We start from the raw sequence: 43,031 nt of genomic DNA, 5'->3' as shown, positions 1-43,031 counted from the left end.
TAAAAAGAAAAAGCGTCTAGCTAAATCAGGAAAAGACATTTACCCCAGGATGTAACTACCTTTACCCCGATATGTAACGGCCTTTACCCCGGTGTGTAACGGCCTTTACCCCGGTGTGTAAAGAGTCTTTCCCCGGCATGTAACGTCTTTTACATAAGGATGTAACAACGCTGTAAATGTAATGTATTGACAATAAGTTCCTAAACCCATCCATCAGTTTACCACTTCTTATACTGCAAATGACTATTTCTGCCATCCTCCTTCATCGTGGAATATAGAATTAAATAATAATCACACAAAGTATATTTTCAGCAAAAAACTTTTAAATAAATAATAAAAACACCACCTTTGTAGTTCATTCTTTCAGAGTCTATGTGGAATAGTACTTTACTATACAAAGACACTACCATTCAGAATGCGTAAATGTAAGATGAATCAATATGCAGAAAGAAAATGATACTTTATTGGTAGCCAAGTTGAGAGAAGGCAATAAATTTGCCTTTGAAGCATTGTACGAAAAATACAGTGCCAGGCTGTACAACACCATCGTCCTTCTCGTATATGACAAATCATTAGCCAAAGACATCACCCAAAGCAGCTTCATGACGATATGGGAAAAACGCAGTAATCTGGATACCGAGAAAAGTTTTCCGGCATATCTATGCACCATCGCACGCAACATGGTATACAAAGAAACCGAACGAAGATTATTACACAACAAATTTGTAGAAAACAAGCTGAAAACAGAAGCAGAGGCTATCGAGGAAGATACGATGGATATGGACGTCTCCATCATTGAAAAACAGATAGAGCAACTTCTGCAAAGCCTGCCAGAAGTTTCACGGGAAGTCTTTCAGCTGAAAAGAGCAGGAAAACTGTCCAACAAGGAAATCGCCTCACAGCTAGATTTGACGGAACGTGCCGTAGAGGCTCATTTCTACCGTACTATGAAACTACTGAAAGAAGAATTACGCAAATTCATCATGCTTTTCCTCTCCTTCTACTTTCTAAATAATTGTTAAAGCACGAAAATCCGTGAGTGTTTTGGCAGGCATACAGATATATACTACAGAACATGGATAAAAAAGACAGTCATATTGAACTTTTGGATCGTTTCTTTCGAGGACTGACCAGCCCTGAAGAAGATGTACAGTTGAAATCATGGATTAAGCGACCGGATTTTCAACAGAAATTTTCCGCATACTATCAGCAATGCTGGGCACTGGCTCCGGACACGATGGACAAAGCCGTACAAAATGAAATGTTCACCGAACTTTTAAGCCAGATAGACGCAAGTTCCACCACGGAAACGAAGGTCCTGAAAACAAGGAACCGTTTCCTGCGTCAGATTGGGCGCTATGCTGCAGTTGCCTGCATCATATTGGCAGTGGGAAGCGGAGCCTATTATGCAGGAGTCAAACGACCGGCCGATGACGCCAATACAGAAGTCACCATGTCCGTATCCAACGGGCAGAAGGCCGACATCATTTTGGCTGACGGCACAAAGGTCTACATCAATTCTGATTCAAGAATTGTATATGACAACACTTACAACAAGAAAACACGTATGGTCTCCCTGGAAGGAGAGGCCTATTTTGAAGTTGCAAAGGACAAGGAAAAGCCTTTCATCGTGAAAGCAAATGGCATCAATGTACAAGCGTTAGGTACAAGCTTCAATATACGTGCACATAAAGACGATAAATCAGTAGCTGTAATCCTGATAAGTGGAAAGGTTAAAGTAGACGACGGCAGACACGAGGCATATATGAAGCCAAACGAAAGGCTCGTTTGCAACCTGACCAATGGACAGTTCGAAAAAAGCGAGCTTCATCCTAATGCAAGTTATTTGCTATGGAGAAGCAATGAACTAGCGTTCTACGGTGAATCTTTTGAAGAAATTTGTACCATGCTTACACGAATGTATAATTGCAAATTTATATTCAAAAACGAGAAAGTAAAACAATATACTTATCACGGCATCATCAAGAATAGCAGTTTGAATAATGTATTAGAATACATCAGCCAAGCTGGCGGCATTAATTACAAAATAAAATCTGATAATACGATCGTAATATATTAGTAGTGTTTAATAAACTCTTTATGTTAACTTAAAAAGGAAAATATGGAATAGATTTTATAAACTTTTTACTTCATCAAACACAACTGCCAGCTTTCGGCAGCAAAATAAAATTCTAGTTTAAACATTCACGAGAAATTCGTCATAAGTTACTCTAATATCTTATTAGAGCAGGTCTTTGGTACGCCTTTCTCAAAATAAAAAACAATTAATCTAATATTATTAGACATGAGACAAAACAAAATGATTATGCGGTCTTTAGTACTGCTGGGTGCCCTGTTTTTCTGGGGAAACAGCTTCGCCCAAATCAGTTTATCTGTAAACAAGCAGACCATCAAGCAGATTATACCGCAAATTGAAAAAGCTAGCGGTTATAACGTATTCTACACAGACAAACTTCCCAATCTTGAAACAAAAAAGGATTTAAATGTATCAAATGCTTCACTTGAGGCCGTATTGAAAGAATTATTTAAAGGAACGAAAATCTCCTTTGAAATAAAAGCAAACAAGCAGATTTTGCTGTTCCAGCAAACCAACAAATCTGTAGGTGCTAAAAAGAAAGTAACCGGTAGAATCGTAGACGAAAATGATGAGCCGCTTATCGGAGCTTCCGTTATTATCAAAGGCTCTACACAAGGAACAATAACCAACATTGACGGTGAATATACATTGGAAGATGTGCCGGAGAAAGCTACTCTAACCGTTTCTTACGTAGGCTATATACCGGCATCTGTTGCTGTCAACGGTAAAAACGCAATCAATGTAGTGCTGCAAGAAGATTCAAAGACTTTGGAAGAAGTTGTTGTTATCGGTTATGGTACCGTAAAAAAGAAAGACTTGACCGGTGCAGTAGGTTCTGTGGGAGGTGCAGAAGTAGCCGCCCGTAAAACAACTTCCCTTTCCACCGCTTTGCAAGGAACCATCCCAGGGTTAATGGTAACCCGTAACAATAATGCGCCTGGTGCAAATGCAGACAAGATATATGTACGTGGTATCACAACCATCGGGAATTCAGATCCTCTGGTTATCGTTGATGGAGTGCCTGGTGACATCAATTCAGTAAATGCCAACGACGTTGAGAGCATTTCTGTATTGAAAGATGCTGCTTCCGCTGCTATCTATGGTTCTCGTGCCGCTGCCGGCGTTATTCTTGTCACCACCAAAAGAGCCAGTGACAAGGAACTGTCATTGACCTATAACGGTGAATTCGGTTGGGAAATACCTACCGCAGAGCCTGAGGTTGTAGGCGTGCAACGTTTTCTGGAAATGGCTAATGAATTACGATATACAGATAATCCGGACGGTGGCAAATACCAAGCCTATTCAGAAGATCAAGTTAATAACTGGGTGAAAAACAATGCAACCAATCCCAACCAGTATCCTATAACCGACTGGCAAGATCTGATTCTTGAGAAATCCGCAACCCGTCAAAGTCACAGTATCCACCTTTCAGGCGGTAGCAAGGTTGTTAAGACCAAAGCATCCTTGGCGTATGATGAAGTAGGCGGTCTGTACGGTGACCGTTATTTCCAACGCTATACATTACGTGTAAACAATGACTTCAACATTACCCAAAAGTTAAGTGCTACATTGGACTTCAATGTTAAGCGCACTAAACACCACATGCCGCAATTCACTCCATTCGGAATGATGCGCTACATGCCTGCTATTTATGCAGGAGTATGGGATGACGGCCGTATAGCTGAAGGCAAATCGGGAGCCAACCCTTATGGATTGATGAAATTGGGTGGTACAACAGAAAAATGGTACACAGCATTGGGCGGTAAAGCATCTATTGATTTCAAGCCTTTTGACGGATTTAAAATTTCAGCAATCGTTGCTCCTCGCTTTAATTACGACAAGTTCAAAACATTCAAGAAAGCAGCCAGCTATACATTGGCAGATGATCCCAATACAATAGGGGGATACTTAGACAACAGCGGACTATACAACACAACCAAACTCTCAGAAACCCGCAATGACAGCTACAATGTCACTACACAATTAATAGCAAACTATGCAAAGAAGTTTGCCGGAAAACATGACATCAACCTTATGGCAGGTTACGAAAACTATTACGAATATATTGAAGAATTAGGTGCTGACAGAGACGGCTACGTTCTCACGAACTTTCCATACCTCAATAATGGACCTAAAGATTTAATTGGCAACTCTGGAAAAGGAAAAGAGTACGCTTATCGTTCCTACTTCGGACGTGTCATGTACAGCTATGCCGACAGATATTTATTCCAGGCTAATATACGTCATGACGGCTCATCACGTTTTGCAAAGAAACACAGATGGGGTACATTCCCTTCCTTCTCTGCCGGTTGGGTACTCAGCGAAGAAAATTTCATGAAGAATCTTAATTGGGACTGGCTGTCATTCTTGAAGATTAGAGCTACATGGGGAGCATTGGGTAATGAACGTATTGGCGATTTTCCATATATGTCAACCATTGCATTTGGGAACACTATTTTCTATCAAAACAACGGTATTTATTTTGACCAAACTGCATCTCAACAGAAATATGCCATTGAAAATGTAACATGGGAGAAAACTGAATCTACAGACATTGGGTTAGACATTTCTTTCTTGAACAACCGCTTACGTGTGAACGGTGACTATTACTGGAAAAATACTAAAGACATGCTATTAGCAATGGCTATCCCTGATTTTCTAGGATTCTCTGACCCAGACGTCAATGCCGGCAAAATGTCAACCAAAGGTTATGAATTGAATGTCAGCTGGAATGACCACATCGGTGACTTCAGCTACGGAATAGCCATTAACTTCTCTGACTTCACCTCCAAAATGGGGGATTTACAAGGAACCCAATTCCTCGGTGACAAAGTTAAAATGGAAGGCAGTGAATTCAATGAGTGGTATGGCTATGTTAGCGATGGTCTTTTCCTGACAGAAGAAGACTTAAAGAATTCTCCCAAAATCAATGATAAGAACACTCAATTGGGCGATATTAAATACAAAGACATATCTGGTCCTGACGGTGTACCCGACGGAAAGATTTCTCCTGAATATGACCGAGTATTACTAGGCAGCTCATTACCCCATTTCCTATATGGTGGTAATATCAATTTGGGCTACAAAAATTTTGACCTTTCATTGGCATTCCAAGGTGTCGGAAAACAAAATGCACGCTTGGCAAGAGAAATGGTAGAACCATTCCGTAACAATTACGGGAATTTCCCCGCCATCATTGATGGAAACTATTGGAGTCCTTATAATACGGACGAACAAAACGCAGTTGCCAAATATCCTCGTCTAACCCATGTAAACAAAAGTTCCAACTATGCCATGTCAGATTATTGGCTGTTCAACGGAGGTTATTTCCGTCTCAAAAATATAACTTTAGGCTATACATTCCCTAAAGAATGGATGAACGCAATAGGTATCAAAGGTGCACGCATTTATGCCAGTGCTTCCGATCTATTCTGTTTGAGCAAATATCCGAAAGGATGGGACCCTGAAATGGGAGTAAGTGAATATCCTATCACAACATCTATATTGTTAGGCGTATCTGTTAACTTTTAAAAGAAAGAAAAAAAATGAAACATAAATTTATAATATTAGCTTTAGGACTTGGATTTTTAGCAAGTTCCTGCAATGACTTGGACTTAGTTCCATTGTCTGAGGCCTCCACTGAAAACTGGTATTCTTCAGAAGAAGAACTATTGATGGCTGCCAATGAATTCTATAAAATCGGATATTGGAATAAAATGAACCAGGGACTTCTGGAACAAGCCACCGACAACTTCACCTATAGAAATGTGAATCGTTGCAACCTCCTAGACGGTACAGTAAATGGTGATGGTGGAACAGAGAACTGGTATCCAGTAGAGCAATGGCAATCAAACTATAAATGTATAACGATGGCCAATACATTTCTTGAAAAATCTGAGCGCGCCGAAAAGGCTGGTGTCTCTGAAAAAATATTGAATCAATACAGAGGAGAAGCTTACTTTACAAGAGCTTGTAAATATGCAGTACTCGTTTCTTTCTTTGGTGATGTTGTCTGGCTAGATAAGAATATTTACATTGAAGAAGCCTTCCAAAAAGGACGTACTCCAAAAAAAGAGATTATACCTTTAATTTACCAAGACTTCGACAAAGCAATTTCTATGTTACCAGTATCTTATACCGGTAACTCGACACAACGTTTCACAAAAGGTGCTGCATTAGCCATGAAAGCACGTTTTGCCCTTTACATGGGTGATTGGGAACTTGCGGCCGAATCAGCTAAAGCGTGTATGAATTTGCAAGCTTATCAATTACATCCCGACTTCAGCGACTTATTTCTGATGAATACCAAAAATTCCATAGAAAGCATTCTTGTATTCCCACGTTCCGTGCAATACAACATTCTATACGATGCTACTGCCACAAAAAATGAGCTGCCTAGAAATGCTGGAGGATACGGTTCGTATGCACCCTCTTGGGACTTGTTGGCTTCGTTCCTCTGTACAGATGGGTTGCCCATTGACGAGTCACCTCTTTTTGATCCCCACAATCCTTTCAAGAACCGTGACCCCCGTTGTACTGCCACCATTGTAGAATTTGGAACCCGCCATTGTAGCTTTGACTTTGATCCTCATCCCGATGCATTAAAAGTAATGAACTACAAAACCGGTAAAATGGTAACCAACCAAGATACCCGTGCCAATGCGCAATACACCTCATTCAATGCATTGCTATGGAAAAAGGGTATTGACGATTCTTGGGTAGATAACAAACAAAAAGTGGAAAGTGACTATATTGAAATACGTTACGCAGAAGTATTGTTGACTTATGCAGAAGCCATGATTGAACTGAACAAGATTGACGAATCTGTATTAGAAGCCATCAATAGTGTACGTGCCAGAGCATACGGAGTGAAATCTTCTGAAACAGACAAATATCCGGCAGTAACAGCACGTGACCAAAAGTCCTTACGCCAGACAGTCAGACTGGAACGTCGCGTAGAGTTTGCTAAAGAAGGACTCCGCTACATGGACCTCATTCGTTGGAAATTGGCAACCAAAGCTCTGAACACCAAGAACTACGGCATTCTATATCCTGCTGACATATTAAGAGACAAAGTTACATCAAAAGGACTGTGGTTCTGGCCTACTACACCACAGATAGATGAAGATGGAATCGCAGACTTCTCTGCTATGGAAAAAGAAGGCTTAATCCAAGTACTTTCCCAGCGCAAATGGGACGAACGGCAGTATTTATGGCCAATCCCCACATCTGAAATCATTATTAATGAAAACATGAAACAGAATCCAGGGTATTAACGGTTAGACATTATAGGTAAAAAGATTGTGAATAAAAGGATAAACAAACTGTAATGAAAGGACTGCCCCTGCAAATTAGAAATCCAGGGCAGCCCTTTTATACCGTTTCCACAACAAAATAAAGAACCGCATATTTATGAGAAGAATTATATTGATTTTAAGTCTACTGTTCTGTAGCCAGCTTATCACAGCCTCCAATCTATTGATAGAAGCAGAAAGCTTTGACCAAAAAGGAGGATGGGTAGTAGACCAGCAATTCATGGACCTTATGGGGTCACCCTATCTAATGGCTCATGGAATGGGGATCCCGGTTGAGGATGCTTCCACTACCATATCTTTTCCCGAGAGCGGTACATATTATGTATATGTACGTACCTATAACTGGACTTCTCCCTGGCATGATGGCAAAGGACCAGGAAAGTTCACTCTAAAAATCGGTAATAAAAAGCTGCCTATAGTTTTAGGGGATGAAGGCAACCAATGGATGTGGCAACCCGCCGGAAAAATTTCAGTAAAGGCTGGGAATAGTAATCTAACATTAAAAGACTTGACCGGTTTCAATGGCCGTTGCGATGCTATTTATTTTACAACAGAAAAAGAGCAACTACCTCCTAACGAAACTGTACAACTGACAGATTTCCGTAAAAAGATGCTGGATATTCCAGCCGAACCGGAGCAATACTCCTATGATGTGATTGTAACTGGTGGCGGTATAGCCGGTATGTGTGCAGCCGCAACCGCTTCCAGATTGGGATGCAAAGTGGCATTAATCAACGACCGCCCAGTACTTGGCGGCAATAATAGCTCTGAAGTCAGGGTTCACTTAGGGGGCAATATCGGAGTAGGCCCCAATTCCGGACTGGGACGTATGATAAGAGAATTCGGACATTCTAAAGAAGGAAATGCCAAACCTGCCGCAAACTATGAAGATGAAAAGAAGGAGCTTTTTATCGCCAATGAAAAGAATATCACCCTTTATGCCAACTACCGTGCCATATCTGTAAAGACCGATGGCAACAGAATAGAATCTGTCATCATCAAGCATATAGAGAATGGAAAAGAAGTGGAACTGAAAGCACCATTGTTCTCCGACTGTACCGGAGACGGCACCATCGGGTATCTGGCCGGTGCAGACTACAACATGGGACGCGAATCCCGTGCCGAATACGGAGAAGAGCTGGCACCAATTCAACCGGACAAAATGACAATGGGTTCATCCGTACAATGGTACTCTGCAGACAAAGGTAAACCTACCCGTTTCCCTATTTTCTCGTACGGTCTGCAATTCAATGAAAAAAATTGCGAAAAAGTGACGATGGGTGAATGGAAATGGGAAACCGGCATGAACTTCAATCAAATCGACGACTTCGAACGTATACGTGATTATGGCTTAATGGTCATCTATTCTAATTGGAGTTTTCTGAAAAATGAATTAAAGGACAACAAGAAATATAAGAACCGCGCATTGGACTGGGTAGCCTATATTGCCGGAAAACGCGAGTCACGCCGATTGTTGGGCGATTATATTCTAAAGCAAGATGATATAGATAAAAATGTCTATCACGAAGATGCCTCCTTCGTCACAACCTGGAGCATCGACCTGCATTTCCCGGATTCGCTCAATGCATCACACTTTCCTGATGCGCCTTTCAAAGCAGCAACCAAACACATCCATATATATCCTTATGCAGTGCCCTATCGCTGCCTATATTCCAGAAATATCGAGAATCTTTTTATGGCGGGCCGCAATATCAGTGTTACCCATGTGGCACTGGGCACTGTCCGCGTAATGCGTACCACCGGAATGATGGGCGAAGTTGTCGGGATGGCGGCTTCCTTATGTAAAAAGTACAACACCACTCCGAGAGGAGTATATCAGAAACACCTACCGGAATTGAAAGCACTGATGAAAGAGGGAGTAGGAAAAAAAGAAGGGATTCCCGATAATCAGAAGTTCAATGAACAAAAATTATTAAAAGAGCCTCGTATATTTATCATTGAAAAAAACAAGAAGTAAGAAACACGTTGATACTACAATTTAAGTATTAATAAAACACGCATATCATGAAAAATATTCTAACATTATTATTTGTCCTTTTCGGAGGATATTCGTTACACGCACAAGATACTTGTTACGGCCGTCTGAAAAATGACACTTTAACCATCGGAAACAGCTTGGTCGAACGTACCTTTTTGTGGAACGGGGGAAATATCATAACTTACCGTCTGACCGACAAGAGTAATGGAAAATCATGGAAGAACCACAGCCTTACTCCAGATTTCAGAGTAACGAAAAATTTGCCGCAACCATCAAACGGTTCACTCAAAGTAGTTCCCGTAAAAGAGACTAAAATATTTCCCGCTTATCTGAAAGTAGAAGTTTCTTTCAGCCTGGAGAAGCTAGATATAAAACGGGTATATCGTATTTATGATGATTGTCCAGCCATAGCCTGCGACACCTATTTAAGAGGAACAGTAAACAGTATTTTCGGAGGCAGAGAAGTTAGTGCAGCCGACCGGAAGAATATTGAATTCGCCGAAGACATGAAATCTAAAGAAGTAACCGCTGTACTAGACCAGTTCCATTTCCAAGGACAACATTGGCACGCTCGCAGCGTGGAATTTTCCGATGTGACCGACTGGCACAACAACCTGGTTTTCGAGAAAGAGATTATTTCCTATCGCAAACTGGGATATCGCGGCAATCTGCTGTTTGCCTTTAATGGCGAGGACAACTGTGGCATCTTCTTTTTAAAAGAGGCTCCCTGCTCTTCGGTACAATTAGCCTATCAAGGAAAGGATTTTCTGACTGATTTCGGGAAGTTTACAGTAACCGGCCTGGGCATTACCGAGAAAGACGTGACTCCCGACCGTTGGACCAAAACATACGGATGCGTATTGGGAATATACGGAGAAGATGAACTGAGCCGACTACAAGCGCTTCGTTCATATCAGAAGAATATACGTACTTACCGGGCCGACCGCGACGAGATGATTATGATGAACACCTGGGGAGACCGTAGCCAGGACTCAAAAGTAAACGAATCCTTCTGTTTGAAAGAACTGGAACGCGCCGCCCGTCTGGGAATCACCCATTTCCAGATTGATGATGGCTGGCAAATAGGTAAAAGCCCTAATTCAGCTGTAGCCCGCGGTTCATTCAAGAACATTTGGAACAATAAAGACTACTGGAAACCCGATCCGCAAAAGTATCCACGTGGTTTGCATCCCATCGTAAAACGTGGCAAGGAATTAGGTATTGAAATCGGTCTTTGGTTCAATCCCAGCATACAAAATGATTTTGCCGATTGGCAGAAAGATGCGCAAGCACTCATCAGCCTCTATCGCGAATACGGCATCAAAGTATTCAAGATAGACGGGCTCACCATTCCCAGTAAAGAAGCCGAAACAAACCTGCACCGCTTATTCAACAAAGTGCTGGAAGAGACGGACGAGGAAGTGATTTTCAACCTTGATGCGACAGCCAGCCGCCGCGGAGGCTACCACATGTTCAATGAATATGGAAATATCTTTCTGGAAAACCGTTATACCGACTGGCAGAACTACTATCCTTACTGGACTTTGCGTAACCTCTGGATGCTTTCCAAATATGTTCCGGCAGAAAAGCTGCAAATAGAGTTCCTGAACAAATGGAGAAATACGGATAAATATAAAGGAGAAGTCTTCGCTCCGGAAAACTATTCATTTGAATATCTGTTTGCTACGACTTTAGCAGGACAGCCGCTTGCCTGGATGGAAGGTACCAATCTACCCGAGGAAGCATTTACATTACGGGAACATACAGAAGCCTACAAGAAATTTCAGCATGACATGCATTCCGGCACTATCCTACCCATAGGAGATGAACCGTCGGGACGCTCTTGGACCGGCTTCCAGTCTCTAAAGAAAGATAGAGGATACTTGATTGTGTACCGTGAAAATCATCCAGAAGGGACTGCAGAAGTCGAAACCTGGCTGCCAGAAGGTGTCACTGTAAGATGTACCCCACTGATGGGACACGGCAAAGCTATGACAGCAGTAACCGGAAAGAAAGGAAGGCTGGAAATCTCTCTGCCATCAATCAATGACTATGTTGTCTACAAGTATGAAATTAAAAACAAACGCTAAAATAAAGACTGACATGAAAATCACAAGGAGTATACTCTTAATCGCCTTCTTGATGCTGTTTTACCGAGCCTTCGGACAACCTGCCGAACGGCTGATTCGGATACAGATCACTCCCAATCATACAGACTGGCTATATAAGCCAGGCGAAAAAATAAAATTCAGCATTACGGTACTGAAAAACAACGTACCAATTCCTGACACAGAAATTCGGTACCAGATTTCAGAAGATATGATGAAGCCTCACAAAGAAGGCATATTGCAAGCTGAAAAAGGGACAGCCACGGTGGAAGCCAAAACAATGGAAAAACCTGGCTTTCTCCGTTGCCAAGCCTTTGTTAAATATGGAGGACGTGAATACCAAGGGATAGTAACCGTTGGAATCAATCCAGAAAAATTAAAACCTATCACATCATTGCCCGAAGACTTTCTAAATTTCTGGGAAACAGCAAAACTCCAGGCTCAAAAGACACCAATGGATGTACAAATGACCCTTGTACCCGAACGTTGTACAGAGAAAGTGAATGTATTCCATGTGAATATACAGAATTATGAATCCCATACACGCTTATACGGCATGCTGGCTATGCCTAAAGCAAAAGGTCGATATCCCGCAGTTTTAAAGCTACCAGGTGCAGGAATACGTTCTTATGCCGGAGATGTGGAACATGCTGCCAATGGCTGGATTGTTTTCGAAATAGGAATACACGGTATTCCGGTCAACATGTCAGGACCGGTATATACCAATCTCTATATGGGAGCATTAAAAGGGTACCACACGTTCAATCTGGATAATCGGGATAAATACTATTATAAACGTGTATATCTAGGCTGTGTACGTGCCATTGACTTTATTTATTCCCTACCACAATTCGATGGGAGCAATTTGATAACATTCGGCAGTAGCCAAGGAGGAGGATTGTCCATCGTGACAGCTGGACTTGATTCACGTGTCAAAGGACTGGTAGCCTTTTACCCTGCTCTTTGTGACATGGTCGGCTATATACATAACCGTGCCGGAGGATGGCCACACATGTTTAACAAGCAAGAAAATCAGACTGCAGAAAAGGCAAATACAGCACGTTATTATGACGCAGTTAATTTTGCACGCCAAATAAAAGTTCCCGGATTCTACTCATTCGGATATAATGATATGGTCTGTCCACCCACTACTACCTATTCTGCCTACAATGTAATTCAAGCACCCAAACAAATATTAGTATCCGAAGAAACGGCTCATTATGCCTACCCAGAACAATGGGCAGCCGCATGGAAATGGGTCGCTGATTTCTTTCAACAAAACAAATAAAAACTATAAGAATCATGAGAATACTTTTTTTTATTACAACACTGCTTTTCATCATCCCGAACATGTTCGGACAAAAGGAATATCGTCTGAACTCACCGGACGGCAAGTTGGAGGTTACCTTATATATAGGTGACCGGATCACTTACGAGCTGACGGAAGAAGGGCATACATTGGTAGCCCCCTCTCCCTTATCAGTACATCTGGATAATGGGACAGTCTGGGGCAACGGCTCCCATCTTAAGAGAGTCAGCCATCGCCAGGCAAATGAGGTGATTCCCTCTCCTTTCTACAAACGCAGTGAAGTAAAGGATGTCTATAATGAAATGACGTTAAGTTTCCGGGAACATTTCAACCTCATTTTCAGAATGTACAATGAAGGAATGGCATACCGGTTCGCAGCGACCGGAAACAGACCGTTCAAAGTTACAAACGAAGAAGCCGCCTTCAACTTCAACAAGGACTACAAATCGATTGTTCCTTATGTAAAAGATGGCGATAAACAACCGATAGAAGCCCAGTTCTCCAACTCTTTTGAAAACACCTATACACATATAGAGCTATCCGGACTGAACCCCCAAAGACTGATGTTTACCCCCGTAGTAATAGAGCAGGAAAACGGCCGTAAACTTTGTATTGCCGAATCCGACGTGGAGAGCTATCCGGGCATGTTCCTCATCAACAGGAACGGGGGAACAGCACTCACTTCCGCTTTTGCCGCCGTCCCCAAAACAAAAAAACAAGGCGGGCATAACCAACTGCAAATATTAGTCACAGAGCGTGAAAACTACATTGCTTCCTGCCAGCCAAAAGCCAAACTGCCCTGGCGCATCATTGTTGTGGCAAGAAATGACAAGGAGCTGGCAGATAACGATATGGTTTATAAGCTGGCTGCTCCATCACGCATGAAAGACATCTCATGGATACGTCCGGGCAAAGTGGCCTGGGAATGGTGGAACCATTGGGGAATCAAAGGCGTGGATTTCGAAGCTGGAATAAACAATGAAACATACATGCACTATATCGACTTCGCCTCCCGGCATGGCATCGAGTATGTGATTCTGGATGAAGGCTGGGCTGTCAACCTCAAGGCTGACCTTTTCCAAATTGTACCGGAAATTGATTTAAAAAAGCTCACGTCCTATGCCAGGCAAAAGAATGTAGGACTCATCCTTTGGGCAGGTTACCATGCCTTTGCCCGCGACATGGAACATGTATGCAAGCACTATTCCGAAATGGGCATCAAAGGATTCAAGATTGACTTTATGGATAGGGATGACCAGGAAATGGTAGACTTCCACTACCGGGCTGCCGAAATTGCCGCTAAATATAAGTTGATGGTAGACTTTCACGGCACGTACAAACCTACCGGGCTGAACCGCACTTATCCCAATGTCATCAACTATGAAGCCGTTCACGGGCTGGAACAGATGAAGTGGAGTGACATCCATACCGACCAGGTAACCTACGATGTCACCATGCCATTCATCCGTATGCTGGCCGGACCGGTGGACTATACACAAGGCGCCATGCACAATGCCAACAAACGGTGTTACCACTCCTCAATGGATACCCCAATGAGCCAGGGAACCCGTTGCCGCCAATTAGCTGAATATGTAGTATTTGAATCACCATTGAACATGTTGTGCGACAGTCCCACCAATTACGACCGTGAAGAAGAATGCACGGAATTCATCGCTGCCATCCCTACCGTCTGGGAACAAACAATAGCCATGAACGGAGAAATTGGAAAATACATCACAATGGCGCGCAGGAAAGGAGATGTCTGGTATGTCGGCTCCCTGACCAATTGGGATGCACGTACTCTGACACTGGACCTTTCTTTCCTCGGTGCAGGCAGATGGAAAGCGGAAATGTTTCATGACGGAGTGAATGCCAACCGCCTGGCTTCCGACTACCAAAAGACCGTCACAGACATTCCTGCATCCCGTAAACTGACCGTCAAAATGGCACAAGGAGGCGGATGCGCATTGAAAATATACAAAGAATAATCCATAGGCTTTTTAAACGTTAACTGATACATACGATTTATGAGAATTAAAAGATTAATGATTACTTGTTTGCTCACAGTGTCTGTACTGGGAGGCAAGTCACAAGCACAAGACTTATTGTCCAATGTTTACGGACGCGACTACCGGCTACTGAATGGGAAGTGGGGAGCCATTGTAGACCTTTATGACCAAGGGGAAAGGATGCAGGTGTACAAAAACAGAAAACCTCAGGACAACAAGCAATTTTACGAATACTCTTTCGACGGAGGTTTGGTCCTGAATGTACCTGCCGATTTCAATTCACAAATGCCCGAATTGAAATTTTATGAAGGGACTGTATGGTACGGACGCTCTTTCGATACCCCAAAGACTGACGGCAAACGTTTGTTTCTCTATTTCGGTGCGGTAAGTTACCGTAGCAAAATATATCTGAACGGGGAGAAAATAGCCAGTCATGAAGGCGGATTCACTCCCTTCCAGGTGGAAATCACAGATAAGGTAAAGCAAAAGGACAACTTCCTGGTGGTGAAAGTCAACAATACCCGCACCACGGATGCCATCCCTGCCATGTCCTTTGACTGGTGGAATTACGGCGGCATCACACGCGATGTAATGTTGGTAAGCGTTCCACAAAGTTACATCAAAGACCATTTCATCCAGTTGGACAAGGTACAATCCAACCTGATTCGTGCCAAAGTAACCTTATCCGAAGCAAAGCCTGGCATCAACGTGCAAGTCGCCATCCCCGAATTGGGCATCAGACAGAACATGACTACCGATGCCAACGGAATTGCCCGGGCCACTATCAAAACCAAAAAACTGCAACGTTGGTCACCGGATGCTCCAAAGCTGTATGATGTGACCATCACTTCGGAAAGTGACCGGCTCAACGAGCAAATTGGTTTCCGTAACCTTTATGTAAAAGGCGAAGATATCTATCTGAACGACCGGCCCATCTTCCTGCGCAGTGTCAGCTTCCACGAGGAAATTCCGCAACGCCGCGGGCGTGCCTTCTCAGAAGCGGACGCAACAATGCTGTTGTCCGAAGCCAAAGAGCTGGGTGCCAACATGATTCGTCTGGCACATTATCCACAAAATGAATATACTGTCCGCCTGGCAGAAAGAATGGGATTCCTTTTATGGGAAGAGATACCTATCTGGCAAGGGATTGACTTCAAGAATACCGCTACCCGTGAGAAAGCAGGCAGAATGATTAAAGAGATGGTGATGCGCGACAAAAACCGTTGTTCCGTTGCCTTTTGGGGGATTGCCAATGAAACAGCCACTTCCACCCCGCGCAATGAATTTCTGAAACACATGAAACAATGTTGCCTGGACATCGACTCAACCCGTCTGATTACGGCCGCCTTCGATTTGGTACGCTTCAACCGCGAAAGCCGGAACTTTGAGATGAATGACTCCATTATCAACATCCTGGACATGGTAGCCATCAACAAATATATGGGATGGTATCATGACTGGCCACTGGCTCCGGACCAGGCTGTCTGGAATGTAGCTCCCGGCAAACCTCTTTTCATTTCCGAGTTCGGAGGCGAAGCGCTCTATGGCAAACATGGCGACGCGGAAGTCAAGAGTTCTTGGAGTGAGGATTATCAGGCACAACTCTACAAGGACAATCTGGAAATGTTCAAGCATATCCCCAACCTGCGCGGAACATCGCCGTGGATTCTTTTTGATTTCCGTTCTCCCTTCCGTTTCCATCCACACCAGGGAGGGGAATGGAACCGTAAAGGACTGGTTTCCGACCAGGGACAACGCAAAAAAGCATGGTACATCATGCGTGATTACTATAACCAAAAGAAAACAGAACAATGAAGCACAAAATAAAACACTACATGGCTGCCCTCCTCCTGACCTCTATGGTCTGGAGCGGGCATGCCCAAGAAAAGAATGAAATGGACTTGTCCGGTGAATGGGCATTCCAGACAGATGTCATGGACTTCCGGAGAGGTTCACTGGACGTACGTTACTGCCATCGCCTGCAGGAAAGCATCGTTCTGCCGGGAATTACAGATGACTATAAAATAGGCTACAAATCTCCTTACCGCCACCTGGATAGGCTGACCCGTGTCTACGAATATATGGGCCCCGCATGGTACCAGCGAGAAATAGAAATTCCTGCGGCATGGAAAGGCAAACGCATTTTCCTCTATTTTGAACGTACACACTGGCTCAGTTCGGTATATGTAGGCAAAGAAGAAGTGAGTAAAATAGACTACATCAGTATTCCCCACAACCACGAACTGACCCAATGGCTACATCCAGGCAAAAAAGAACTGATAACTTTCTGTATAGACAACCGCTACCAGTACGATACCCATAAATGGGACCATGCCCACTCCGAATTTACCCAAATAAACTGGAACGGAGTATTGGGCGAAATTAAGCTGGTAGCTGTAGACCCGGTCTATGTAGATGACATGCAGGTCTATCCGGACATCAAGAACAAAAGCATCAAAGTCAAAATGACTGTCCGCAACTGTACAGAACATACCGCCAGCGGCAAAATATCCTTCCACGTGACAGGAAAGGACTATAGACTACAAAAGGAAGTACCGGTAACAGTGACCGATTCCATTACTTATATCGAGGAAGAAATGTTTTTGGGTAAGGATATCCATTTGTGGAATGAGTTCCATCCCAATCTTTATACGTTGGACTGTAAGTTGACTTCCAGTGTAGAGGGCCAATCCTATGCGCATGAGAAAAGCACAACTTTCGGTATGCGCGAAGTAGAGGCCGGTGAGGACCATATCATCCTTAATGGCGAACCCATACACCTGCGCGGTACCGTTGAAAACGCAGTGTTCCCCAAGACCGGCTATGCTCCCGTGGACGATGCCTCTTGGGAACGTGTACTCCGTATCCTGAAAGAATATGGCATGAACCATATGCGCTTCCACTCCTGGTGTCCTCCTGCCGCTGCGTTCCGTATGGCAGATAAGCTGGGTGTCTATCTGGAGGTGGAAATGCCGATGTGGGGTAAAGATGCCCAACCCGATGAGAAGCGCTGGAATTTCTTCCGTCGCGAGCTGCGGGGTATCTTGAAAGAATATGGGAATCACCCTTCCTTCATTCTCTACTGTAACGGAAACGAAATTACCGGCGATTTCAGTTTCATAGAAGAGCTTACCGCCACGGCCCGCCAGTTGGATAACCGCCGTCTATACAGCGGTTCCACAGCCCGCACACGTGTCAAATCAGACCAGTTCTACATTACCCATCAGACTACCAAAGGACACATGGCCATCTACGAAGGACGCCCTTATACAAACTGGGACAAAAACAAGGAACTGGGAGTAGGCCTGCCCATCATCTCGCATGAATCCGGACAGCGGTGCATCTATCCCAATTTCGAGGAAATAAAGAACTTCACCGGCCCCGTACAAGCGCGTAATTTCGAGATATTCCGTGAACTGCTGGACAAGAACCACATGCTCGACCAGGCACATGACTTCTTCCGTGCTTCTGGAGCCTTGACCGCCATAGAGTACAAGGATGTCATAGAAGCCCAGTTGCGCACTTATCTGAAAGGCGGTTTCCAATTACTGTCTCTGAATGATTTTACCGGACAAGGATATGCACCGGTAGGCATTCTCGATCCTTTCTGGAATACCAAAGGGCTCATCACACCGGAAAAGTGGCGCGAGTTCTGTGCACCGACTGTTGCGTTGCTCCGTTTCGACAAACGCGCACTTTACAATGATGAAGTATTTGAAGGAAAAGCGGAAATATACAATTATGGACCTACCCTATTGAAAAACGCAAAAATCAATTGGAGTATCACCGACAGCAACGGTAAAAACCTTAAGAGCGGAAAACTGAAAACACAAACTGTCGGAAAGAACGGGGTATTTCCACTTGGCAGTTTCAGTTATGCATTGGACAATATCACTGAACCACAGAAGCTGACGGTCCATCTTTCTGTTGCACACGTAAAAAACAGCTGGGATATCTGGGTATATCCCCGTCATAGCAACTTAATGCAGTCCACTAGTGAAGTGCTCTACACCACAGTATTCGATGAAAAAGCAAAACAACACCTTGCCGATGGCAAGAAAGTGGTACTCTGCCCCAAACCTTCCAAAGTAAAAGGTCGTAAATCCGTGTTCCACAATCACTTTTGGAATCCGATAATGTTCAAATGGCCTCCTATGACCATTGGCTGTCTGATTCATGACGACCAGCCTATATTCGAGCATTTCATAACTTCCTACCATACTGACTGGCAGTGGTGGGACATTCTGGAAAATGCCAAGGTTATTGAGATGAAGGATGCTCCGGCAGCACTGCGGCCTTTCATACAAGTAATAGACCATTACGACAATAATGAAAAGCTCGGTATTGGTTTCGAAGCAAAAGTGAAGAAAGGCAGTCTACTGGTACTGGCCGTAGATACCCAGAAAAACATCAACGAACGTCCTGCCACCCAGCAATTGCTGGAAAGCATTGACCGCTACGTAAAGAGTGACAAATTCGCTCCACAAATTACCGTTGACGAGTCCTACATTGAATCATTCTTAAAGAAATAAATAAAGGAAATATGATGAAATTATTCTTGCTTTGGGCTCTTTTGTTGCTGCCGGTCGGACCGGCAGCAGCACAAGAGATAAAAATGTCACAAACAGCTCCATTGGAACAAGTTTATGGAGAAACTGTAGAAGATGATGCCTTACTGCCCATGAATGAACTGGATATGGATTTTGGCTATGCCCTCTATGAGACAACCGTTGATGTGGAAGAGGAGAATCCCACACTAACTATTGAAAACGTACGGGATTATGCTGTGGTCTATGCAGACGGCAAACTGCAAGGATATTTAAAAGATAGCAGTAAAAGTCTGAAAACCAATCTACCGATAGGTATACACAAACTTAGTATCTATACTGAAAATATCGGACGTATTACCTATGGCCCTGAAATTCTGGACAATTCAAAAGGTATCTACGGCAGCATAATATTGGGAAAGACAGATTTAGAAGGCTGGAAGATGACCCCATTGGAAATTAAGGAATGCGATGTGGCCGGAATAACTTTCAAAGAAGGTACCTCCTCCATCCCTTGCTTCCGTAAAGGTTGTGTCACAGTAAGCAATCCGGCACAAGAGACCTTTCTTGACGTGTCTGGCTGGGGAATGGGAGAAGTCTGGATAAACGGGCAATACTTGGGTGCCTACTGGGAAGAATATGCAGAAAAGACCCTGGAGATACCTGCCGGTGCTCTGATAGCAGGTAATAATGAAATAGTGGTATTTGAACTAAAAAATAACGAACAAGCTTCCATGACACTAACCGATAAGCCTATTTTCAAATAAGCCCTTGCATGTACTTGTTTATATTCCTTAAAAAAACGACCTTTGTGTAGGAGCAGATTCCGAAAAACGTGTCTTATTTAATGAGAATAGCATAATTATATATATCATGAAGAAACTAACATTTATCAGTTGCCTCCTTTTAAGTGGTTGCCTGGCCGGAGCAATGGCTGCAGACAAAAAGCAACCCATCTACAAAGATGCCAAAGCTCCCATTGAGGAGCGTGTAAATGACCTGGTCAGCAGAATGACACTGGAAGAAAAGGTACAACAACTCAACCAGTACACTTTGGGGCGGAATAACAACGAGAACAATCGTGGTGAGGAAGTAAAAAAAATTCCTGCCACATTAGGCTCCCTCATTTATTTTGATGAAGATGCCAATCTGCGTAACGAGGCTCAGAGAAAAGCAATGGAAGAATCACGTCTGGGTATCCCCATCCTTTTCGGATACGACGTCATCCACGGGTTCCGTACCATTTATCCCATCTCTTTGGGACAAGCATGTTCTTGGAATCCCCAATTGGTAGAACAAGCATGTGCCGTTGCCGCCCAGGAAGCACGCATGTCCGGGGTAGACTGGACTTTTTCCCCTATGATTGACGTGGCAAGAGACGGACGCTGGGGACGTGTTGCAGAGGGCTATGGCGAAGACCCTTATACCAATGCTGTATTCGGTGTCGCATCCATCAAAGGATACCAAGGTGAAGACATGTCCGACAGCAAGCGAGTAGCCGCCTGCCTTAAACATTATATCGGATACGGCGCTTCTGAAGCAGGACGTGACTATGTTTATACGGAAATCTCCAATCAGACTCTGTGGGACACCTATATTCCTCCCTATGAAGCTGGCGTAAAAGCCGGTGCCGCAACTTTAATGAGTTCATTCAATGACATCAGCGGCACTCCCGGAAGCGCCAACCATTACACGATGACAGAAATTCTGAAGAACCGTTGGAAACACGACGGCTTTGTTGTTTCAGACTGGTCTGCAGTACCGCAACTTATTGACCAGGGCCATGCTGCCGACCGCAAAGAAGCTGCCCGTCTGGCTTTCAACGCCGGCCTAGAAATGGACATGATGGGGCATTGCTATGACAGGCATATGGCAAAGCTGGTGGAAGAAGGTAAAATAAGCATGCAACTGGTGGACGATGCAGTAAAACGCGTGCTCCGTATCAAATTCCGCCTTGGACTTTTTGACAATCCCTACACCCCGACATCTACAGAAAAAGAGCGCTTCCTCCTTCCACAAAGCCTGACTATTGCAGAGAAACTGGCAGAAGAGAGCATTGTTCTACTGAAGAATGAAAACAAGGTACTCCCTCTGGCAAACGGGAACAAGCCAACTATCGCCGTCATGGGGCCTCTGGTAGAAAACTGTGCCGAGCTCCTGGGGTCATGGTATGGACATGGACATGCAGAAGATGTCCTCCCCATCAAAAAGGCGCTGGATGCAGAATTTGCAGGCAAGGCTGAACTGATTTATACCGAGGGTTGTGATTTCGACGGTAACGACACTTCCAAATTCAGTGAGGCACTGGCTGTAGCCCGGAAAGCAGATGTCATTCTACTCTGTATGGGTGAAAAGAAAAAGTGGAGTGGCGAAAACGCATCGCGTTCCATCATAGAACTGCCTGCCATTCAAGAGAAATTCATTGCTGAAATGAAGAAAGCAGGCAAACCGATTGTTCTGGTACTGGCTAACGGACGTCCTTTGGGACTCTCTAAAGTGGAACCTCTCTGTGACGCCATCGTTGAAATGTGGCAACCGGGAGTACCTGGCGGTAAACCATTGGCAGGTGTCTTGTCCGGCCGGGTAAATCCTTCGGGCAAGCTTTCCATTACTTTTCCACGTTCCACCGGACAGATTCCAATCTATTACAATCAGCGCAAAACAGCCCGTCCACAAAGTGGCAAATATCAAGACCTCCCCTCTACCCCACTGTATGAATTCGGATACGGCTTGAGTTATACCACCTTTAATTATGGTAATATCAACTTGCCCAAAGAAACCATCAGACGCGGTGAAAAGTTGGTAATGGAAATCCCAGTCACCAATGTAGGCAAACGTGACGGTGCAGAAGTGGTGCATTGGTTTATCTCAGACCCATTTAGCACGATTACCCGTCCATGCAAAGAGTTGAAGCACTTCGAAAAGCAACTAATTAAAGCAGGTGAAACACATATATTCCGCTTTGAAATAGACCCGATGCGTGATCTTGGTTTTGTAAATGCCAATGGTGAACATTTCCTTGAGAATGGAGAATATTATGTAATAGTGAAAGACCAGAAAGTAAAATTCACGGTTATAGATTAATCTTCTTTTTATATTGCAGGCCATCCTCCTTTCATCATTCTAAAAGACAGATGGCCTGCAATTTCTATTTTAGAACAAATAAGTATACTGTTCTCCTAAAAATTTCTTGATATGCTTCAAGGCTTTGGTTATTTGGGCCTCCACTGTCTTGACAGAAATACCCATTTCCCCGGCAATTTCTTGATTAGTCTTCCCTTCCTCCCTACTTTTGCGATAAACCTGCCCACATTTGTCTGGAAGGGAACAAACAGCTTCTTCAATCAATCGATTCAGTTCTTCCATCTCCACCGAAGTATCAGCAGCAAGAGCATATCCATATTCTTCTCCTCCCTCGATGGGAACCGTATCCTTTTCATCGCGTAAAGCATTCAGGCAACGATTACGTGCAGACTGGAAAAGATAAGCCTTGAATGAGATTTTAAGAGTCAAGTCGGCCCTACCCTCCCACAAATTCATAAAGATAGAAAGGGCCAGTTCTTCTATCTCCTGCTTGTCTCTCAGATAAAGGGACATGAAGCGGCAGAGTGAAACAAAATAAGTATCGAAAAGGTGCTTGAAAGCCTTCTCGTCATCTTGTTTGATTAACTGTAACAATAGGATATCATCTTCTGCAGGCATATCGAAGTTATATTAGATAAGGGCTTCTTGAGCGGCAAAGATACTAATATTATTTGTTCCTCGAAATTTATTAAAAAAATAATTGGAATCGGAATAAGGGTTAAACTCAAGTGATGTGTCATATAAGTGAAGGCCTATAAAAACATCATGATCATGAAAAAAAGTGTTCCTTGGAATTTAATCATTCCTAAGTTGAAACAGGAAATTTCCGCAGACGAAGAGCGGCAATTGGAGACTTGGTTACGCAGCAGTAACAACGAAGCGTTATTCAAGGAATTGCAACTGTTATGGGAAAAAATTCAGGCAAATGTAGAAAACTACACGCCCAATACCGAATATTATTGGAATGAACTTGCCAACCGTATGCACGCCAGCGAGCCTAAGCAGACTGAAAAACCTGCAAAGAAACGCTTCGAACTGAAACGGATATACCGCTACGCAGTAGCTGCATGTATAGCTGTTGCCATCGGTTGCTCATTCTACATAGGATTCCTTAACGGACAGCCTGAAGCCATGCCGCAGTTATACTCTAATTTGTCGGGTAAGTCTAAGGTTCTCCTTCCTGACGGAAGCGAAGTATGGATGCATACAGAGACCTCTTTGCAATACGAATCACAAATGAATAAGGATGAGCGTATCGTAAATGTAACTGGTGAAGCTTACTTCGATGTAGCACACGATGCTGACAAACCTTTTATCGTGCAGACAGAAGGTATGCGTATCGTAGTTCACGGAACCAAATTCAATGTCGATGCATTCCCCGGTTCGGAAAATACATTGGTGAGTTTGGTAGAAGGGTCCGTCTCTTTGGAAACCGAGACAGAGAACCGTTTCCTCAAACCGGGCGAAACAGCTACTTTTAATCGGAAAACCCTGACACTTAAGGTAGAAAAAGATGATGTACATTTTGCCTCTTCGTGGGCAAATACACAACTCGTATTCAGAAACCGTTCATTGGGAGACATTTGCAAACTGCTTTCTAAATGGTATCGGGTAAAGATAGACGTGGATCCTACATTATCCAATAAATATTTCTATACGTTTACGTTGCGTAGCGAACCGCTGGACGAAATACTCCGCATCATGGCACGCATCCAACCTATGAAATATACCTTTAACGAAGAGAATGAGTTGACAATTTCGTTTGCAGACACAAAACAAAAAGTAAAATGAAACAGTAACAAAATTAAAAACTTATGCCAAACAAATGAGAAATGCACATTATTTAATAATTAACGAAAAGTAAACACCTACATTAATCTTTAAATTTAAGACAATTATGGATATAAGAAAACAACTCATCATTCTTATACTGGTATTTCTATGTGCCCCGGTTTCTGCACAAAAGAAAGAGAAACTGATCACACTGAAGTTCACAAATATCCCATTATCAGAGGCTATGCCAAAAGTGGAAAAGCAAAGCGGATACACTTTCTTCTATGAATCGCAGCAAATAGACATCAAACAGAAAGTCAGCTTGAATGTTAAGAATGAAACTATTAATAAGACAATAACAGCCTTATTGAAAGGGACCAATGTTAAATTTGAAATCGACGCAACACACATTATTTTATATACCGGAAAGAATAACAAGGCAATATCCGGACAACCACAGAACATCTCTGGTACAGTAATTGACGAAAGTGGTGAACCGATTATCGGAGCAAATGTCATGGTGGAAGGAACCAGTACTGGTGTCATTACAGATCTTGACGGAAAATACACAATCAACGCACCGGCAGGGAGTAATCTCAAAATCTCCTATATCGGTTATGTGACACAGACTGTAAAAGCTGGTAGAAACAGTACCGTAAAGTTAGTGGAAGACAGTAAAACACTGGCAGAAGTCGTGGTAATCGGCTATGGTACACAGCGTAAGTCCGACCTGACTGGAGGTCTGGTATCAGTAGACCAGAAGAAACTGAACATGATAAATAGCAGTAACTTGATGGACCGTCTCGCAGGACAAATTCCGGGCTTAAGCGTAACTACTGGTGATGCGAAACCGGGGGCAGACCAAACCCTCCGTGTACGTGGTGAAAACTCATTAAGTGCTGACAATGCACCGCTTATTGTATTGGACGGTATTCCTTACAATGGTTCTTTGAGTGATATTGACCCAAACATCATCGAAAGCCTTAGTGTCTTGAAAGATGCTTCCGCAGCAGCTATCTACGGCTCACGCGGTTCCAATGGTGTTATCTTGATTCAATCAAAGAAAGGCAAGAAAGGTGCACCCCAAGTTACATACAAAGGGCAGTTCAGAATGTCGCAACCCCAACAGACTATTGATGTGATGACTCCAGACGAATACATCACATTTAAACAAGACATTGCACGCCTGAAAGATGGATGGAGCGGAGACCAATTGGCTCCTGAGAATATTCTGAGTGCCAGCGAACTTATAAATTACAAGAAAGGCGTTACAAACGACTGGCAGGACTATATTTTCCGCAATGCATTTACCATGGAACATCAAGTAGGCATTTCCGGAGGTACTGAAAGCACCACTTATATGGGGGCAGTTTCCTATCTGGATCAAGAAGGTGTAGTCTACAATTCTGCTATGAAACGTTACAATATCAATTTGAATGTCACACAAGTATTAAACAAATGGCTGACTATTGGTATACAGACCCAATTTATTCAAAGAGATGGCGGTGGTATAACCCCGAATATTGAACATGCTGTAAAGCAAAGTCCTTATGGTATCTACAAAGATGAAAACGGCAAGTATTATGAAGAACCTATGGACCAATCCCTGATTATTAACCCGATGGCCAATGTCAATGCCGACCAAGATCAAACAAGACGTAACTTCTTCATCAACACCTATGCTGACATTCTGTTGCCGGTAAAAGGTCTTTCAGCCCGTACAACCTTTGGTTACAACTATCGTAGCGACTTTACCGGCACATACTATGGCCGTGACACCAAAGACGGTAGAACAGCCAGCGGAAAAGCCAGCATCAACAATGAACACTACTGGGATTACACTTGGGAAAATCTGCTCAAATATAATCGTGAATTTGGCAAGCACCGTTTCGACGCTACAGGTTTGTTCAGTGTACAACAAACTCAGAAAAAGACTTCCAAGTCAAGCGCCGAAAGTTTTGTAAACGATGATTCCAGTTATCATAACATCAATGCAGGTGAAAAGAATAAAACCGTAAGTTCTGGTTTATCAGAAACCTCGATGCTGTCTTATATGCTTCGCTTGAATTATTCATATGCAGGAAAATATATGTTGACCCTGACCGGACGTTCCGACGGTTATTCTGCCTTCGGTGCAAACAACAAGTATGCATTCTTCCCGTCAGTGGCTGCTGCATGGAACATTGCTTCCGAAAGTTTTATGGAAAATGCACAAAACTGGCTGGACCAATTGAAGCTCCGCGTATCTTATGGTTCTAACGGTAACCAAGCCATCAACCCCTATCAGACATTGGACCGTCTGCACCTCACAAACTATATCTGGGGTGACGGTGGAGCAGGTGTCAACGGTGCTTATCTGGCCAACGACGGTGTCGGAAATCCGAATCTAAAGTGGGAAACAACCCAAACATTCAACGTCGGTATCGACTATTCATTCTTCAACGGCCGTATCAACGGTAACATTGAAATGTATGTCGCCAACACAAAAGACTTGCTGATGAAACGTACTGTTCCTATCATGAACGGCTATAAAACCATTTGGGATAATGTGGGTAAAACACGCAATAAAGGTGTTGAATTTACCTTGAACACCGTCAACATACGTAATAAGGACTTCGAATGGAGCACCGGAATCATCTTTTCACTGAACCGTGACAAGATTGTAGACCTACATGGTGACAAAAAAGATGATATCACCAATAAATGGTTCATCGGCAAACCCTTGCGAGTTTACTACGACTATGACGTCGACGGCATCTGGCAGGAAGGTGACAAATTCACCTATACCACAGCAGACGGTACAGAAAAAGAGATCCAAAAAGGTGCCAAACCAGGTTCTGCCAAAGTGAAAGATGCAGACGGAAACGGTTATATTGACTCCAATGACAAAGTTATCATCGGTTCAAAGAATCCAAGCTTCCTCATGTCTATGAGCAATACATTGACTTACAAGAACTTTTACTTGTCATTCTTACTGAATGGAACCTTCAAAGTTACACGTGAGTTGAACGAAGCCAATATCGGAAGTTGGAGTTACAACTTATACAACTATCTGCATAATGCCGATTACTGGACACCGGAACACACCAATTCCAAATATGCTTCTCCAGCATATAACAACTTCGACGGACACAGCTATTACAAAGACTTTACATACATCCAAATAAAGAATATCACTTTAGGATACAATTTTGAAAAGAATTTTGTAAAGAAATTGGGACTGAGCGGTTTGGGAGTCAATATCAGTGTGGAGAATCCTTATACATTCTGTGACATACGCAGCGTATTGAACTATGACAACAGTTGGTTTGCCTCTTACCCGACTGCACGTTCCTACGTACTTGGACTGAACTTATCATTCTAAACTTACTTAAATATATATACAATGAAAAATTATATATCAAAAGCAACTCTAGCTCTGTTAGTAGCTCTGTCTGCTACCGGTTGCTCTGACTTTCTGGATGAGAAACTGAAAAGTGAACTGGCTCCGGACAACACATATACAAGTTCCTATGGTTTCGAAGTAGGTTCTACCGGACTTTATGCCGAAGCACGCTCTGAATACAACACTTGGGGTGAAAACGGTGCCTTCATGCACAATGCCGCTTGCCCTTACGAAGCATTACAGATTGCCACTGACCTTGCTACCATGGGTACCAAAGACGGTTCTATCCAACCGTTCGGTTTCTTGACATTAACTCCAAATACCGGTATTGTAGGCTCCTACTGGAACTGGGCTTATAGTCTGATTGCAGGAGCCAATGAGATGTTGAAATACTCGGAAATAAACACGAACTGGGATAATAGCACAGACAAGGCGCTCTATCAGGCAGAATCACGTTTTTTCCGCGCCTATGCATACCGTACATTGGTTTATCTGTATGGAGACGTTCCTTATGTAGACAAGATTCAAGATCAGTTCAGAATCGATTTTACCCGTACACCGAAGGAAGAGGTTATTGCCCACATGGTAGAAGACCTTCAGTTTGCTGTCGAGAACCTGCCTACTGACCCTGATGCCGTAAAAGTCGGCAAGCTGACCAAATGGGCGGCAGAACACTTACTAAGTGAGGTTTACTTGATGCAGGGTGATTATGCAAAGGCTGAAACTGCTGCAGAGAATGTCATCAACAGCGGATATTTCCACTTGATGGAAGACCGCTTCGGTGAAAAGGCAAAAGCAAACGGCGATGTGTTCTCCGACCTATTCGTTGAAAACAACCAAAATCGCACATCCGGCAATATGGAAAGCATTTGGGTCATGCAGTTTGAATATAACACTACTGGTGGCGGTACAAATTCCGATGACTGGACACGCCGTGCCTGGGAACCCAAATACTTCGAGATTACCGGTTTTGTTTTGGCAGACTCACTGGGTGGCCGCGGCTTGTCGCAATTGGTACCAATGAAATGGTGGATTGGAGAAGATACCGGTTTCTTTGATGAAGAAGACATTCGTAATTCCGAATACAACATCAAACGTAACTGGTATTACAACAACGAGAACATGCCCGACCTTTATGGTAAAAAAGCCACGATTACAGACGAAACATGGTTTACCACCTTCCGTCTTTATCCGGCTCTGACAAAATTCTTCTATGGCCGTTCCGAAAACCTTTCTTTGACCGGTTCCTACCGTGACCGCATGAAGTTCCGTTTGTCCGAGACTTATCTCTTACTCTGCGAAGCAAGGTTGGGGTTGAACGATATTTCAGGTGCCCGCGAAGCAATCAATGTTGTACGCCGTCGCGCACATGCTCCTGAAATTACGGACAGTGAAATGACCATGGACTTCTTGCTGGACGAACGTATCCGCGAGTTGGTAGGTGAAGAATCACGCCGCTTTACCTTATGCCGTACCGGCAAATTATTGGAGCGTACCCGCAAATACAATACAGAATCGGGGCCCGTTATGCGTGATTACCACACATTATGGCCGATTCCTCAGAGCATAATCGATTCAAATACGGGTGCAGAATTCCCGCAAAACGAAGGATATTAACAGCACAAAGACAAAATAAAACACGAATAAAGGTAAAAAGATAGTTTTCAAGATTCTCATAAAGGGAATTGTCCGCGTCCATTGAGAACAAAGGCAATTCCCTTAATTTTATCAATAAACAATCATGAAGATACACAGACAATTAACAGCAGCAGCCTTTCTGTTTATCAGTATGGCAATCATGGCACAAGTGCCATGCAGCAAAAAGGAAGTAAAAGAGAAAATGAAGCAAGTGGCAGACTGGCAAATTTCCAATCCTAACACTGCCCACGAACACCACGACCTGGATTGGACCAATGGAGCACTTTATGTAGGTATGGTAGATTGGGCTAAACTGGCAGAAGAGGAGTACAATGACAGCACCTACTATCAATGGCTCTATAAAATAGGAAGACGAAACTGCTGGCAACCCCATCAGCGGTTGTACCATGCAGACGATATAACCGTTTCCCAATCATTCATTGACTTATACCGTAAATATAAAAAAGAGGAAATACTGGCTCCTACCCTGGCACGTACGGAATGGATTGTCAACCATCCATCCAACGGTACATTCAAACTGGAGTATGGTGACAACAAAACCCTAGAACGCTGGACCTGGTGTGATGCCTTGTTTATGGCCCCCCCGGTTTATGCCAAGCTATACCGTGAAACCAACAACCGGAAATACCTCCAATTCATGGACAATGAATACCGGGCTACCTACGAATACCTATTCGATAAGGAAGAGAACCTTTTCTACCGCGATTGGCATTATTTCGGTAAAAAAGAAGCCAATGGCAAAAAGGTGTTCTGGGGACGTGGAAATGCCTGGGTACTGGCCGGTCTGGCAGAAGTATTGCAGGAGTTGCCCAAAGGCTTGATGGAACGCGCTTATTACGAAGAACTGTTTATCCGGTTATGCACACGTATCGCCGGATTGCAGAACGAAGACGGTTATTGGCATGCCAGCCTTCTGGATCCGGCTTCTTATCCTTCTCCCGAAACCAGTTCCACCGGTTTCTTTGTATATGCGTTGGCCTATGGCGTAAATGCGGGACTCTTGAATGAAGACGATTTCATGCCAGTCATTATAAAAGGCTGGAAGGCACTGACCGATGCTGTAGATGCAAGCGGTAAACTTGGCTGGGTACAGCCTATCGGTGCCGACCCCCGTAAAGTGACGCGTGACATGACAGAAGTTTACGGTGTCGGTGCGTTTCTTGCAGCAGGATGCCAGATATACAAGATGGCTGTAGATACGGAAGCTGATTATATAAAAATCTGGCCAGACAGAAAAACCATGCAGGGAAACCCTTTAAGTGGTTGGGTTGTTTATGCAAATGAGAATGTCAGCGATGACTTCTGGAAGAAATACGACCATATCTATGTACCGGAAAAAGGAACAACCGTGAAAATCTCCGATTATGCACGCGCACTCTATATCCGTACGCATTGGAGTACCTTCAATCCCGCCGAAGGAGTCTACGGCTGGGATACCAACGAAAAGTTGAAAAAAGTAATTCAAGGGGCACTCGACAGAGGTATGCGTCTCTCTTTCCGTGTAGTTGTCGACAGCCGCGACCGAAAAAATGAAGCCACTCCGGCCTATGTATTCGATGCAGGAGCCAAATACTATACAGACAATGGAAAACGCTCTCCCTATCCTGATGACCCTATCTTCCAGGAGAAATATGCAAAGTTCATAGAAGCATTTGCCCAAAAATACAATGACCCTGACCTGGTGGAATTTATAGACGGCTACGGTCTTGGCAAATGGGGTGAGGCACACACTATGAAGTACATTGACCCCAAGAACCGGGAAGCTGTGTTCAATTGGATTACAGACCTCTACGTCAAACACTTCACCAAAGTACCTTTAGTTATCAACTACCATCGTTGGATGGGTGCAGGCAAAGACTGGGCAGGTGAGGAGAATTTTGATCCCGATAGTAAACGCTTGTTGGACAGCGCTTGCGAGAAAGGCTTTTCCTTACGTCATGATGCTTTCGGAATGAGAGAGTATTACGGCCAGTGGGAGCGAAACTATGTGAAACCTTGGATTATGAAACGCCCGGTTCTACTGGAAGGTGGATGGATTGTGAGCAAGCACCCTTATCACAATGACCCGAGCGGTTACAAAACAGCCAAAGATGTGCGTATCGGAGAATTTGAAGACGGTCAGGAAGCTCATGTCAACATGATGGATTTCCGTGTAGGAGACGAAACCATGAGTTGGTTCCGTGATGCCTATCCTTTGGTTGAGCGTTTCATCTCCGAAGGAGGTTATCGTTTATATCCCGATTCCATTGTAGTTCCCAAAGAAATGAAGAGTGGTTCAAGAATAAAGATAGTACATCGCTGGAACAACTTAGGCTGGGGATATTGCCCAACCAATATACCACAATGGAACCAAAAGTATAAAGTAGCTTTCGCATTATTGAACCAAGACAATCAAGTAGTCTACTCTTATCTGGACAACAATACTGATTTATCCGTCTGGATAAAAGGCTATCCCACTTCCTATGAGTTCACTCCCAAACTTCACGGGGTAAAAAAAGGAACCTATACCTGGGCAGTAGCTTTAGTCGATACAACCAAAGGCAATGGAAGCAATGTTAAGGGGCTGGATATCTCTGCCAAGGGAACCTTCACTAATTCTGGTTGGTTAAAACTGTCAGAAGTAACTGTAAAATAAATAAGACACCCCATCGACTTTATAAACAAGAGGCTGAATTCAAGATTGAATTCAGCCTCTTGTTTATAAAGTCCAATCCATCTATTTCTTTTGCGGCAACCTCTTCAGCAAGTGGTCCACCGCCGCTTTCAGCTGTGCATCTTCTCCCTTCAAAACAGCTTCCGGTTCATTATAGACCAGGATATCAGGCTGCAACGTGCGGTTCTCCAGATAGTTGCCCTGCATATCCATGCAACCTACCTGCGGAATACCGAATACAATACTTGGATCGATCTGGCTTTCCCACCAGACAGCAGTCATGGTTCCTGCCACGGGAGCACCTATCAGCTTACCGATACCCAACGTCTTGTACACAAAAGGAGTACCGTGGGCATTGCTGTAATTATCCTCGCAAACCAGCATACACGAAGGTTTCAGCCATCTGTCAAAAGGATCGCTGCCGATGTACTGGCCACGCGGCACAAAGCGTTCATACTCCTTGCCGCTAAGTAACGTCGCTACTTGTTCGTGCAGCCATCCGCCTCCGTTATGGCGGGTATCCACCACAACAGCCTCTTTCTTACGACTGCTTTCGCTCAACAAATCGGAGTAAATCTTACGGAAGCTCGGACTATCCATACCTTTGATGTGAATATAAGCAATGCGTCCGCCGGAATATTCATCCACCTTCTTGCGGCAGTTTTCCACCCAGCGCTTATACAACAGCTCATTCTGGGCACCGTAAGATATGGGCTTCAAGGTTTCTTCAAACCGCTTTCCGGTAGCAGGATCATAGACCGAGAGAATCACCTTGCGGCCTGCCTTACCTTCGAGTAACGGGAAATAATCAGCGCCAGCCTTAATGGCAACACCATCCACTTTCTCGATAATACAGCCCGGCTTGACATCCGTCTTTTTCTTCGTCAATGGACTCTGAGCTATAATTTCTTTAATCTTCAATCCATCGCCCGCATAAGCTTCATCATAGAACACTCCCAAAGCAGCCGTAGGAAGTGCTGCGCCCGAAGCATAATAACGCGCTCCCGTATGAGAACCGTTCAATTCACCCAGCATCTCACTCAGCATTTCCGCAAAATCGTAGTTATTGTTGATATACGGCAAGAAGCGCTTATAAGTTTCTTTGTATCCATTCCAGTCCGTACCTTGCAAGTCTGCCACATAGAACTTATCATTTACCTGCTGCCAGATGTGGTCGAAGATATATTCACGCTCACCATAAGGGCGGTAATCGAAGAAAGCCTCAAATTCAATTGGAGAAATCTTGCTGCCTTCAATCTCTATCTTCTTCATTCCGTCGCGGGCACAAAGGAAGATATTCTTCCCTTCCTTGTCAGGCTGCAAAGCGCCTGCACCTACTTTCTTCAAAAGAACTTTTGTAACATTCTCTTTCAGATTGTGTTCCCAAAGATCGTACCCATCCTCGAAAACAGAAAGATAATAGAGTTTATCCCCTTTAGCAGAAAGCATGGCATCTGCCATATGCGAGGAGTTGACGGTCAGGCGTACAATACGGTCAAAGCGGTTTGCGAGGTCGAACTTTAACGGCTCTACCTTTTTCTCCTTATCTTTGTCGGCATCCCCTTTTTTCTTCTTGGCATCCTTTTCGTCTTTCTTCCCGGCTTTTTCCTTCTCTGCCTTCTCCGCTTCCTCGAGTAAAGCGGTTTCTTCCTTGTTCATCAAAAAACGGTCGTATGCTTCAGCATCAAAGAACATGATATAAGTATCGTCTTCGGCTCCCCAACTGCCGTGGCTGCGATACCCCGCACGGTCACTGGTCCAAATCATGGCTTTTCCACCCAATACCCATTTGGCATTGCCATCGTTGTATCCGCTCTCGGTCAGGTTCACCATTTCACCCTTGCCATCGGCATTCAGCAGCACAACATCTTTGTTGTTCCATCCACCTACACCGATATAGTCCGAAAGAATCCATTTGCTGTCCGGACTCCACTGAAACCACTGGTCACCGTCCGAATAAGAGTATTGATACTTGCCATCCATAACGGTACGCACATCCTTTGTCTTCAAATTGATGACACGGATGGTGCTGCGGTTTTCGAGAAAGGCAATCTCTTTACCGTCAGGGCTGTATTGGGGTTGGAAAGAAGCGGCATCCGAGTTTGTCAAGCGTTCTTCCTTCAGCTCTGTGGCATAGGTAAACAGCTTTTCATCCTTACGCACAATCGTCGAAGTGTAAAGTTGCCAAAGCCCGCCACGTTCGGAAGCATAAACCAGTGTCCGCCCATCGGGGGCAAAGTCTACGGTACGTTCCTGACAAGGAGTATTCGTTATCTGCTTCGTAGTCTTATATTCCACTGAAGTGACGTAGACATCGCCGCGCAAAACGAAAGCCACTTCCTTACCATCCGGAGACACTGCCATTTCCGTGGCACCGCTACTCTTAATCTGGCGGATAATATCCTTGTCGTTTCTGTCGGAAACAATGCTGATGTTCACCTTTTGCGCTTCTCCACCGGGAAGCAGGGTGTAAATCTCACCATCAAATCCATAGCACAACCTTCCGTCCGTAGCGGCACTGAGATAGCGTACCGGATTTTTGGTATAGTGCGTCAACTGCACGGCCTTCGCATCTCCGGGAGTACGTCGGTAGATATTGAAAGAGCCGTTTTCCTCACTCAGATAGTAGAATGTTTTTCCATCAGGAGCCCAAACCGGTTCACGGTCTTCTCCTCCGAAAGTGGTCAGCTGGCGGTACTGCGGTTCTTTTCCCGGAGTATACATCCAGATGTCACGGGCAATGGGCGATACGTGATGTTTACGCCAGTAGTCCTCGTAACCTTTCTTATCTTGATACAACATCGCTCCCTCCTTATTGATGGAGATGCACTCCATAGGCATGGACGAAATCATCGTCGGGCGCCCTCCCTCCACTGATACTCGATAGACCTGATTGAACTGCCCGTTAGAGGGAAAGACAACAGCCTCGGCAGACGGCATGATGCCCGCAGAGAACAAGACATGTCCGGCATCTGTAAAAGCAAGCGGCGTTTCGCTTCCCGAGTGGGTAGTCAGCCGTCGTGGTTCGCCTCCGTCTTTGGCCACAATGTAGACGTCCAGGCTTCCCATACGGTCCGAAGCAAAAGCAATCCGCTTACTGTCCGGACTCCATACCGGAGCCGTATCATATGCGGGATTGGTAGTTATCTGCATGGCACGTCCACCGGCAACCGGCACCGTATAGATGTCTCCTTTATACGTAAAAGCAATGGTGGTCCCATCGGGAGAGATGACACTATGACGCATCCACAGCGGAGCATCCTGCGCAAAAGTAAAACCAGCCAGGCAAACGGCAGCAATACCTAATAGTAGTTTTTTCATAATGATTCTTGTTTTTGGAGAATAAAAAAAACCTCACGACTTTTCCTTTCGGAAAAAGACCGTGAGGTTTGCTTATCATTTTAAGTTACCCTCAATTAGAGAGCACCTACTTCCTTCAAAGCGGCATTTGTCTTGTGAACGGCAGCAGCGCTGGCAGCAAATTTAGCTTTTTCGTCAGCAGTCAGTTCCAGTTCAACGATTTTCTCGATACCGTTCTTGCCAAGGATTACGGGAACACCGATACAGATGTCTGATTCACCGTATTCTCCTTCCAGATATACTGAACAAGGAATCATCTTCTTCTGGTTGTGGATGATAGACTCAACGACATAAGCGCCTGCCGCACCCGGAGCATACCATGCAGAAGTACCCAGCAACTTAGTCAGTGTAGCACCACCTACCATAGTAGAAGCTACCACTTCGTTCAGTTTTTCTTCGCTCAGCAGTGTGCTTACCGGCTGTCCTTTGTAAGTAGCCAGACGAGCCAACGGAATCATGGTAGTATCACCGTGACCACCGATAACCATGCCTTCCACTTCGTTGGCGTTGCAGCCCAAAGCCTGAGACAAGAAATATTTGAAACGAGAGCTGTCCAAAGCACCACCCATACCGATGATACGGTTCTTCGGCAAGCCCAGAGACTTCAATGACAGATAAGTCATGGTATCCATCGGGTTGGAGATAACCACAAGGATAGCATTCGGAGAATATTTCAAGATGTTCTGTGCAACCGACTTAACGATACCTGCATTAACACCGATCAATTCTTCACGAGTCATACCCGGTTTACGGGGAATACCGGAAGTAATCACTACAACGTCGGAGTTGGCAGTCTTCTCATAATCGTTGGTACAACCTACAACAGTGGTGTCGAAGCCCAGCAGTTGAGCAGTCTGCATCATATCCATTGCCTTACCTTCTGAAACGCCTTCTTTCACGTCCAGCATTACCACTTCGTCAGCCACTTCATTAAAGGCTAACACATTAGCGCATGTAGCACCTACGTTACCTGCACCTACTACGGTTACTTTTGACATAATTTCTAAAGTTTTTTGTTTATAAGTGTTCTTTAAAGATGACGCAAAAGTACAGCGAACTTCGTAATTAGAGAAATATTTCCGTAATAATTTTAGTTAAATACACATTTAGCCAATGATTAGTGGACGATGATTAATGATTAATGATTAATTTTGCGGACGATTAATGAATGTAGGACGAATAATCAGCCACCAACCATTAATCACTTAACCATTAATCATTATCAAAAATGGCAGTTAAGAAGAATACACTTCTCATCGTGGCAGGCAGCCTCCTTATCTTATTATTAATAGGAGTTACCATTCTGCTGATTTCCGAAAAGCAAACCAACAAGGAACTGGTGATGGAATTCAATCTGGATAAAGAAGACCTTGAAAATCAATACACAGACTTCGCCAGACAATATGACGAACTGAAGTTGACAGTCTCCAACGACTCCCTCTCCGTACTCTTAGAGCAGGAACAATTGAAGACCCAACGTTTATTGGAAGAACTCCGCACCGTGAAGAGCAGCAATGCCACCGAGATACGCCGTCTGAAGAAGGAACTGGCCTCTCTCCGCAAAGTCATGATAGGCTATATCAACCAGATTGACTCGCTGAACCGCCTGACTGCTCAACAGAAGGAAATCATAGCCGATGTCACCAAGAAGTACAACGCCGCTTCCCGGCAAATCAGCAACTTGTCCGAAGAGAAGAAGAACCTTACCAAGACCGTGACACTTGCCGCCCAACTGGACGCCACCAACATCTCTGTGCAGCCCACAAACAAACGCGGCAAGACTGCCAAGAAGGTGAAAGACATCGTGAAGTTCAAAATAAACTTCTCCATCGTGAAAAACATCACTGCAGAGACCGGCGAACGTACCCTCTACATCCGCATCACCAAACCGGACAATAACGTGCTGACCAAAAGTTCCTCGAACACCTTCCCATACGAGAACCGGGAACTGGTATATTCCATCAAGAAGTATATAGAATACAACGGAGAAGAGCAAGCCGTCACCGTATATTGGGATGTAGAAGAATACCTCTATGCAGGCACCTACCGCGTAGACATTTTTGCTGACGGTACCCTTATCGGTTCGCAATCATTCAGCTTGAATTAATACAAAAAAATCTAAATTATTTTGCAATATCATTGAAAGCCTATACATTTGCATCGTTGTTTATGCAATTATTGTTGCTGTATAAACAACAGATTCATCACCTTAATTAATGTATAGCCCAATGAAAAAGTTCTTCTGTTTCATCTGTTTGGCATACCTATCCTTCCCCATGAAGGCCCAGGAAGCATTAAGCTTGGATAGTTGCCGTGCATTGGCAATCTCCAACAACAAAGAACTGCTGATAAGCCAGGAAAAAATCAACGCTGCCCACTATCAAAGGAAAGCGGCATTTACTAATTACCTTCCCAACATTTCGGCCAGCGGCGGATATATGCGCAGTCAAAAAGAGTTGTCCATCCTCAGCGACGCTCAGAAAGGAGCCTTGTCCGGATTGGGTACAAGTCTCAGCGGACCGTTACAGCAGGCTGCCCAAGTCATCGCACAGCTTCATCCAGAACTGGCAGGCCAATTGCCGGCTTTAGGACAAAGCCTGGTAGGTGCCCTCGACGGTGCAGGCCAATCCTTGGTTGACGCCTTTCGTACAGACACCCGCAATATGTATGCGGGCGCACTGACCTTGACCCAACCCCTATATATGGGCGGCAAGATACGTGCCTACAACAAAATTACCAAATACGCCGAAGAGCTGGCCCGCCAGCAGCACAACACCGGTATGCAGGAAGTAATCCTGAGTACAGACCAGGCATATTGGCAGGTAGTGTCCCTTGCCCATAAAAAGAAGCTGGCAGAAGGTTATCTGAAACTACTGCAGAAGCTCGACAGCGACGTTGACAAAATGATTGCCGAAGGCGTTGCCACCAAAGCAGACGGACTCTCCATCAAAGTAAAAGTGAATGAGGCCGAAATGACCCTGACCAAAGTAACCGATGGCCTGAGCCTTGCCCGGATGCTGCTGTGCCAATTGTGTGGTCTCGACCTTTCCACTCCCGTCATGCTCACAGACGAACAGAAGGAAGACCTGGCTCCCACTACTCCGGAAAACGGTGCCATCGACATCAACAATGTTTATGCTACCCGTCCCGAAGTGCGTAGCCTGGAACTTGCCACGCAGATTTATAAGCAGAAAGTAAATGTCACCCGTTCGGAATATCTTCCTTCCATAGCACTAATGGGCAGCTATATGGCAACCAACCCTTCCGTCTTCAACAGTTTCGAGAAAAAGTTCAAGGGGATGTGGAATGTGGGTGTCATGGTGTCGGTACCCATCTGGCACTGGGGCGAAGGCATCTATAAAGTAAAAGCAGCCAAATCGGAAGCACGCATCGCCCAATACCAGTTGGATGACGCCAAAGAAAAGATAGAGCTGCAGGTCAACCAGTCGGCTTTCCAAGTGAACGAAGCTGCCAAGAAACTGACCATGGCCGAAAAGAACCTGGAAAAAGCCAACGAGAACCTGAGATACGCCACACTTGGCTTTGAGGAAGGCGTTATACCTGCCAGCAATGTGCTCGAAGCGCACACCGCATGGCTTTCTGCCCAATCGGAAAAGATAGACGCACAGATTGACGTAAAACTGACGGAAATCTATCTGAGAAAGGCAACGGGGGAATTGACAATTGATAATTGATAGTTTCTTCAATCGTAAATAGTAAACAGTCAAATAGTAAATAATATGTTGGATACAAAATCACAAAACAGTAACATGTTGTTGGCATTCCTCACGCTGACGGGAGTGATTGCCATCGTTGCCCTTGTAGGTTTCTTCATGTTGCGTAAAGGGCCGGAAATTGTGCAAGGACAAGCAGAAGTAACGGAGTATCGAGTATCGAGCAAAGTGCCGGGACGTATTCTGGAATTTCGTGTAAAAGAGGGACAAAGCGTACAAGCCGGAGACACCCTTGCCATTTTGGAGGCTCCGGACGTGCAGGCCAAACTGGAACAAGCACGCGCCGCCGAATCGGCAGCCCAAGCCCAGAACGAAAAAGCTCTGAAAGGCGCCCGTCGGGAACAGATACAAGCTGCCTATGAAATGTGGCAAAAGGCACTGGCCGGACTGGAGATTACCGAAAAATCCTACACGCGTGTGAAGAACCTGCACGACCAAGGCGTGATGTCTACACAAAAGCTTGACGAAGTTACCGCCCAACGCAATGCAGCCCGGGCTACGGAGAAAGCCGCCAAAGCCCAGTATGATATGGCCAAGAACGGTGCGGAACGCGAGGACAAAGCCGCTGCCGCTGCCTTGGTGGAACGTGCCAAAGGAGCTGTGGCCGAAGTTGAATCGTACATCAAGGAAACTTACCTGATTGCACAGACTGCCGGTGAGGTATCCGAGATATTCCCCAAAGTAGGCGAGCTCGTGGGCACGGGTGCTCCCATTATGAACATCGCCATTCTGGACGATATGTGGGTAACCTTCAATGTACGCGAGGACTTGCTGCAAGGGTTGGGTATGAATACCGAATTCGAGGCGTTCATCCCTGCACTCAATAAGAATATCCGCCTGAAAGTGTACTATATGAAAGACCTCGGCACATATGCCGCCTGGAAAGCGACCAAGACTACCGGCCAGTTCGACCTGAAAACATTCGAAGTAAAAGCCGCTCCGCAAGAGAAGGTGGAAGGACTGCGTCCGGGAATGAGTGTTGTATTGAAGAAGTAAAGGAGTTATGAGTTATTGGAGAGGATGATGGAAAGAAATAAGAAACATACGGCTTTGTGGAATGTAGCAAGACGCGAATGCCGCCGTCTTGTTTCCCGCCCGCTCTATCTGTTCTGTATGGTGATAGCACCGTTGTTCTGCTACATATTCTTCACCACGCTGATGGACTCCGGGCTTCCCACGGACATGCCCGTAGGTGTGGTGGACCAAGACATGAGTGCCACTTCACGCCAGCTGATACGTAACTTGGACGCTTTTGAGCAGACAGCCGTCGTCGCCCGCTACCCTACCGTCAACGAAGCCCGTACCGCCATGCAGCGCGGAGAGATTTACGGTTTCTTCTACATTCCCGAAGGTACCTCTGCCAAAGCGCAGGCCGGACGGCAGCCCAAACTCTCTTTCTATACAAACAATACCCTGCTCATCGCAGGTTCACTCCTCTTCAAGGACATGAAGATGATGAGCGAATTGGCATCCGGTGCCGCAGCACGTAGCACCCTATATGCCAAAGGAGCTACCGAGGAACAAGCGATGGCCTTCCTCCAACCCATCGTCATAGATACGCATCCACTCAATAACCCGTGGCTGAACTACTCCGTATATCTGTGCAACACCTTTGCACCGGGCGTATTGATGCTGCTTATCTTCATGGTAACCGTCTATTCCATCGGAGTCGAGATAAAAGACCGCACCGCCCGCGAATGGCTGCGCATGGGCAACAACTCCATCTGGATTTCCCTTGCCGGCAAACTGCTGCCGCATACCGCCATCTTCTTCCTGATGGGAATATTATATAATGTATACCTCTACGGTTTCCTCCATTTTCCCTGCAACAGCGGCATCCTGCCGATGCTGCTTGCCACCCTTTGCCTGGTGCTGGCATCGCAAGGCATGGGAATATTGATGATAGGAACCCTGCCTACCCTGCGTCTGGGACTCAGTTTCGCTTCCCTATGGGGCGTACTCTCTTTCTCCATGTGCGGATTGTCATTCCCTGCCATGGGCATGCACCCCGTATTGCAGGCATTGGCAAATCTGTTCCCCCTGCGCCACTATTTCCTGATTTATGTGGACCAGGCACTGAATGGATACCCCATGATTTACTCGTGGGTCAACTACGTAGCGCTGCTTATTTTCATGATGCTCCCGTTCCTTATAGCCCATAGGCTGAAAGGAGCGTTGGTTTACTATAAATACATGCCCTAATGAAAGACCTGACGTTCAGACAGAAAGTGATACAAGGCATTCATGACTTGTTCTATATATGGAAACGGGAATTCGGCACCACCTTCCGCGACCAGGGCGTGCTCATCTTCTTCGTGCTCGTTCCGTTGGTCTATCCGTTGATATACGCTTTCATCTATACCAACGAAACTATCCACGAAGTGCCCACTGTCGTGGTGGATGACTCACGCTCCTCGTTGAGCCGCGAATACCTGCGGAAAGTGGACTCCAGTCCCGAAGTGAGCCTCGTGAGCTACTGCGCCGATATGGAAGAAGCCAAACTGATGTTGAAGGACCGCAGGGCATACGGCATTATCTACATCCCCTCCACCTTCAGCGACGACATTGTACGCGGTAAGCAGACGCAGGTCAGCATCTTCTGCGACATGAGCGGACTGCTGTATTACAAAGCCTTGCTGACTGCCAACACCAACGTGTCGCTCGCCATGAACGCAGACATCAAAGTGGAGCGAAGCGCCAATACCACCGACCGCCAAGACGAGATTACCGCCTACCCGATAGAGTATGAGGATGTCGCCCTCTATAATCCGACCAACGGATTTGCCGCTTTCCTGATTCCGGCAGTATTGGTATTGATTATCCAGCAAACGCTGCTACTCGGCATCGGCTTGTCTGCCGGGACGGCACGCGAGCAGAACCGCTTCCGCGACCTGGTGCCTATCAACCGCCACTACAACGGCACACTACGCATTGTGATGGGAAAAGGGCTGAGCTACTTCATGGTATATTCACTGGTATCGGTATATATACTGTGTGTGGTTCCATGGCTTTTCAGCCTCAACCAAATAGCGATACCCGGTGTCCTGACTCTGTTCACCCTGCCCTACCTGGCCGCTTGTATTTTCTTTGCCATGACAGCATCCATTGCCATCCGCAACCGCGAAACGTGCATGCTGCTGTTCGTGTTCACCTCCGTGCCGCTGCTGTTCCTCTCCGGCATTTCATGGCCGGGAGCTGCTATGCCCGCTTTCTGGAAGTACTTCTCGTACATCTTCCCTTCTACCTTCGGCATCAACGGCTACGTACGCATCAACAGCATGGGAGCCACACTCAATGAAGTCTCTTTCGAGTACCAAGCACTATGGATACAAACGGGCTTCTACTTCATCACCACGTGCCTGGTATATCGCTGGCAGATATTGCAGAGCAGGAAACATGTGATTGAAGAGTATAAGAAGCATAAGAGTATAGAAGCGTAACACATTGTTCCAAGCCTACGAAACAAAGTGTTCACATGCGTTTGAACACTTTGTTTCAGCGTATCAGAACAATTTGTTCCAATATATAAAAACAGTTTGTTCGCCATATTGAAACAGTCTGTTCCCTTATAGGAAACAGACTGTTTTGTTAAAGGAAACAAATAGTTGCCCTACAGCATCGGCAAGGCAGCAAACAGACAAACGGTTGTAATACCTAATTACGGTCGCATGTGTTTCTCCAATATCGGGTAAAGTATCTCAGCATACCTCATAAAGCCCAAATCGGTAAAATGAATGCCGTCTACTGTAGCCTCCCCGTCGTGGCCGATGATGTCACGGGAAGCAAGGAAATAGATGTTTTTCTCTCCACGTTGCTTCAAAGAACGGAAAAAGGCATTCAATGTCTCATTCTTGTCCTTTACCTCCTTGGCAATCCTGGTGTCAAAAGGAGAGTGGGTAAAGAGAGGGTCTTCCACGAAAAGGACAGGCGTATCGGGATGCTTGCTGCGGATAGTGGTATACCTCAAATCCGCAACTAAGCTCTTCAGCGTCCTTCTT

General features: G+C 44.8%; 24 protein-coding genes and 1 pseudogene. 21 read left to right on the top strand and 4 right to left on the bottom strand.

Translation table 11 applies throughout. The features are described 5' to 3' along the window. The first annotated feature begins 440 nt into the window (after positions 1-440). The 12 genes from DW096_RS18520 (at position 441) to DW096_RS18465 (ending at position 22,469) form a co-directional block, all read left to right on the top strand. Complete coding sequence (locus DW096_RS18520) at positions 441-1,022, top strand: RNA polymerase sigma factor (RefSeq protein ID WP_005829818.1); 582 nt, start codon at positions 441-443, stop codon at positions 1,020-1,022. Between the two features lie 53 nt (positions 1,023-1,075). Then, on the top strand, positions 1,076-2,080 hold the full coding sequence (locus DW096_RS18515; RefSeq protein ID WP_005829816.1) for a FecR family protein: 1,005 nt from the start codon (positions 1,076-1,078) through the stop codon (positions 2,078-2,080). A 225-nt stretch (positions 2,081-2,305) separates the two neighbouring features. Further along, entirely contained in the window at positions 2,306-5,629 is a 3,324-nt protein-coding gene (locus tag DW096_RS18510) for a TonB-dependent receptor (RefSeq protein ID WP_005829814.1), read from the top strand. A gap of 14 nt (positions 5,630-5,643) precedes the next feature. Next, complete coding sequence (locus DW096_RS18505) at positions 5,644-7,374, top strand: RagB/SusD family nutrient uptake outer membrane protein (RefSeq protein WP_005829812.1); 1,731 nt, start codon at positions 5,644-5,646, stop codon at positions 7,372-7,374. A gap of 136 nt (positions 7,375-7,510) precedes the next feature. Continuing rightward, positions 7,511-9,391 (top strand): FAD-dependent oxidoreductase, encoded by a 1,881-nt coding sequence (locus tag DW096_RS18500; RefSeq protein ID WP_118931025.1) that lies wholly within the window; start codon positions 7,511-7,513, stop codon positions 9,389-9,391. A gap of 47 nt (positions 9,392-9,438) precedes the next feature. Beyond that, the gene (locus DW096_RS18495; protein ID WP_087331555.1) at positions 9,439-11,502 is read left to right on the top strand and encodes an alpha-galactosidase; all 2,064 of its coding nucleotides are present in this window, start codon (positions 9,439-9,441) and stop codon (positions 11,500-11,502) included. Between the two features lie 13 nt (positions 11,503-11,515). Continuing rightward, entirely contained in the window at positions 11,516-12,808 is a 1,293-nt protein-coding gene (locus DW096_RS18490) for an acetylxylan esterase (RefSeq protein ID WP_057281577.1), read from the top strand. A gap of 14 nt (positions 12,809-12,822) precedes the next feature. Then, entirely contained in the window at positions 12,823-14,817 is a 1,995-nt protein-coding gene (locus DW096_RS18485) for a glycoside hydrolase family 97 protein (protein WP_057281576.1), read from the top strand. 39 nt (positions 14,818-14,856) lie between these two features. Beyond that, positions 14,857-16,653: a glycoside hydrolase family 2 protein gene (locus DW096_RS18480; protein ID WP_057281575.1), complete on the top strand. Its 1,797-nt coding sequence runs from the start codon at positions 14,857-14,859 to the stop codon at positions 16,651-16,653. Next, the gene (locus DW096_RS18475) at positions 16,650-19,370 is read left to right on the top strand and encodes a sugar-binding domain-containing protein (RefSeq protein ID WP_118931027.1); all 2,721 of its coding nucleotides are present in this window, start codon (positions 16,650-16,652) and stop codon (positions 19,368-19,370) included. Before DW096_RS18480 ends, DW096_RS18475 begins: the two co-directional genes overlap by 4 nt. Positions 19,371-19,381: 11 nt before the next feature. Next, complete coding sequence (locus DW096_RS18470) at positions 19,382-20,152, top strand: hypothetical protein (RefSeq protein WP_057281573.1); 771 nt, start codon at positions 19,382-19,384, stop codon at positions 20,150-20,152. 106 nt (positions 20,153-20,258) lie between these two features. Next, the gene (locus DW096_RS18465) at positions 20,259-22,469 is read left to right on the top strand and encodes a glycoside hydrolase family 3 N-terminal domain-containing protein (RefSeq protein ID WP_057281572.1); all 2,211 of its coding nucleotides are present in this window, start codon (positions 20,259-20,261) and stop codon (positions 22,467-22,469) included. A gap of 69 nt (positions 22,470-22,538) precedes the next feature. Here DW096_RS18465 and DW096_RS18460 read toward each other — a convergent pair whose 3' ends face one another. Next, positions 22,539-23,087, bottom strand: coding sequence for an RNA polymerase sigma-70 factor (locus DW096_RS18460; RefSeq protein WP_005829791.1), 549 nt, complete (start codon positions 23,085-23,087; stop codon positions 22,539-22,541). Positions 23,088-23,240: 153 nt separating this feature from the next. Between DW096_RS18460 and DW096_RS18455 the strand changes: the two genes are divergently transcribed. The 4 genes and pseudogenes from DW096_RS18455 to DW096_RS19635 form a co-directional block, all read left to right on the top strand. Next, positions 23,241-24,260 carry a FecR family protein gene (locus DW096_RS18455; RefSeq protein WP_016273122.1) on the top strand — a complete coding sequence of 340 codons (1,020 nt, stop codon included), beginning with the start codon at positions 23,241-23,243 and terminating at the stop codon, positions 24,258-24,260. 106 nt (positions 24,261-24,366) lie between these two features. Beyond that, positions 24,367-27,606, top strand: a complete 3,240-nt coding sequence (locus tag DW096_RS18450) for a TonB-dependent receptor (RefSeq protein ID WP_120028837.1) — start codon at positions 24,367-24,369, stop codon at positions 27,604-27,606. Positions 27,607-27,627: 21 nt separating this feature from the next. Next, a complete protein-coding gene (locus DW096_RS18445; RefSeq protein WP_009037857.1) occupies positions 27,628-29,244 on the top strand; it encodes a RagB/SusD family nutrient uptake outer membrane protein in 1,617 nt (538 codons plus the stop codon). Positions 29,245-29,416: 172 nt separating this feature from the next. Continuing rightward, positions 29,417-30,478, top strand: a pseudogene (locus tag DW096_RS19635) (glycoside hydrolase family 105 protein); the annotation flags it as partial. A gap of 1,524 nt (positions 30,479-32,002) precedes the next feature. Here the strand turns inward: DW096_RS19635 and DW096_RS18435 are convergent. Further along, the gene (locus tag DW096_RS18435) at positions 32,003-35,260 is read right to left on the bottom strand and encodes a S41 family peptidase (protein WP_057281570.1); all 3,258 of its coding nucleotides are present in this window, start codon (positions 35,258-35,260) and stop codon (positions 32,003-32,005) included. A gap of 95 nt (positions 35,261-35,355) precedes the next feature. After that, on the bottom strand, positions 35,356-36,297 hold the full coding sequence (mdh, locus tag DW096_RS18430) for a malate dehydrogenase (RefSeq protein ID WP_005829779.1): 942 nt from the start codon (positions 36,295-36,297) through the stop codon (positions 35,356-35,358). Between the two features lie 230 nt (positions 36,298-36,527). Here mdh and DW096_RS18425 point away from each other — a divergent pair, with 230 nt between their 5' ends. The 5 genes from DW096_RS18425 (at position 36,528) to DW096_RS18405 (ending at position 42,473) form a co-directional block, all read left to right on the top strand. Continuing rightward, the gene (locus DW096_RS18425) at positions 36,528-37,406 is read left to right on the top strand and encodes a hypothetical protein (protein WP_057281569.1); all 879 of its coding nucleotides are present in this window, start codon (positions 36,528-36,530) and stop codon (positions 37,404-37,406) included. Positions 37,407-37,527: 121 nt separating this feature from the next. Beyond that, positions 37,528-38,994: a TolC family protein gene (locus DW096_RS18420; protein WP_008664221.1), complete on the top strand. Its 1,467-nt coding sequence runs from the start codon at positions 37,528-37,530 to the stop codon at positions 38,992-38,994. A gap of 45 nt (positions 38,995-39,039) precedes the next feature. Continuing rightward, on the top strand, positions 39,040-40,029 hold the full coding sequence (locus DW096_RS18415; protein ID WP_016273128.1) for an HlyD family secretion protein: 990 nt from the start codon (positions 39,040-39,042) through the stop codon (positions 40,027-40,029). A 24-nt stretch (positions 40,030-40,053) separates the two neighbouring features. Continuing rightward, the gene (locus DW096_RS18410; protein ID WP_080650777.1) at positions 40,054-41,235 is read left to right on the top strand and encodes an ABC transporter permease; all 1,182 of its coding nucleotides are present in this window, start codon (positions 40,054-40,056) and stop codon (positions 41,233-41,235) included. Then, the gene (locus tag DW096_RS18405; protein ID WP_005829766.1) at positions 41,235-42,473 is read left to right on the top strand and encodes an ABC transporter permease; all 1,239 of its coding nucleotides are present in this window, start codon (positions 41,235-41,237) and stop codon (positions 42,471-42,473) included. Before DW096_RS18410 ends, DW096_RS18405 begins: the two co-directional genes overlap by 1 nt. A gap of 218 nt (positions 42,474-42,691) precedes the next feature. Here the strand turns inward: DW096_RS18405 and DW096_RS18400 are convergent. Further along, the coding region (locus DW096_RS18400; protein ID WP_305000184.1) for an SGNH/GDSL hydrolase family protein at positions 42,692-43,031 on the bottom strand (340 nt) is incomplete at its 5' end.

This window comes from Bacteroides sp. AM07-18, assembly GCF_003602695.1.
Lineage (GTDB): Bacteria > Bacteroidota > Bacteroidia > Bacteroidales > Bacteroidaceae > Bacteroides > Bacteroides uniformis.
This window is presented reverse-complemented; position numbering and strand designations above follow the sequence as displayed.

Bases quoted from the DNA above. Each gene is read 5' to 3' on its own strand.
- DW096_RS18515 (WP_005829816.1), top strand. From the start codon at position 1,076: ATGGATAAAAAAGACAGTCATATTGAACTTTTGGATCGTTTCTTTCGA.
- DW096_RS18445 (WP_009037857.1), top strand. From the start codon at position 27,628: ATGAAAAATTATATATCAAAAGCAACTCTAGCTCTGTTAGTAGCTCTG.
- DW096_RS18485 (WP_057281576.1), top strand. From the start codon at position 12,823: ATGAGAATACTTTTTTTTATTACAACACTGCTTTTCATCATCCCGAAC.
- DW096_RS18410 (WP_080650777.1), top strand. From the start codon at position 40,054: ATGATGGAAAGAAATAAGAAACATACGGCTTTGTGGAATGTAGCAAGA.
- DW096_RS18405 (WP_005829766.1), top strand. From the start codon at position 41,235: ATGAAAGACCTGACGTTCAGACAGAAAGTGATACAAGGCATTCATGAC.
- DW096_RS18510 (WP_005829814.1), top strand. From the start codon at position 2,306: ATGAGACAAAACAAAATGATTATGCGGTCTTTAGTACTGCTGGGTGCC.
- DW096_RS18500 (WP_118931025.1), top strand. From the start codon at position 7,511: ATGAGAAGAATTATATTGATTTTAAGTCTACTGTTCTGTAGCCAGCTT.
- DW096_RS18470 (WP_057281573.1), top strand. From the start codon at position 19,382: ATGATGAAATTATTCTTGCTTTGGGCTCTTTTGTTGCTGCCGGTCGGA.
- DW096_RS18520 (WP_005829818.1), top strand. From the start codon at position 441: ATGCAGAAAGAAAATGATACTTTATTGGTAGCCAAGTTGAGAGAAGGC.
- DW096_RS18505 (WP_005829812.1), top strand. From the start codon at position 5,644: ATGAAACATAAATTTATAATATTAGCTTTAGGACTTGGATTTTTAGCA.
- DW096_RS18480 (WP_057281575.1), top strand. From the start codon at position 14,857: ATGAGAATTAAAAGATTAATGATTACTTGTTTGCTCACAGTGTCTGTA.
- DW096_RS18495 (WP_087331555.1), top strand. From the start codon at position 9,439: ATGAAAAATATTCTAACATTATTATTTGTCCTTTTCGGAGGATATTCG.
- DW096_RS18490 (WP_057281577.1), top strand. From the start codon at position 11,516: ATGAAAATCACAAGGAGTATACTCTTAATCGCCTTCTTGATGCTGTTT.
- DW096_RS18475 (WP_118931027.1), top strand. From the start codon at position 16,650: ATGAAGCACAAAATAAAACACTACATGGCTGCCCTCCTCCTGACCTCT.
- DW096_RS18455 (WP_016273122.1), top strand. From the start codon at position 23,241: ATGAAAAAAAGTGTTCCTTGGAATTTAATCATTCCTAAGTTGAAACAG.
- mdh (WP_005829779.1), bottom strand. From the start codon at position 36,297: ATGTCAAAAGTAACCGTAGTAGGTGCAGGTAACGTAGGTGCTACATGC.
- DW096_RS18465 (WP_057281572.1), top strand. From the start codon at position 20,259: ATGAAGAAACTAACATTTATCAGTTGCCTCCTTTTAAGTGGTTGCCTG.
- DW096_RS18425 (WP_057281569.1), top strand. From the start codon at position 36,528: ATGGCAGTTAAGAAGAATACACTTCTCATCGTGGCAGGCAGCCTCCTT.
- DW096_RS18460 (WP_005829791.1), bottom strand. From the start codon at position 23,087: ATGCCTGCAGAAGATGATATCCTATTGTTACAGTTAATCAAACAAGAT.
- DW096_RS18420 (WP_008664221.1), top strand. From the start codon at position 37,528: ATGAAAAAGTTCTTCTGTTTCATCTGTTTGGCATACCTATCCTTCCCC.
- DW096_RS18450 (WP_120028837.1), top strand. From the start codon at position 24,367: ATGGATATAAGAAAACAACTCATCATTCTTATACTGGTATTTCTATGT.
- DW096_RS18415 (WP_016273128.1), top strand. From the start codon at position 39,040: ATGTTGGATACAAAATCACAAAACAGTAACATGTTGTTGGCATTCCTC.
- DW096_RS18435 (WP_057281570.1), bottom strand. From the start codon at position 35,260: ATGAAAAAACTACTATTAGGTATTGCTGCCGTTTGCCTGGCTGGTTTT.